The 57,372-nt window shown below is 65.2% G+C and carries 59 protein-coding genes and 2 tRNA genes (1 of these 61 only partly in view); 41 read left to right on the top strand and 20 right to left on the bottom strand.

Annotated elements, in window-relative coordinates:
• The 4 genes from leuS to WD184_04465 all read left to right on the top strand — a co-directional run.
• Window positions 1-2,668: the 3' portion of a leucine--tRNA ligase gene (leuS, locus tag WD184_04480; GenBank protein ID MEX0825997.1), read on the top strand. Its footprint begins 71 nt before the window's first position; only the last 2,668 of its 2,739 coding nucleotides appear in the window; the start codon falls outside the window, past its left edge; it ends in the stop codon at window positions 2,666-2,668.
• Window positions 2,665-3,066 carry a hypothetical protein gene (locus WD184_04475; protein MEX0825996.1) on the top strand — a complete coding sequence of 134 codons (402 nt, stop codon included), beginning with the start codon at window positions 2,665-2,667 and terminating at the stop codon, window positions 3,064-3,066. Before leuS ends, WD184_04475 begins: the two co-directional genes overlap by 4 nt.
• The gene (locus WD184_04470; protein MEX0825995.1) at window positions 3,038-3,733 is read left to right on the top strand and encodes a type II CAAX endopeptidase family protein; all 696 of its coding nucleotides are present in this window, start codon (window positions 3,038-3,040) and stop codon (window positions 3,731-3,733) included. Before WD184_04475 ends, WD184_04470 begins: the two co-directional genes overlap by 29 nt.
• A 75-nt stretch (window positions 3,734-3,808) precedes the next feature.
• Entirely contained in the window at window positions 3,809-4,258 is a 450-nt protein-coding gene (locus WD184_04465) for an ester cyclase (protein MEX0825994.1), read from the top strand.
• 150 nt (window positions 4,259-4,408) lie between these two features.
• Here WD184_04465 and WD184_04460 read toward each other — a convergent pair whose 3' ends face one another.
• On the bottom strand, window positions 4,409-4,600 hold the full coding sequence (locus WD184_04460) for a hypothetical protein (protein ID MEX0825993.1): 192 nt from the start codon (window positions 4,598-4,600) through the stop codon (window positions 4,409-4,411).
• A gap of 134 nt (window positions 4,601-4,734) precedes the next feature.
• Here WD184_04460 and WD184_04455 point away from each other — a divergent pair, with 134 nt between their 5' ends.
• The 4 genes from WD184_04455 (at window position 4,735) to WD184_04440 (ending at window position 9,253) form a co-directional block, all read left to right on the top strand.
• Entirely contained in the window at window positions 4,735-5,268 is a 534-nt protein-coding gene (locus tag WD184_04455; GenBank protein MEX0825992.1) for a ComEA family DNA-binding protein, read from the top strand.
• A gap of 92 nt (window positions 5,269-5,360) precedes the next feature.
• Complete coding sequence (locus tag WD184_04450) at window positions 5,361-7,412, top strand: ComEC/Rec2 family competence protein (protein MEX0825991.1); 2,052 nt, start codon at window positions 5,361-5,363, stop codon at window positions 7,410-7,412.
• A complete protein-coding gene (locus tag WD184_04445) occupies window positions 7,409-8,401 on the top strand; it encodes a hypothetical protein (protein ID MEX0825990.1) in 993 nt (330 codons plus the stop codon). Before WD184_04450 ends, WD184_04445 begins: the two co-directional genes overlap by 4 nt.
• A gap of 207 nt (window positions 8,402-8,608) precedes the next feature.
• A complete protein-coding gene (locus tag WD184_04440; GenBank protein ID MEX0825989.1) occupies window positions 8,609-9,253 on the top strand; it encodes a hypothetical protein in 645 nt (214 codons plus the stop codon).
• An 82-nt stretch (window positions 9,254-9,335) separates the two neighbouring features.
• Here WD184_04440 and greA read toward each other — a convergent pair whose 3' ends face one another.
• Window positions 9,336-9,815, bottom strand: a complete 480-nt coding sequence (gene greA / locus WD184_04435) for a transcription elongation factor GreA (protein MEX0825988.1) — start codon at window positions 9,813-9,815, stop codon at window positions 9,336-9,338.
• An 18-nt stretch (window positions 9,816-9,833) separates the two neighbouring features.
• Complete coding sequence (gene rpsT / locus WD184_04430; GenBank protein ID MEX0825987.1) at window positions 9,834-10,100, bottom strand: 30S ribosomal protein S20; 267 nt, start codon at window positions 10,098-10,100, stop codon at window positions 9,834-9,836.
• A 94-nt stretch (window positions 10,101-10,194) separates the two neighbouring features.
• Here rpsT and lepA point away from each other — a divergent pair, with 94 nt between their 5' ends.
• The 12 genes from lepA (at window position 10,195) to WD184_04370 (ending at window position 22,824) form a co-directional block, all read left to right on the top strand.
• On the top strand, window positions 10,195-12,000 hold the full coding sequence (gene lepA, locus WD184_04425; protein ID MEX0825986.1) for a translation elongation factor 4: 1,806 nt from the start codon (window positions 10,195-10,197) through the stop codon (window positions 11,998-12,000).
• Complete coding sequence (hemW, locus tag WD184_04420; GenBank protein ID MEX0825985.1) at window positions 11,993-13,177, top strand: radical SAM family heme chaperone HemW; 1,185 nt, start codon at window positions 11,993-11,995, stop codon at window positions 13,175-13,177. Before lepA ends, hemW begins: the two co-directional genes overlap by 8 nt.
• 22 nt (window positions 13,178-13,199) lie before the next feature.
• Window positions 13,200-14,189, top strand: coding sequence for a heat-inducible transcriptional repressor HrcA (gene hrcA, locus WD184_04415; protein ID MEX0825984.1), 990 nt, complete (start codon window positions 13,200-13,202; stop codon window positions 14,187-14,189).
• Entirely contained in the window at window positions 14,189-15,262 is a 1,074-nt protein-coding gene (locus WD184_04410; GenBank protein MEX0825983.1) for a DnaJ C-terminal domain-containing protein, read from the top strand. The genes hrcA and WD184_04410 overlap by 1 nt, the downstream gene beginning before the upstream one ends.
• A 135-nt stretch (window positions 15,263-15,397) precedes the next feature.
• Window positions 15,398-15,877, top strand: coding sequence for a helix-turn-helix domain-containing protein (locus WD184_04405; protein MEX0825982.1), 480 nt, complete (start codon window positions 15,398-15,400; stop codon window positions 15,875-15,877).
• A 197-nt stretch (window positions 15,878-16,074) separates the two neighbouring features.
• The gene (locus WD184_04400) at window positions 16,075-17,043 is read left to right on the top strand and encodes a PhoH family protein (protein ID MEX0825981.1); all 969 of its coding nucleotides are present in this window, start codon (window positions 16,075-16,077) and stop codon (window positions 17,041-17,043) included.
• Window positions 17,040-19,292: an HDIG domain-containing metalloprotein gene (locus tag WD184_04395; protein MEX0825980.1), complete on the top strand. Its 2,253-nt coding sequence runs from the start codon at window positions 17,040-17,042 to the stop codon at window positions 19,290-19,292. Before WD184_04400 ends, WD184_04395 begins: the two co-directional genes overlap by 4 nt.
• Window positions 19,289-19,753, top strand: coding sequence for an rRNA maturation RNase YbeY (gene ybeY, locus WD184_04390; GenBank protein MEX0825979.1), 465 nt, complete (start codon window positions 19,289-19,291; stop codon window positions 19,751-19,753). Before WD184_04395 ends, ybeY begins: the two co-directional genes overlap by 4 nt.
• Entirely contained in the window at window positions 19,750-20,919 is a 1,170-nt protein-coding gene (locus WD184_04385) for a hemolysin family protein (protein ID MEX0825978.1), read from the top strand. Before ybeY ends, WD184_04385 begins: the two co-directional genes overlap by 4 nt.
• Window positions 20,916-21,788 (top strand): GTPase Era, encoded by an 873-nt coding sequence (era, locus tag WD184_04380; GenBank protein MEX0825977.1) that lies wholly within the window; start codon window positions 20,916-20,918, stop codon window positions 21,786-21,788. Before WD184_04385 ends, era begins: the two co-directional genes overlap by 4 nt.
• The gene (locus WD184_04375) at window positions 21,785-22,039 is read left to right on the top strand and encodes a hypothetical protein (GenBank protein ID MEX0825976.1); all 255 of its coding nucleotides are present in this window, start codon (window positions 21,785-21,787) and stop codon (window positions 22,037-22,039) included. The genes era and WD184_04375 overlap by 4 nt, the downstream gene beginning before the upstream one ends.
• Window positions 22,036-22,824: a thioesterase family protein gene (locus WD184_04370; protein ID MEX0825975.1), complete on the top strand. Its 789-nt coding sequence runs from the start codon at window positions 22,036-22,038 to the stop codon at window positions 22,822-22,824. Before WD184_04375 ends, WD184_04370 begins: the two co-directional genes overlap by 4 nt.
• A 64-nt stretch (window positions 22,825-22,888) precedes the next feature.
• On the opposite strand, the gene WD184_04365 is transcribed toward WD184_04370, so the two are convergent.
• Window positions 22,889-23,173, bottom strand: a complete 285-nt coding sequence (locus WD184_04365) for a 4a-hydroxytetrahydrobiopterin dehydratase (GenBank protein ID MEX0825974.1) — start codon at window positions 23,171-23,173, stop codon at window positions 22,889-22,891.
• Window positions 23,174-23,251: 78 nt separating this feature from the next.
• Between WD184_04365 and WD184_04360 the strand changes: the two genes are divergently transcribed.
• Window positions 23,252-23,656, top strand: a complete 405-nt coding sequence (locus tag WD184_04360; GenBank protein ID MEX0825973.1) for a plastocyanin/azurin family copper-binding protein — start codon at window positions 23,252-23,254, stop codon at window positions 23,654-23,656.
• A gap of 20 nt (window positions 23,657-23,676) precedes the next feature.
• Here the strand turns inward: WD184_04360 and WD184_04355 are convergent, their stop codons facing one another.
• On the bottom strand, window positions 23,677-25,953 hold the full coding sequence (locus WD184_04355; protein ID MEX0825972.1) for a VIT domain-containing protein: 2,277 nt from the start codon (window positions 25,951-25,953) through the stop codon (window positions 23,677-23,679).
• Window positions 25,954-26,044: 91 nt separating this feature from the next.
• On the opposite strand from WD184_04355, the gene recO reads away from it, so the two are divergent.
• The 5 genes from recO to rpoD all read left to right on the top strand — a co-directional run bounded on the left by recO (window position 26,045) and on the right by rpoD (window position 32,006).
• Window positions 26,045-26,761, top strand: coding sequence for a DNA repair protein RecO (gene recO, locus WD184_04350; GenBank protein MEX0825971.1), 717 nt, complete (start codon window positions 26,045-26,047; stop codon window positions 26,759-26,761).
• Complete coding sequence (uppS, locus tag WD184_04345; GenBank protein MEX0825970.1) at window positions 26,754-27,461, top strand: polyprenyl diphosphate synthase; 708 nt, start codon at window positions 26,754-26,756, stop codon at window positions 27,459-27,461. The genes recO and uppS overlap by 8 nt, the downstream gene beginning before the upstream one ends.
• Window positions 27,462-27,582: 121 nt before the next feature.
• Window positions 27,583-28,899, top strand: coding sequence for a glycine--tRNA ligase (locus WD184_04340; protein ID MEX0825969.1), 1,317 nt, complete (start codon window positions 27,583-27,585; stop codon window positions 28,897-28,899).
• 201 nt (window positions 28,900-29,100) lie between these two features.
• The gene (dnaG, locus tag WD184_04335) at window positions 29,101-30,873 is read left to right on the top strand and encodes a DNA primase (protein ID MEX0825968.1); all 1,773 of its coding nucleotides are present in this window, start codon (window positions 29,101-29,103) and stop codon (window positions 30,871-30,873) included.
• Entirely contained in the window at window positions 30,870-32,006 is a 1,137-nt protein-coding gene (gene rpoD, locus WD184_04330) for an RNA polymerase sigma factor RpoD (GenBank protein MEX0825967.1), read from the top strand. The genes dnaG and rpoD overlap by 4 nt, the downstream gene beginning before the upstream one ends.
• Before the next feature lie 2 nt (window positions 32,007-32,008).
• Here rpoD and WD184_04325 read toward each other — a convergent pair whose 3' ends face one another.
• Window positions 32,009-32,332, bottom strand: coding sequence for a ferredoxin (locus tag WD184_04325; GenBank protein MEX0825966.1), 324 nt, complete (start codon window positions 32,330-32,332; stop codon window positions 32,009-32,011).
• A 184-nt stretch (window positions 32,333-32,516) separates the two neighbouring features.
• On the opposite strand from WD184_04325, the gene WD184_04320 reads away from it, so the two are divergent.
• Window positions 32,517-32,588 (top strand) — tRNA-Asn (locus WD184_04320).
• 23 nt (window positions 32,589-32,611) lie between these two features.
• Here the strand turns inward: WD184_04320 and WD184_04315 are convergent.
• From WD184_04315 to WD184_04300, 4 genes are all read right to left on the bottom strand, one after another.
• A complete protein-coding gene (locus WD184_04315) occupies window positions 32,612-32,899 on the bottom strand; it encodes a hypothetical protein (GenBank protein MEX0825965.1) in 288 nt (95 codons plus the stop codon).
• A gap of 6 nt (window positions 32,900-32,905) precedes the next feature.
• Complete coding sequence (locus tag WD184_04310) at window positions 32,906-33,208, bottom strand: hypothetical protein (protein ID MEX0825964.1); 303 nt, start codon at window positions 33,206-33,208, stop codon at window positions 32,906-32,908.
• A gap of 61 nt (window positions 33,209-33,269) precedes the next feature.
• The gene (locus WD184_04305) at window positions 33,270-35,072 is read right to left on the bottom strand and encodes a cation:proton antiporter (GenBank protein ID MEX0825963.1); all 1,803 of its coding nucleotides are present in this window, start codon (window positions 35,070-35,072) and stop codon (window positions 33,270-33,272) included.
• 224 nt (window positions 35,073-35,296) lie between these two features.
• Complete coding sequence (locus WD184_04300; GenBank protein ID MEX0825962.1) at window positions 35,297-35,440, bottom strand: hypothetical protein; 144 nt, start codon at window positions 35,438-35,440, stop codon at window positions 35,297-35,299.
• Window positions 35,441-35,670: 230 nt separating this feature from the next.
• On the opposite strand from WD184_04300, the gene WD184_04295 reads away from it, so the two are divergent.
• The 5 genes from WD184_04295 (at window position 35,671) to WD184_04275 (ending at window position 37,475) form a co-directional block, all read left to right on the top strand.
• Window positions 35,671-36,093 carry a hypothetical protein gene (locus tag WD184_04295; GenBank protein ID MEX0825961.1) on the top strand — a complete coding sequence of 141 codons (423 nt, stop codon included), beginning with the start codon at window positions 35,671-35,673 and terminating at the stop codon, window positions 36,091-36,093.
• A gap of 47 nt (window positions 36,094-36,140) precedes the next feature.
• A tRNA-Ile gene (locus WD184_04290) sits at window positions 36,141-36,217 on the top strand.
• A gap of 184 nt (window positions 36,218-36,401) precedes the next feature.
• A complete protein-coding gene (locus WD184_04285; protein MEX0825960.1) occupies window positions 36,402-36,593 on the top strand; it encodes a hypothetical protein in 192 nt (63 codons plus the stop codon).
• Window positions 36,594-36,680: 87 nt separating this feature from the next.
• Complete coding sequence (locus WD184_04280; GenBank protein MEX0825959.1) at window positions 36,681-36,881, top strand: hypothetical protein; 201 nt, start codon at window positions 36,681-36,683, stop codon at window positions 36,879-36,881.
• 228 nt (window positions 36,882-37,109) lie between these two features.
• On the top strand, window positions 37,110-37,475 hold the full coding sequence (locus tag WD184_04275; protein ID MEX0825958.1) for a hypothetical protein: 366 nt from the start codon (window positions 37,110-37,112) through the stop codon (window positions 37,473-37,475).
• A 419-nt stretch (window positions 37,476-37,894) separates the two neighbouring features.
• Here the strand turns inward: WD184_04275 and WD184_04270 are convergent, their stop codons facing one another.
• The 10 genes from WD184_04270 to WD184_04225 form a co-directional block, all read right to left on the bottom strand.
• Window positions 37,895-38,485, bottom strand: coding sequence for an ImmA/IrrE family metallo-endopeptidase (locus tag WD184_04270; protein ID MEX0825957.1), 591 nt, complete (start codon window positions 38,483-38,485; stop codon window positions 37,895-37,897).
• Between the two features lie 49 nt (window positions 38,486-38,534).
• A complete protein-coding gene (locus WD184_04265) occupies window positions 38,535-38,894 on the bottom strand; it encodes a helix-turn-helix transcriptional regulator (protein ID MEX0825956.1) in 360 nt (119 codons plus the stop codon).
• 73 nt (window positions 38,895-38,967) lie between these two features.
• The gene (locus tag WD184_04260; protein MEX0825955.1) at window positions 38,968-39,891 is read right to left on the bottom strand and encodes a site-specific DNA-methyltransferase; all 924 of its coding nucleotides are present in this window, start codon (window positions 39,889-39,891) and stop codon (window positions 38,968-38,970) included.
• Window positions 39,869-40,435, bottom strand: a complete 567-nt coding sequence (locus tag WD184_04255; GenBank protein MEX0825954.1) for an antirestriction protein ArdA — start codon at window positions 40,433-40,435, stop codon at window positions 39,869-39,871. The genes WD184_04260 and WD184_04255 overlap by 23 nt, the downstream gene beginning before the upstream one ends.
• A gap of 23 nt (window positions 40,436-40,458) precedes the next feature.
• On the bottom strand, window positions 40,459-41,211 hold the full coding sequence (locus WD184_04250; GenBank protein MEX0825953.1) for a replication-relaxation family protein: 753 nt from the start codon (window positions 41,209-41,211) through the stop codon (window positions 40,459-40,461).
• A gap of 124 nt (window positions 41,212-41,335) precedes the next feature.
• Window positions 41,336-43,411: a type IV secretory system conjugative DNA transfer family protein gene (locus tag WD184_04245; GenBank protein MEX0825952.1), complete on the bottom strand. Its 2,076-nt coding sequence runs from the start codon at window positions 43,409-43,411 to the stop codon at window positions 41,336-41,338.
• Window positions 43,408-43,557 (bottom strand): hypothetical protein, encoded by a 150-nt coding sequence (locus WD184_04240; GenBank protein ID MEX0825951.1) that lies wholly within the window; start codon window positions 43,555-43,557, stop codon window positions 43,408-43,410. Before WD184_04240 ends, WD184_04245 begins: the two co-directional genes overlap by 4 nt.
• Before the next feature lie 204 nt (window positions 43,558-43,761).
• On the bottom strand, window positions 43,762-43,917 hold the full coding sequence (locus WD184_04235) for a hypothetical protein (GenBank protein MEX0825950.1): 156 nt from the start codon (window positions 43,915-43,917) through the stop codon (window positions 43,762-43,764).
• Window positions 43,914-44,132: a hypothetical protein gene (locus WD184_04230; protein ID MEX0825949.1), complete on the bottom strand. Its 219-nt coding sequence runs from the start codon at window positions 44,130-44,132 to the stop codon at window positions 43,914-43,916. The genes WD184_04235 and WD184_04230 overlap by 4 nt, the downstream gene beginning before the upstream one ends.
• 2 nt (window positions 44,133-44,134) lie before the next feature.
• Window positions 44,135-44,437 (bottom strand): hypothetical protein, encoded by a 303-nt coding sequence (locus tag WD184_04225; GenBank protein MEX0825948.1) that lies wholly within the window; start codon window positions 44,435-44,437, stop codon window positions 44,135-44,137.
• Window positions 44,438-44,539: 102 nt separating this feature from the next.
• Here WD184_04225 and WD184_04220 point away from each other — a divergent pair, with 102 nt between their 5' ends.
• From WD184_04220 to WD184_04180, 9 genes are all read left to right on the top strand, one after another.
• A complete protein-coding gene (locus tag WD184_04220) occupies window positions 44,540-45,277 on the top strand; it encodes a hypothetical protein (protein ID MEX0825947.1) in 738 nt (245 codons plus the stop codon).
• A 65-nt stretch (window positions 45,278-45,342) separates the two neighbouring features.
• Complete coding sequence (locus WD184_04215) at window positions 45,343-46,926, top strand: class I SAM-dependent DNA methyltransferase (GenBank protein ID MEX0825946.1); 1,584 nt, start codon at window positions 45,343-45,345, stop codon at window positions 46,924-46,926.
• Window positions 46,927-46,957: 31 nt separating this feature from the next.
• Window positions 46,958-48,199, top strand: coding sequence for a restriction endonuclease subunit S (locus WD184_04210; GenBank protein ID MEX0825945.1), 1,242 nt, complete (start codon window positions 46,958-46,960; stop codon window positions 48,197-48,199).
• Window positions 48,196-51,273: a type I restriction endonuclease subunit R gene (locus WD184_04205; GenBank protein MEX0825944.1), complete on the top strand. Its 3,078-nt coding sequence runs from the start codon at window positions 48,196-48,198 to the stop codon at window positions 51,271-51,273. Before WD184_04210 ends, WD184_04205 begins: the two co-directional genes overlap by 4 nt.
• Complete coding sequence (locus WD184_04200; GenBank protein MEX0825943.1) at window positions 51,270-53,162, top strand: AAA family ATPase; 1,893 nt, start codon at window positions 51,270-51,272, stop codon at window positions 53,160-53,162. The genes WD184_04205 and WD184_04200 overlap by 4 nt, the downstream gene beginning before the upstream one ends.
• Window positions 53,153-54,844, top strand: coding sequence for a UvrD-helicase domain-containing protein (locus WD184_04195; GenBank protein MEX0825942.1), 1,692 nt, complete (start codon window positions 53,153-53,155; stop codon window positions 54,842-54,844). Before WD184_04200 ends, WD184_04195 begins: the two co-directional genes overlap by 10 nt.
• Window positions 54,845-55,004: 160 nt before the next feature.
• A complete protein-coding gene (locus WD184_04190) occupies window positions 55,005-55,349 on the top strand; it encodes a hypothetical protein (GenBank protein MEX0825941.1) in 345 nt (114 codons plus the stop codon).
• A 452-nt stretch (window positions 55,350-55,801) separates the two neighbouring features.
• A complete protein-coding gene (locus WD184_04185; GenBank protein MEX0825940.1) occupies window positions 55,802-56,272 on the top strand; it encodes a sigma-70 family RNA polymerase sigma factor in 471 nt (156 codons plus the stop codon).
• 323 nt (window positions 56,273-56,595) lie between these two features.
• Complete coding sequence (locus WD184_04180; GenBank protein MEX0825939.1) at window positions 56,596-57,294, top strand: hypothetical protein; 699 nt, start codon at window positions 56,596-56,598, stop codon at window positions 57,292-57,294.
• Window positions 57,295-57,372: the final 78 nt, after the last annotated feature.

Here is a 57,372-nt window from a genome sequence, read left to right as displayed (position 1 = left end):
CGCGGGTGACCCCGACGATCCGAACTTCGACGCCTCGAAGCCGAAGATGTATGTGCTCGACATGTTCCCGTACCCGTCGGGGGAGGGGCTCCACGTCGGCCAGCCGATCGGATACATCGGCACCGACATCTACTCGCGGTATCAACGCATGCGGGGCCACAACGTCCTTCACCCGATGGGGTTCGACGCGTTCGGGCTCCCCGCCGAGCAGTACGCCGTCGAGACGGGCATCCACCCGCGGATCACCACCGAGCGGAATGTCGCCAACTACGAGCGGCAGCTGAGATCGATCGGTCTGTCGTATGACTGGGACCGGATGCTGTCGACCACGGATGTGGGCTACTACCGGTGGACTCAGTGGATCTTTCTGCGGCTGTTCGGCTCCTGGTTCGACCCCGATCGCCAGCACGCCCGTCCGATCGACGAGCTGGAAGAGGAACTCGAGGCGGGTGAGCGAAGTGCGGAAGGAACTCCATGGGCTGACCTCGACCCATCTGCCAGGAGGCGGTACCTGAATGGTCGCCGCCTCGCCTACATCGACGAGGTGATGGTGAACTGGTGCCCGGCTCTGGGGACCGTCCTCGCCAACGAGGAAGTGACCCGCGACGGCAAGAGCGAACGCGGCGATCATCCGGTGTTCCGCCGGCCTTTGCGTCAATGGATGCTGCGCATCACCGCGTATGCCGACCGACTCATCGACGATCTCGACCTCGTGGAATGGCCGGAGTCAGTGAAGGCGATGCAGCGGAATTGGATCGGCCGCAGCGAAGGAGCGACGATTCGCTTTGCGGTTGCCGGCGGGGAGAGCGCGATCGAAGTGTTCACCACCCGGCCCGACACCATCTTCGGGGCGACCTACGTGGTCGTGGCCCCGGACCACCCGCTCGTCCCCTCGCTGGTTGTCGAAGAGTGGCCCGCCGGGACCCGCCCGGTGTGGACCGGTGGTGCCGCCACGCCGGGCGAGGCCGTCACCGCGTACGTCGCCGATGCGCTCAGCCGCACCGAGATCGACCGCCAGATGGAGGCCCGGGAGAAGACCGGGGTCTTCGCCGGCTCGTTCTGCATCAACCCGGTGACCGACGAACCGATCCCGGTGTTTGTCGCCGACTACGTGCTGTTGGGGTATGGCACTGGAGCGATCATGGCAGTGCCGGGGCAGGACGAGCGCGACTGGGAGTTTGCCGAGCTGTTCGATCTCCCGATCCTCCGGACCGTCGACCCGCCGGCAGGCTGGGACGGAAAGGCCTACCTGGAAGAGGGACCGGCCATCAACAGTGGGTTCCTCGACGGTCTGAGTGTCGCCGCCGCCAAGGCACGGATCATCGAGTGGCTCAAGAACGGCAAGTTGGGCAGGGCGACGATCACCTACAAGCTCCATGACTGGCTGTTCAGCCGCCAGCGGTATTGGGGCGAGCCAATCCCGATCCTTCACGGGCCTGACGGTGAGTTGCGCGCAGTGGAGGACGCCGACCTCCCCGTGCTCCTGCCCGCTCTCGACGACTTCAAGCCGGACACGAATCAAGACGAGCGCTCGGATCCGGTTCCCGCTCTCGGCCGGGCAGACGAGGAGTGGCGTGTCGTCGAGATCGACGGCGTGCCCTACCGGCGCGAGCTGAACACGATGCCCCAATGGGCGGGCTCCTGCTGGTATTACCTGCGATTCGCCGACCCGGGGAACACCGAACGCCTTGTCGGGGAGGCCGCCGAGCGCTACTGGATGGGCGAGCACGGGGTGGATCTCTACGTCGGCGGAGTGGAGCACGCCGTCCTCCACCTGCTGTATGCCCGCTTCTGGCACAAGGTCCTCTACGACCTCGGGTTGGTCTCGACCGCCGAGCCGTTCGGGCGCCTGTTCAACCAGGGGTACATCCTCGCCGACGCCTTCCAGGACGACCGGGGCTTCTACGTTCCGGCGGAAAAGGTCGAGTTCCGCGATGGGGCATACCTCTACGAGGACGAGGTGGTGCACCTCCGCACCGGCAAAATGGGCAAGTCGAAGAAGAACTCCGTCACTCCCGATGAGTTCGTCGCCGAGCATGGCGCCGACACGCTCCGTCTCTACGAGATGTTCATGGGACCGCTCGACGCGTCGAAGCCGTGGACCACTCGCGACATCGTCGGAGTGATCCGCTTTCTGCAGCGGCTGTGGCGGAATCATGTCGACCCCGACAGCGGCGAGCTGCTGGTGACCGAGGAGTCCCCGGACGACGGGACGTTGCGTCTGCTCCATCGGACCATCCGGGAGGTAACCGAGGACATGGGCCAACTCCGCTTCAACACCGCGCTGGCGCGAATGTTCGAGTTGAACAACGCCCTGGTGCCCCTGGAGCGGGTCCCGCGAGTCGTCTCCGAGGTCTTCATCCGGCTGCTCGCCCCCCTCGCTCCTCACATCTGCGAGGAGTTGTGGGAGCGCCTCGGTCACGAGCCGTCGATCGCGATGGCGCCGTGGCCCGAGTTCGACGAGGCGCTCGCGGCCGAGGAGACGGTAACGATGGTCGTCCAGGTGAACGGCAAGGTGCGGGACCGCATCGAGGTGCCGGCCGCCATCGGTGAAGACGCGGCCCGCCAGTTGGCACTCGGCTCGGAGAAGGTGCAGGCCCTACTGGGGGGAGCCGAGCCGCGGCGGGTGATCGTGCGCCCACCGAGTCTCGTCAACGTGGTCCAGTGAGGTTCTCGATCGCCGAGGCCGTGGATGCCGCCGGCATCGACCGGGCGGCTCTGGCGCAGGCGCTTCCCCGGGTCGACGCCACTCGCGTCCCGGTGTGGGAGGCCGCCCGCTGGTTCCGGTTCTTCTGGGCCCGAGGCGTCACCGCCGTGGCGCTCCCGTGGGGGGTCTATGTCCATCCCGACCGGCTCCGTGCCTCGCTGGCCGATCTGGGGCCGTTGATGGTGCATGAGCTCACCCACATCGAACAGTGGAGGAGGCTGGGGGCAATCGGTTGGCTCCGGTCCTATGTGGGCGATTACCTGCGGAGCCGACGGGGCGGCCTGCCTCACCACGACGCCTACCGGGCGATTGGATTGGAGGTGGAGGCGCGTGGAACTGCCGCTCGACTCTCGGGCTGATCGGCGGCCATGGCGGGCGATCGATGCTCTGTACCTCCTGTTCTTCTGGATTGCCGGGGCGATCGCATCCGGGCCCTTCATCGGCTCCGACGAGATCACGGTGTTCGAGCTGTTCGGGATCATCGCCCCGTTCCAGGCCCTTGGGATATTCGTCGGGATCGCGGTGCTCGGGCGGACCCGGGAGCCGTGGCGTGAAGCACTGGCATTCAGGGCGGAGCCACAGGATTGGCGGGGTCTCCTCGAGGGCGTAGGTCTCCAACTCGGATTGAGCATTCTCATCGCGTTGATACTCGGGCTGTTCGGCGGGACCCTTCCTTCCCAAGAGATAGTCGACGACGCCGGGCTCGCCGTGGGCGGTCTCGAACAGATCGCGGTGGTCATTGCCCTGGTCGTGCTCGCCCCGATCTCGGAGGAACTGGTCTTCCGGGGGGTGCTGCTGCGCGGGCTGGCATCACGATATGGGATGCGGGCTGCCGTGATCGGCTCGTCCGTCGCCTTCGCCCTCCTCCACTTGCTCGACCCCAACCTGTTGTTGGCGATGCCGGTGTTCCTGGTGCTGGGAATGGCCCTCGGATATTCGGTGGCGCGTACCGGCAGGCTCGGCCGGGCCATCGCCATCCACGCCGGCTTCAACCTGGTGACGGTGATCGCCGTGCTCTTTCTGTAGGGCCATCTCCTTGCACCTCTGGATGTCGATTCCCAGGTCTCGAATGCCAAGCGTCGCAATCGACATTGCGGCATGGTGATCGCGAAACCCCGGGACGAAAGGAAGAAGACCGTGTCGCAGGAGAACAAGGAACTGGTCCGACGATGGTATGAGGCGTACAACCGTCACGACGTCGATGCTGTCGCCGAGATGGTTGCTCCCGACTTCATCAACAACAGTTCCACGAATCAGGGCCGCGACGGTGTTCGGGCCGAACTCGCCTATTGGTACGGCGCATTCCCCGACGCGACGATTGCGGTAGAAGATCTGATTGAAGAGGGCGATCGGGTGGTAGCCAGGGTGACGGCGAGAGCAACGCACCAGGGTGAATTCATGGGCGCGCCGCCCAGCGGGAAGCAGATCACAGCGCAGGAGATCGACATCTTTCGGATCGAGAACGGCCTGCTAGGAGAGGTCTGGGCGGCACCTGACATTTTCGGAGTCCTCACCCAACTCGGCTTGCTGGCCGGGGAGGAGACAGGCTAGGGAGATGCCACGGAGCCGGATTCGAGGCGGGGCCGAGGGGCTGCCGCCAAGTTCCGGCTCTTCGCATTCAGTCTTCCGAAGAACGCGGGTGCCGAAACAAGATCCGCCCCCCGGTTGGGACCAGGGGGCGGATCGAGCAGTTCGTCGCGGTTAGAGGTCCTTGAGCAGGACCGAAATGGCGAGCAGGACACCACCGCCGGTGAGGACCATGAACGCCGTATCGACCTTTAGGTCGAAGACGTCGGTGTAGTACCCGACTATTCCGATTGCCATCAGTACCACCGCGATCACAAAGGTGATCACCTTGGGCGCGCTCAGATTCAGACCGGTTCTTCGAGCCATGCGAATCTCCCCCTAGACGTGTCAACTCGAAGTGTTGCATGGCCGGTGCGCCCCGTCCACGGCCTCGCGGTCTCCCCAGTCGACGGGCGATCGACCCCCTTCCCCTCGTCACACCCCGCTGATATGTCTTCCCCGTGGAACGCACCTGGATCGCCGCCGCGACCGTGGTCGCCCTGGCGGGCGGAGCCCTGTTGCTCTGGCCGGCGAACGATTCGACGCCGCCGCCCTTCGAGGTCGTGGCGGGGCAGCGCCCCGAGACCCACCTGACCGTCCACGTGTCGGGAGCGGTAGTCCGGCCCGGACTCGTGTCCCTACCGGGCGGGTCCCGGATCGCCGACGCCATCCTGGCGGCGGGAGGGGCGCGGGCGGACGCGTTGCTCACCGCGCTCAACCTGGCCGCCAATGTCGTCAACGGGCAGCAGTTGGTGGTGCCCGCCGTCAGCCCGGACGACTCGGCGATCAGCCACCAGGACGGCAGGGTGGCGATCAACCTCGCCGATGCGGTGGCCCTGGAGACCCTCCCCGGGGTGGGGCCGGTGCTCGCTCAGCGGATCGTCGAGCACCGGGAGCGTCATGGGCCTTTCACCGTGGTCGAGGACCTGCTCGACGTCCCCGGGATCGGTGAGGCGAAGCTGGCGGCGCTGCGGGAGATGGTGCTCGTTCCCTGAATGGCCTTGGGATCCCTGTCGGGATCGATCGGAAGGCCCTCTTCGGAGCCGCCGCAGTCTGGTTCGGCGCCGCCGGCCCTCGACTGCTCGTCGTGCTCTTGGTATCGGCCCTGCTCGTGGCCGCGGTGGTGCGTCGTCGAGCACTGGTCCTGGGCACGGCGGTCCTCCTGCTGCTCGGTCTCCACTCCGGTGAGGTTGCCCGGGCGCCTCAGCCCGGGATCGAAGACGGTCCGTTGACCTTCGTCGGGGTAGCCGTCGGCGATCCCTCGGGATCGCGATCTGCCCCCTGGATCGTCGTCGCCCCCGAGTCGGTGCTCGTCGACAGAGCTTGGGTGCGAGCCGACCTCCCGGTGGTGCTTGTGCGGGGTGAGGTGCCGATGAGCATCGCTGCCGGGGAACCGGTGCTCGTCACCGGCTCGGTACGAGCCGGAAGTTTCCGCGTACGGGGTGCCCTGGTGGGCGGGGTGGTCGATGCTCGGGAGATCGAGCGATTGGGTGCCGCCGCCAACCCGCTGTACCGGGTGGGGAACCGGCTGCGGTCGCACGTGCTCGGCGGTCTCGATCGGGTGGCAGCGAGACCAGAAGGCGCGTTGCTCTCCGGCTTCCTGATCGGCGATGTCAGCCGGCTTCCCGAAGCCGATCTCGAGGCGCTCCGCCTCGCCGGGCTCAGCCATTTCGTGGCCGTTTCGGGCAGCAACGTCGCGCTGTTCCTCGTGGCCTGGTGGCTGGTAGTGGCCCCTTTGGGGTGGAGTCCTCGTGGGCGCGCTCTCGCCGGGCTCATCGGCTTGGGCGTCTTCGTGATCGTCACCCGGTGGGAGCCGTCGGTGGTACGGGCGGCGGCGATGGCGGGGATCGTTCTGGGCGGTCGTATCGCCGGGGTGCCGGTGCGTCCATGGACTGCTCTCGGCGTCGCCGTGGGAGGGTTGATCGCTCTCGACGGCGGCATTGCCGGACAGGTCGGTTTTCAACTCTCGGTGGCGGCGACGGCGGGAATCATGCTCGGCGCACCGCTGGCCGCGGGACGACGTCCCCGGTGGCTGTGGGCCATCCTGGTGGCCACCGTGGCGGCGCAGACCGCGGTGGCACCTCTGCTGCTCTACCACTTCGGCGAGATCCCGCTGCTCGCCCCGGCGACGAATCTGGTGTCGGCGCCCCTGGTGGCTGTCGCGACCTCGGTCGGTGGCGTCGGAGCGGTCCTTCATCTGGATCTCCTCGTGGACGCCGGCGTGAAGTTCGCATACTGGGTACTGGCGGTGGGGCGCGGGGCGGCCGGTCTGCCTCAACTCGGGGTGGTGGCGGTGATCGGCCTCGGTTCGGCCGGGTTGCTGGCCGCTCGCTTCAGGCCGATGCGGCCGGTTGCCGCAGTTGGGGCGGCCGCACTGGTGCTGGCGGCGCTGGTGCCGCCAGGGCTCCCATCCCAACCCACGGTGGCGTTCCTCGACGTGGGCCAGGGTGATGCTTCCCTCCTCCTCGGGCCGGCGGGCGAAGTGGTTCTTATCGACGGCGGCGCGGATCCCTCCGTTCTGCGAGCCCACCTACGCGATCGGGGCGTCCGGCGGATCGATCTCCTGGTCGTCTCCCATCGCCACGCCGACCACGCCGCCGGGCTGGAGGGCGTCACTGCGGTCGCCCGGGTCGTAAGGATGTGGCACGCTCCGCAGCTGGGAGAGGGGTCGCCCCTCGACTCGGTTGCGGCCGAGGTGGCGGCGGGGGGCGGGGTGGTCGAGTCACCGCCGGTGGGGACCGCGGTCCGCGTCGGGTCATTCGTCATCGAGGTCCTCGGACCCCTCCGCCGATACGAGTCGCCCAATGACGGATCCCTGGTGCTGTTGGTCGAGGCCGCCGGAGCCTCGGTCCTTTTCAGCGGGGATATCGAAGCCATTGCCCAGGCGGAGCTGGGCCCTCTCAGGGCGGACGTGCTCAAGGTGCCCCACCAGGGAGCGCGGACCTCGGATCTGAGGTGGTTGGAGGCGTCGGCGCCGGAGATCGCGGTGATCAGCGTAGGCCCCAATACCTTCGGCCATCCGTCGGACGAGGTGATCGCGACGCTGGAGGCCAGCGGGGCGGATGTGCGGCGAACCGACGAGGAGGGCACGATCGTCATCCGCCTCGATCGAGTCGCCGCACTACCGTCCGCCGGGTGAAGCCGCTCCACGCCATCACCGGGCCTCCGGACACAGGCCCGGGCGAGCGTCAGGAGATGCTCGAACGGGCCCGCCGACTCATCGAGCAGGCGGGCACCGAGGGTTTCGATCGTTTCGACGTACCTGGACGCGGCGCCGGTGAGGAAGGCGAGGGGACGCTGCGTCCCGAAGTGGAGCGCTTGATCCCCGCGCTACAGAGCGGATCGCTCTTCGGTGGCTTGCGGGGAGTGTTGATCGTCGATGCCCAGAACCTCCAGGTGGCGGAGGCGGCGGTGGTCGCTTCATTGATCACCGGGCTGGTGGCGGGGGAGTCGGCGGTTGTGCTGGTGTCCGAGGGGGCGCTTCCTTCTGCCGTCGCCAAGATCGTCAAGGCGGAGGGCGAGTCGCATCCCGTCAAGAAGATGCGCGAGAACGATGCCTATCAATGGCTTGGCCAGGCGGCGCGCGACCGTCGTATCCGCCTCGGTCCCGGCGTCGACGCCGCCCTGGTGCAGCGCTTCGGGTCCGATGTCGCCGCCCTCGGCCAGGCTTTGGACCAGCTGGCCACGCTCGAGGGGCCGATCACCGTGGAGGCAGTCGCCGCCCGGTTCCGTAACCGGCCCGACGAGCCGATGTGGCATTACGCCGACGCGCTTGCCGCCGGCAAGACAGGCGATGCGCTTCGGCGCCTCTCGGACTTCCTGACTCACGGTCATCCACTGCAGCTGCTGGCTTTCGTCGAGTCCGATCTCAAGAAGCGGGCACTCGCCTCGTCGGCTCCCTCGATCGAAGTATTCGCCGAATGGGTTGGTGCGCGTCCGGATCACTACCCGGTCAAGAAAGCATGGGGCGCCCGGACCGCCACGACGGATGACGACCTGCGTAAGGCGCTCGACGCGGTGGCCCGCGCCGACCTGGCCCTGAAGACCGCCCCGGAACCGACCCACCGGGTGACCCTGGAGCGCCTCACCGTCGCCCTGGCAAGGTGGTACAAGGGCCGCGGCCGATAGGGGCCGCTCAGCCTTGCGCTCGGCCCGCGATTGGCGATTGGCCAGAAGTGGATGCGCAATGCGCGGCGCGGCGGATTTGATCGTGGATGCTCGGTCCCACGGCACGCGACCTTGTGAGAGAAGGCATCCAGGTACGCTGACCGAGCAGCCTCCCCAAGGTGTGGCAATGTCACCGGCAATCGGACGAGTCAGGGCTATCGAAGTCACATGACGACTCGAGCGATCCGCCAGGACCTGAGCGGTGCTCTCATCGGCTTTGGCGTGGTGTTCGCGTTCGTGTTCATTGTGGGGCGGATCTTCCTGCCATCGTCGGGTTTGGGGATCGCCCAGGTGGTCGCCCAAGGTGCTGATCAGGAAACAAGTCTCCTCGATGAGCTGGGCGTCGAGCTTGCTGCTCTGAATCAGGACGGCGCCGTGATCGAGTGGTCAGGAGCAATCGCCGGGCGCTCGGTGCTCGACCACGTGTCGATTCCCTTCGTATGGGTGCCCTCAGACGCGACCGGTGCCTACATGCGGGACGGCCCGGTCGACGTGAACGCGCGCTACAGCCGGGGCGGCGGGACGCTGGCGGTGATCGCAGGGCAGGCGATGGCCGGCCAGGCCCGCACCGCAGCCATGACCGTCCTGTTCACAATCGACGGGCAATCGTTCACTTCGAGGAGCGGTGACTGCTCGCTCGAGTTGTCCCGGTCGGGATATCACCTCGACCTGACACCGACGGGAGCGGCCGGACTCGTGATCGCCACGCCGTACTTCACCGGTCACGTGATCTGCAAGGACGTCGCCGAAATTCGCAGCGGCGAAACGGTGTCGTTCACCGCCGTGTTCCGCTACGAACCCCCCACAGACTGAATCTGGAGAAGCAGGCCGCCCAGCGGCCGCAGGCCCGCTCTCTTCTCTTGCTGGAGGCTGGAGGCTGGAGGCTGGAGGCTTCCTAGCCCTCAAACGGCTTGATCGCCAGCACCGTCACCTGGAACTTCCCACTGGGGGCTTCGTAGGAGACCTTGTCGCCGACCGAGGCGCCGAGAAGGGCCGCTCCCAGGGGACTGGACGGGGAAGCGAGGATGTGGCCGGGGACCTTGTTCTCCTGGGTAGCGACGAACACATCCATTTCGCCGCCGTCCTCACGCTTCACGGTCGCCACCGAGCCTTCTTCCACGGTGTCGCCCACGACGACTTCGCCGACCTCCGCGGTGTCGAGGATCGACTGGATCTTGCGGATTCGGGCCTCCATGAGGCCCTGCTCGTTCTTGGCCGCCTCGTAGTCGGCGTTCTCGCGGATGTCGCCGTGCGAGCGCGCTTCGGCGATCCTCTCAGTGACTTCTTGCCGCCCGTCGGTCATCAGGTGCTCGAGTTCGTCGACGAGCCGCTTGTGAGCCGCCGGGGATAGCCAGGTGGTGGCGTCTTCGGTCATCGGGGGAGGACCCGGGTGTCAGGAGGCGGGCTGCGGGCCCCGGCGGGCCAGGCGCGCCTTGCGCCGGGCCGCGGTGCGCTTGTGCAGCACGCCCTTGGCGACCGCAGTGTCGATGCGCTTCTGGGCCTCGCGGTACGCGTCGGCGAACGCTGCGTCGTCGGCCGCTTCGACTGCCTGCTCGGCCTTCTTGATGCGAGTCTTCAACTCGGAGCGAATGGCGAGGTTGCGGGCGCGCAGCTTGCCGTTCTGGCGGTTGCGCTTGATCTGGGAGGCGATGTTGGCCATGTTGGATCCAGCCGTCGAAAATAGGGGGAACGGCGGCACGATAGCACCCCCGGGACCGCCGGTACAATGCGCCCCGTCGCCTCCCGGAAGCACCGTGCCGGACACCTCCTCGATTCGCAACTTCTCGATCATCGCGCACATCGACCACGGCAAGTCGACCCTGGCCGATCGCCTGCTCGAGCGCACCGGGGCGATCACCTCGCGCGAGATGCGGGAACAAGTGCTCGACTCGATGGACTTGGAGCGGGAACGGGGTATCACGATCAAGGCCCAGGCGGTGCGCCTGCGCCACGTGGCGCCCGGCGGGCAGGAGTACGTGCTCAACCTCATCGACACGCCCGGCCACGTCGACTTCACGTACGAGGTGTCGCGCAGTCTTGCCGCGTGTGAGGGGGCGGTGCTCCTGGTCGATGCGGCCCAGGGGGTAGAGGCCCAGACGCTGGCCAACGCCTATCTCGCCGTCGATGGCGGCCTCACCGTGATCCCCGTCATCAACAAGGTGGATCTGCCGGCAGCCGACCCGGAGCGGGTATCGGAGGAGATCGCCGGCGTGCTCGGGGTCGATCCCGCCACCGTCCTCCGGATCTCCGCAAAGACCGGAGAAGGCGTCGACGAGTTGATCGCGGCGATCATCGATCGGCTCCCTGCGCCGACGGGTGACCGGGCGGCACCACTCACGGCCCTGGTGTTCGATTCCTATTACGACACCTACCGGGGAATCGTCTGTTACCTGCGGGTGGTCGACGGGAGCCTCGGGACGGGTGATCCTTTGCGTTTCATGGCCAGCGGAGAGAACTTGCCCGCCGACGAAGTAGGGGTGCTCACTCCGAAGGCGGTACCGGTCGCTTCTTTGGGACCGGGTGAGGTGGGCTACCTGATCACCGGGGTCAAGGAAGTGGGACGGATCCGGGTCGGCGATACGGTGACAAGGCGGGATCGGGGTTCCGAGAACAGGCTGCCCGGCTATCGCGAGCCCAAGCCCATGGTCTTCAGCGGGTTGTTTCCCACCGACGGCGACGACTTCGAAGGCCTGCGCGAGGCGCTGGATCGGCTCCGTCTCAACGACGCCGCGCTGGTATGGGAGCCCGAATCGTCCAAGGCTCTCGGTTTCGGCTTCCGCTGCGGGTTCCTCGGCCTGCTCCACATGGAAATCGTTCGAGAGCGCCTCGAACGGGAATACGGGTTGGATCTGGTGGCCACCGCCCCGTCGGTCGCCTACCGGGCGATTCGGAACGACGGCGTCGAGATCGGGGTGAAGAGCCCTCAGGACTTGCCCGACCCGGGGAGCCTGCGCCAGGTGCTCGAGCCCTTCTTCAAGGTGATGATCATCACGCCGTCCGAGTACATCGGCACGGTCATGGAACTGCTCCAGGATCACCGCGGGGTGATGGGATCGATGCACTACCTGTCGCCCGAACGGGTGGAGCTGATCTATCGGGTCCCGCTCGCCGAGATCGTCTTCGGCTTCTTCGACCAGTTGAAGTCACGCACCCGGGGCTACGCATCGCTCGACTACGAGCCCGACGGCTACGACGCCTCCGACCTGTCCCGGGTCGACATTCTGCTCAACGGCATCCCGGTCGACGCGTTCTCCTCGATCGTTCACAGGGACAAGGCGTACGAGTACGGCAAGCGACTGGTCGAACGGCTGCGAGAGATCATCCCCCGCCAGTTGTTCGATGTGCCGATCCAGGCGGCGGTTGGCTCACGGATCATCGCCCGCGAGACCGTCAAGGCCAAGCGGAAGGATGTGACCGCCAAGTGCTACGGCGGCGACATCACCCGCAAGCGCAAGCTGCTCGAGAACCAGAAGGAAGGCAAGCGGCGGATGAAGATGCTGGGGCAGGTCGAGGTGCCCCAGGAGGCCTTCGTCGCCGTGCTTCAGATCGATAGTGACTGACCGGACCACCCCGCGTCGTCCGGACGATCCATCCCTTGCCGACGATGCGGCGGAGTGGGTGGGGGCCTATGTCCACATCCCGTTCTGCCGTTCGGTGTGCCCGTACTGCGACTTTGCCGTCGTCGCGCTCTCGGCCGATGGAGGTGCGTCGGACGCGCGGGGGCCATATCTCGAGGCGCTTGTCGAGGAGATCGCGTCGGAGCCGCGTTTCGCCCGACCGCTGGATGCGGTCTTCGTCGGCGGCGGTACCCCCACCTCGATGAACCCATCCGACCTCGGCAGGGTTCTCGCAGCGCTCGAGGCGCAGCTGGGGCTGGCTGCGGGCGCCGAGGTGTCGATCGAGGCGAACCCCGAAGACCTCCTGCCGGGGGTTCCCGCCGCGCTCGCCGGGACGGGTTTCAACCGAATCTCGCTCGGCGTGCAGTCCCTGGATCCGGTGGTGCTCCTCTCACTCGGCCGCACGCACGATCCGGGAGGGGCCCTTGCGGCGATAGCCGAAGCGGTGGGTGCGCTCGCCTCGGTGAACGTCGACCTCATCTACGGCACCCCGGGTGAGTCCGACCGTTCCTGGTCGGACTCCGTCGCCCGGGTGATCGATGCCGGCATCGACCACTTGTCGGCGTATGCCTTGACGGTGGAGAAGGGCACCCCGCTGGGTCGAGCCGTCCTCGCCGGGGCGGCGGCGCCCGACCCCGACGACCAGGCGTCGAAGTACGAGATCGTGGCGGCGGCCGCGGAGGCCGCCGGACTCGTTCGATATGAGACGTCGAACTTCGCCCGTCCCGGGCATCACTGCCGGTACAACCTTCTCACCTGGGGCCAGGGCGAGTACGCCGCCTTCGGGAACGGTGCTCATCGCCATCGCGATGGCGTCCGCTCGTGGAACGTGCGCCGGGTGGATCGTTACATCGAGCGGGCGGCGACCGGCGCCGTGGCGGGCGAGGAGCGGCTGGAGCGCTGGGGGAGAGAGGTGGAGCGGGTCGCCATCGGGTTGCGGCGGGTGGCGGGAGTCGTCCCCGGCGTCGCCGGATCGGCGATGTTGGCCTCTGCGGCGGGCCAGCGACTGGTTGCCACCGGCGTGATCGAACGATCGGGCGACCGCATCCGGGTGATTCGGGCGCTGCTGGGCGACGAAGTCGCCCGCACCCTGTTAGCACTCCCCCCAGGCGACTGCTAGCAGCACTGCTAACCTCCGCCTGATGCTGGATGATCGCAAGGCCGGGATCCTGGCCGCACTCGTCGAGGAGTACATCGACTCCGGTGCGCCCGTGGCCTCCCAGACGATTCTGGACCGCTCCGGGCTCGATTGCTCGAGCGCCACGGTGCGCAACGAGTTGGTCGTGCTCGAGCGCGAGGGATACGTCTCCAAGCCCCACACCTCCGCCGGCCGGGTGCCGACCAATCGCGGATATCGCTACTACATCGACCACCTCTCGCCCGGCCTCCTCCGTGCCTCCACCCGCGGCCGGATCGCCGATTTCTTCGGCTCCTTCCAATCCGAGTTCGGCAAGGTTCTCCGGGAGACTTCCGACCTCCTGTCGGAGATCACCGCCTACCCGGCGGTGGTGCTCGGGCCGGGCCTACGAGACCAGACCCTGCGCGACGTCCACCTGCTCTGGGTCGAGCCCGGGGTGGTGCTGGTGGTGCTCGTGGCTGAAGGCGGGCGGGTACATCAGTCCATCGTTCGCTGCCCGGCACCGGCGACTCCAGCAGAGGTTGCCGAGGCGAATTCGGCCCTGATCGAGGCCCTGGTGGGGACGACGATGCCGTCGGCACCCATCGGCTACGACTTCGGCGGCCTGGCCCCGATGGCGCGGTCCCTCGTCGATCGGGTGCTCGAAGCGGTCGAGGGCGCCGCCTCCAGCGGCCGTGAGATCCATGTCGGCGGCGCCAGCCGGATGGTCGAGCTGTGGGAAGACCTCACCAAACTCCATCGGATTCTCGCGTTGCTCGAGCGGGAGGCCACAGTCCTTGAGCTGCTCGACGACTCGGCGGAGGGGACGACGGTCCGACTCGGTCCTGAGATCCACGCCGGCGAGGAGGACCTGGCGGTGGTGTCGGCACCCTTCGCCGCCGGCCGCTCCCGAGGCCGGATGGGCGTGCTCGGCCCGATGCGGATGGACTATCGACGCACGATTCGCGTCGTCGAAGAGGTCTCGGACGCCCTCGGCGACACGCTGGCACCTTGATGGCCGACTACTACCAGGTGCTCGGCGTCGAACGCGATGCCTCACAAGAGGAGATCAAGAAGGCGTTCCGCCAGTTGGCCCGCGAAACCCATCCCGACGCCAACAACGGGGATCGGGGCACCGAGGAACGATTCCGGATCATCGCCGAGGCATATGAGGTGTTGTCGGATCCGCAGCGACGGGCTGCCTACGACCGTGGTGACCGGATCGATCTGGGTGACCTGTTCTCCTCCTTCGCCGGTGTCGACGATCTGCTGAGCCGCTTCTTCGGGGGAGGATTCGGCGGCGCCTCCCGCGGTCCGGCTCAAGGCAGGGATGTGGGGGTGGCGGTGAGCATCAGCCTCGCCGAAGCGGCGAGCGGCACGTCGCGCTCGGTGGCGTACCGGGTTCCGGCCACTTGCGCCACCTGTGCCGGTTCGGGAGCGGCCCCCGGTTCGGACCTCGACACCTGCGAGCGGTGCGGGGGTCAGGGATCGGTGCGGGTGACCCGACAGACGCTGCTCGGCGCCGCCATGACCATCGCCCGCTGCGAGCAGTGCCGGGGCCGGGGGAGGATCGTCGCCGAGCCCTGCTTGGGGTGCTCAGGCACCGGCTCGGTCGTTGGGGACCTCGAGGAAGAGATCGACATTCCGGCCGGGATCGAGGATGCCTCCCGGCTCCGCCTCCAGGGGAGGGGGGCTGCGGGCGAGCCCGGCGGACGATCCGGTGACCTGTTCGTGGAGGTGACGGTGGAGGCCGATCCCCGCTTCGAGCGGCACGGGCCTGATCTGGTGCACCGGGTCGAGATCGGCCTCTCGGAGGCGGCCCTGGGGACCTCGGCGGAAATCCCCATGGTCGACGGCGACCCCGTGGAGATCGACATTCCCGCGGGCACCCAGCCCGGTACGGTCTTCAAGCTCTCCCGGCAGGGGATGCCGCGGCTCCACGGCCGCGGTCGGGGCGACCTGCTCGTCGAGGTGCGGTTGCTCGTGCCCCAACGCCTCGACAGTGCCTCCGAGGAGGCGCTGCGCGCCTATGGGGCGGCGATGGGGGAGGCACCGGTCGCCGGGCGAAAGAAGCGCCGTCGCTCCTGAGGCTGGATCGGCAACCAGGACCACGTGCTGGACTACGCGCTCTCCGTGTCGCTAGCATGTGCGCAGAGCGTTCTCGGTGAACACTCGGCGAATTCAACGGACCCCGCGGTGCGGGGGGCGGGGAGTGGAGGTCCGGTGGCGGATACTTACAACGAGTCGGTCGGATCGCGGCTGCGCTCCATCAGGCGGCAGCGCGGCCTGTCGCTCCAGGACGTCCAGCGGCTCTCCAATGGCGAGTTCAAGGCTGCCGTGGTGGGTGCCTACGAGCGGGGCGAACGCAGCCTGTCCCTTCCCCGGCTGCAGCGGCTCTCGAAGTTCTTCCAGGTGCCGATCACCCAATTCCTCCCTCAAGAGGAGAATGGCGAGCGCACCATGGAGCCACTGCCGAGTGGCGGCGTCACCATCGACCTGAACCGGCTCGAGCGCCTCTCCGGCACCGAATCCGTGATCTTCACCCGGTTCCTGCGGTCCATCCAGATGATGCGCCAGGACTACAACGGCAAGGTGCTCACCATCCGCCGCGACGACCTGCGGCTCCTGGCACTCTTGATCGACCAGTCTGAGGAGTCGTTCTCCGAACGCCTCGCCGAACTCGGCCTAACAACGGAAGCCTGAGCCGGCCTTTCGGCCGGCTCAGCCCCCCAGCCCCAGGGCTCCAGCCCCGGCCGGAGGCGGCTCCTACCTTTCGAGTATCTCCAACGCGTCTCTGGCTGGGGCCGTGGCAGTGGCTCGAGCCGTCTCGGGGCTGTGGCTGTGGCTGGGCCCCGGTATAGTCCTGTCCTCTCAATGTTCCTCCCAATACGAGGATTTCTGTGACGCAAGCATCTCTCGATGAGGTCACGCTGCGCGTCCCCGGCGACCACCTGATGCTGGCTCTCCTGGGCGAACGCGACGCGTTCCTGCGCCTCGTGGAAGAGGCGTTCATCGACGTGCTCATCGTGGCGAGGGGCGACGAGCTGCGGATCGCCGGGCCGGAGCCGTCGAAGACGCTCGCCAAGACCACGCTCGAAGAACTGCTCGTCCTGGTGCGAGAGGGCCAATCCCTCGACGAGGACCGGGTACGGCGGGTGATCGACCTCGTCAAGGCTGAGGTGGCGAGCCCGTCGGAAGTGTTCAGCGATGGCGTCGCGGTAGGGCGGGGCAAGATAGTGCGGCCGAAGACCCTCAACCAGAAGCGGTATCTCGACGCCATCCGCCGCAACACCGTGATCTTCTCGATCGGCCCGGCGGGGACGGGCAAGACCTACCTGGCGATGGCGGTGGCGGTTGCCGGCCTCGAATCGGGGGCGGTATCTCGCCTCATCCTCACCCGGCCCGCCGTGGAGGCGGGGGAGCGGTTGGGCTTCCTGCCGGGGGACCTCGCCGCCAAGGTGGATCCGTACCTGCGGCCCCTGTACGACGCCCTCTATGACATGCTGGGACCCGACGAGACCCAGCGCATGATGGAACGAGGCACCATCGAGATCGCCCCCCTTGCCTACATGCGGGGCCGAACCCTCAACGATGCCTTCGTAGTGCTCGACGAGGCCCAGAACACTTCTCCGGAGCAGATGAAGATGTTCCTCACCCGGCTCGGTTTCAACTCCAAGATGGTGATCACCGGCGACGTCACTCAGGTCGACCTCCCCACCGGGAAGGCCTCCGGATTGCGCCAGGTGCGCGATGTCCTCGATGAGATCCCGGGGGTGTCCTTCGTGATCCTCGGCGCCGAGGACGTCGTTCGCCATCGCATTGTGGCGGCGATCGTCGAGGCCTACCGCGAGTACGAGGAGAAGCGGTGAGATTGAGAGCCCGGCTTTCGGGAGCGGCCCGGTTCGCGGTGCTCGCCGCGACAGTTCTCTTCGCATCGATCGCCCTCCTCGTCGGCCAGGAGCAGGCGGTGGAACCGATTGCCCTCAACGTCGGCGACCCGTCGCCGGTGACATTCATCGCCCCGGTGGGCATCTCGGTGGAGGACGAGGCGAGGACCGAGGCCGAGCGGCAGGCGGCGGCTGCGGCGGTGGCGGATGTGTACCGGGTGGAGCCGTCGGCCACCGAAGCCATGCTGAACAGCATCGCCGAGCTGTTCCAGAACGTTCACACCGGGGCCCAGCCGGTTGCACCTCCCGACGATCCCACTTCCACGACGGTGCCCGAGACGACGACGACTTCGCCGGACGACACCACGACGACTGTTGCAGAGACGACGACGACCACCATCGCCCTGGAACCTCCCCCTCGCCAGGATCAGATCGCCGTCCTTCAAGTTCTCCACCCGTTGGTGCAGGATGAGACCCTGGACACGCTCGTGGCCCTCGTCAATGACGACCGCGAGCGGGTGGAGAACGGCGAGACGGAGCTGTTCCCGATCGTCCAGCAGGCGGCCCTCGACATCGCCACCGCGCACGCTCTAGACGGAATTCGCCCGACGGAGCTCGATGCCGTCAAGGCCACCCTGGTCACCGACCCCCGCCCGATGGTGCTGCTGCCGGAGGAGCTGCGAGATGCCGCCGAGGCGTCGGTGGCAGATGTCCTCGGGGCGTACCTCCAGTCGAACGAGTTCTTCGACCCCGACGCCACGGAGCGTGATCGCCTGGCGGCGCGCGACTCGGTGGAGCCGATTCAGGAGCACTATGTGGCGGGTCAGAGCATCGTGTCGATCGGTCAGCTGATCACTCAGGTGCAGGCCACTGCGATCAAGGATCTCGGGCTGGCCGCGCCCGGCGACGAGCCGATCCCGTTGCGGGCGATGGCGGCCATCGCCGCCATCGTCGTTCTCCTCGCGGCTGTGTTCATGGCCCGGGTCACTCGCGACCTGTGGCGAGATCCCAAGAAGGTCGCCCTCTTCGGCCTGCTGGTGGTGCTGGCCGCGGTGAGCTCGCGGGTGCCCGAAGTCGTGGCGCGCGATCGGATCGAACTGGGCTTCCTGTTGCCGGCGGCATTCTTCGGTTACCTGGCGGCGAACCTGTTCGATGCGCGCATAGCGGTGCTGATGGCGGTGCCGATAACCGCCTTCACCGCACTCGCCACCGGCGATCTGGCTCTCGTGGTATTCGCCGCCGGGGCGACCCTGACTCCGATCCCATTGGTGACCTCGGTCGCCTCCCGTGCCGAGCTGAACCTCGCGGTGATCTTCTCGGCGGTCATCCAGGTGCCCCTAGCCGTTGCTCTCGCCTGGTTCTTCTACGGCCCTGACGCTGCCGACCTGCAGGATCTGCTGCTCGTGTCGGCCGTGTGGGGGTTCGTCGGAGGGATCGTCTCCGGCGTCGCCGCCCTGGGGGTGATGCCGATCCTGTCGTCGGCGTTCGGGATAACGACGACGCAGACCCTGCTCGACCTCACCGACCGCAACCATCCCGCATTGCGCCGGGTGGAGGAGGTGGCACCGGGGACCTTCAACCACAGCGTGCTGGTCGGCAGCCTCGCCGACCGGGCGGCTCGAGCGATCGGCGCCAACCCGCTGCTTGCCAGGGCGATGGCGTACTACCACGACCTTGGCAAGACGGTTCAGCCCAAGTACTTCGTCGAGAACCAGTTCGGGGTCACCAACCCACACGACCGGCTGCCGCCCGAGGAGTCGGCCGCGATCATTCGGGGTCATGTCTCCGAGGGGCTTCGCCTCGCTCGCGAGTTCCGGATCCCTCCCGACGTGGCCCAGGGGATCCTCACCCACCACGGCACCAGCCTGATGCGGTTCTTCAGCCACAAGGCGGAGGAGGTGTACGGCGACCGGATGGAGCCTGCCGATTATCGCCACCGGGGGCGCAAGCCGCGCACCAAGGAGATGGTCATCCTCATGCTCGCCGATGCGACCGAGGCGGCCACCCGGACCCTGGTACAGAGCGAGGACCCCACCAGTGAGGGCATCAGGCGCCTGGTGGAGGCAATCATCGCCGAGAAGGTCGAGGACGGGCAGCTGGAGGAGTCCGAAGTGACCTTTGGCGAGCTCACCCGCATCAAGGAGGCCTTTGTCGACGCCCTCATCGGGTACTACCACACCCGGATTCCGTACCCCGGGTTCCCCGCGCCGAGGAGTGCCCAGCCCGCGTGAACATCTTCTTCAGCGACGAACAGGACCTCCCGGTCGATGCCCACTCGCTGCGGGGGTTCGCCGATGCGGTGATGCAAGCCGAGGGTTTTGGCCCGGACACCGAGCTGTCGGTGATCACGGTCGGGCCCGATCAGATGGCCGAGTACAACCAGAAGTTCATGGGCCGGGCCGGCCCGACGGATGTCCTCGCCTTTCCGATCGAGGAGATGAAGCCCGGGCAGGTGCCGCCGCGGTTCGCCGGCGACCCCCCCATCGTGCTCGGCGACGTCTTCCTGTGCCCATCTGAAATCGAGCAGCGCGCCAAGGCGGAGAACATCGGCTACGACGACTTCCTGCATCTTCTGCTGGTGCACGGCATCCTTCACCTGATGGGATACGACCACGAAGAGGACACCGCCGCCGATGCGATGGAGCGCCGAGAGGACGAACTGCTCGGACTCATCGGGAGGTCGATCGGATGAACGGGATCGCGCTGGGGGTTTCGGTGCTCGCAATCGTCGCCGCCGCTGCATTGCGGTTCGGTGGGGCGTCGCTCTTGCGCACCCACCGGGCGGACGCTCTCCACGATGCTGCCGACGGGAACGAAGGAGCGGCGCGGGTAGCCGAACTTCTGGAGGACCCGGTCAGCGTTCAGCCCAGTCTCGGGATCGTCCATGCAGCTCTGCTGGTCGCTGCCGCGATCCCGGCCACTTGGGCCATCTCGGCCCGCGTCTCGGGGGGCACGCTGCTGGCGACCCTTTTTGCGCTGGGGGTGTTCCTGGTGCTTTTCGGCGACACCTTGCCACGGGGGTTCGGCCGATCGCTGCCGAAGCGGCCCGCGTACCGGTTGTCTCGTTTCCTGGCCATCGCGGTGGATGTCGGTAGGCGCGCCGTCGACCTCATCGACGACGAGGACGAAGGGGAAGAGGACGACGAGGACGAGGACAACCAGGACACGCAGGAGATCGAGCTGATCTCGTCGGTGCTGGAGTTCACCGACGCGATCGTTCGCGAGGTGATGGTCCCTCGCACCGACATGATCACCGTGCCTGCCTCTACCGGCACCGACGGTGCGCTCGATCTGGTCCTCGCCAGCGGCAAGTCACGCGTTCCGGTCACCGGCGATGATCTCGATCATGTCGTTGGTGTGCTGTACGCCCGCGACCTCCTCGTGCTGATGGACAGCGGCGAGGGCCCGCTTCCCGTGACGAAGGTGATGCGCCCGGTCCACTTCATCCCTGAAACCAAGCGGGTGTCCGAGCTGCTGAAGGAGCTCCAGAAGTCAAAGGTCCACCTCGCCGTCGTGGTCGACGAGTTCGGCGGCACGGCGGGCCTCGTGACGATCGAAGACCTGCTCGAGGAGATCGTCGGGGAGATCGTCGACGAGTACGACGTAGAGGAGCCGATGGTGATCACCCTCGACGACGGATCGCTTCTGGTGGACGCCCGGCTGTCGGTCGACGATCTCGCCGACCTGATCGCCCGCGAGCTGCCCGACGAGGGCTGGGACACGGTCGGGGGTCTCATGCTCGCCCTGGCGGGGAGGGTTCCCGAAGAAGGCGAGCGGTTCGAAATCGAAGGTCTCGTGCTGACCGCCGATCGGGTGCAGGGCAGGCGGGTGGCCCGCGTCCGCGTGGCCGTCAAGTGAAATCCGGTTTCGTATCGGTCGTCGGCCGTCCCAATGTCGGCAAGAGCACCCTGGTCAACGCCCTCGTCGGGACGAAGGTGGCGATCACTTCGGCGCGACCTCAGACCACGCGCCGCACCATTCGAGGGGTCCTCGACACCGATGACTACCAGATCGTCTTCGTCGACACCCCCGGCATCCATCGGCCCAAGACGGCGCTCGGAACCCGGCTGAACTCGCTGGTCGAAGCCTCCATCGACGACTCGGATGCCGTCCTCTTCGTCATCGAGGCAACCGGGAAGATCGGCCCGGGTGATCGTCGTATCGCCGAGCGCCTGATCGGAGGGTCGCCACCGGTGGTGTGCGTGGTCAACAAGACCGATGCGGCCTCGACCGACGACATCACCGAGCGCCTGATGATGGCGGGCGAGTGGGACTTTGCGGCGTACGTGCCCGTGAGTGCCCTCGAGGGGGCCAATCTCGAGCCGATCGTCGAAGAGCTCACGGCCCTCCTGCCCGAGGGTCCAAAGTTCTTTCCGCCGGGCATGCCCACCGATCAGACCGAGAACTTCATGATCGGGGAGATCGTTCGGGAGAAGTTCCTCGCCCGGCTCCGCGAGGAGATGCCTCACTCCTTGGCGGTGATGGTGGACGAGGTGCAGGTGAGAGCCGACGGGCTGACCAGGATCGAAGCGCGGTTGATCGTCGAGCGTGAGAGTCAGAAGGGGATCGTCATCGGCAAGGGCGGGTTGCTGATCAAGGACGCGGGCACCGAGGCAAGGATCGAGCTGGAGACTCGTCTGGGAACGCCGGTCCATCTGGAGCTCCGGGCGAAGGTCGAAAAGGACTGGCAGTCGCATCCGACCATGATCGAACGGCTCGGAATGTGACCCGGCGCCTCGTCGGAATGATCTTGCTCCCGGTTGCGCTGGCCGGGTGCGGGGGCAGCTCAGAGTTGCGTGACCTGGCGGCGGACGCCTGCGCGGTGCTCGCCGACCCGGACACTTCCCTCGAAGACTCGTCGCTGATCCTGTTCGAAACCACCAGCACCGCGTTGGATCTTGGCTACACGGAGAGTGAGTTTGCCGACGCATTGCGCGCCGAGTGCCCCGACTCGGTGATCATCGGGGGCGAGCCATGAGCTTCGCCGACGCAACTCGAGTGACGCCGGCCGGTGACTCGCTCTGGCGCGGCGAGATCGCCGCCGGCTGGGACATCGCCGGCAACGCCAACGGTGGCTACATGCTGGCGATCGCGGCGCGCGCCGCGGTCGCGGCGACGGGAAGGCCCGACCCGGTCTCGGTTACCGCGCACTACCTGGCCCCCGGGAAGCCGGGTCCGGTGACGGTCGAGGCCAAGGTGCTCAAGGAAGGGCGACGTTTCGCCACCGCATCCGCGACGCTCTCCTCTCCCGACCGTCCGCTGGTTTCCATCCTGGGCAGCTTTGGTCAACTCGAACCGGTCGCCACCACCGAGCGGTTGGAATCGGGACCGCCCGACTTGCCGCCACCGGAGGAGTGCGTGCCGGTCGAGCCGACCGAGACGTTCCCTCCGCCCTTCGTGGGAAGGATCGAGCTGCGGCTGCACCCGGACCATGTGGGTTTCGGAGGGCTGCCGGGTGCCCCCAGGGTGAGCGGCTGGTTCCGCCTTCGAGACGACGAGCCGATCGACACTCTCGCGCTGCTGGTGGCAGTAGACGCGTTCCCTCCGACGATCTTCTTCGCCGACCTGCCGGTTGCCTGGGTGCCGACCCTCGAGCTGACTACCCATGTGCGGGCCCGGCCCGCTCCTGGGTGGCTGCGGTGCGCCTTCACCACGCGGTTCATCACGGGCGGGTTCCTCGAGGAGGACGGTGAGGTGTGGGATTCCACCGGGCGGCTGGTGGCCCAGTCCCGCCAGTTGGCGCTATTGCCGCGGGAGGGATAGGGAGGAGGAGGGCTACCCGCTTCCGGCTACCGGCAAGCCCTTGAGCGGGACCCGACAGCCCGGGTCAGCCCTCCCAGGCGTCGATCGTCTCGACCAGCTTTCGATCCAGGTCGGTGAGTGCTCCGGCCGAGTGGGTGCTGAAAACCAGGGTGACCTTGTTCCAGCGGATGTCGATGTCGGGGTGATGGTCCGCCTTCTCGGCCACCAGAGCGACCCGGTTGATGAAACCGATGGCTTCGGCAAAATCCGAGAATTCGAACGTTCGCGAGATCTCCTCACCCTCGATCGACCACGACGGGTGCGTGTCGGCGAGGGACTGCTTCTCTTTCGGGCTGAGTGGTGTGGACATGCCTTCAGTTTGGTGTAGCGAACGGACAAACCGGGAATGCCGCTACCGTCCCGGATCGCTCTCAACAAGGAATGGTCAATGAAGAAGCTGGTCTTGCTCCTCTTGCTCCCGCTGGCCTTCGGCGCCTGCGGCGATGATGACTCGTCGGACAACGGTGGGCCGACCTCGGCTTCGGTCGCCCTCGACGACTTCTCGTTCACCCCGGCGAGCGTCACCCTCGCGGCGGGAGTGGAGGTCACGGTCGACGTCTCCAACATCGGTGGTATCCAGCACAGCTGGGTCGTCCTCAACCAGGGGGTCGCGGTGACGACCAGCGCAGACGCGACGCCCGACCGCATCCTCGCCGCCACCGCCCACCTCGACGGCGGTGCGTCGGATTCGATCTCGTTCACCCTCCCAGCGGCGGGTACCTACCAGGTGGTCTGCCACATCCCCGGGCACATCGAGGCCGGGATGGTGGGCACGGTCGAGGCGTCTGGCTAGCGCTCCGGCTGACGCTTCGGCTAGCCCCTGCGGGTGGCGGCGCGGATCAGACCGGCCGTCACCGCGAGGGCGGCAGCGCCCGCCAACACGATCAGGGCGATCGGCGGGTCGTCTCCGGAGGGTTCGGGGGCACTGGCCGGCGCGACGATGATCTCCTCGTCTGGCAGCACCGGCAGGGGGTCACCCGTCTCGCCCGCGTCGACGACTTCATATGCCACGCCTTGGTGGACCACGATCATCGAGGCATCCACGGTCAGGGCCAGTCCGAGGGCCCGGTCGGAGGTGGCCAGGGCGAAGTAGTCGTCTGATCCGAACGGCACCCGGATCGCCTCCATCCCCGGTTCATAGGTGGTGTCGACCCACTTGCCCTCGGTCAACCGGAAGGTGCGGCCGCCAGCCACCCGCACCAACGACGCATACGTGTCGTCGGGTCCGGAGACCACATCGGAGTCGCTCATCGAGGCCGCAGCATCGGCGGCGCCGAAAGCGGTCTCGCCCGACACGGGCGGCGGGGTGCTCTCGGCCTCGGCGGCCGCCCTCGCGGCGATGTCGCCGATCGCCTCTTCGCCGAACGGGGCGTCGTCGGTGACGAGGTACGAGGTGTACGGAGTGACGATGCCCCAGCGGATCGACAGGCGCACGATCTGGTCGATGGTCTCTTCGTCCGGCCCCTCGAGGCGCACCTGCCGCAACAGGTCTCCCACCTTGCGGGTGGCCCACAGACGCGGGATGGAATCGTCCTGGCCCGAGTCGCCGAAGCGGACGTCACGGAATGTGAAGTCCACCGTCTCGCCGCGGACCCGTCCGGAGAGGACGACGGTGGCATCGCCGGGTTCGTCGTAACGGCCTGCCACGACCAACTGGCCGCCTGAAAAGACGTCGGGGAGGGGCGAAGGATGGATGTCGGAGACCGTGACGCCGTTCACCTCGATGGTGACGTCGGTGAGGACCGGGGAGGCCACCTTCGAGTAGAGCGTCTCGACCGCGAGATCGATCTCCTCGCCGGGACCGACGTACGCGGTGGTCCCGTGATGGTCACGAGCGATCGAGTCGAGGAGGAAAGTGTCGACGTCGTAGCCGACACCGAACGCGAACACCGAAGTCGATGACCCGCCGCGGTCTTCGAGGCGGTCCAGGATCCTGGCGGAGTCGGTCACACCCTCGGTGGGCAGACCGTCCGTGAGGAAGACCACGTACAGCGGGCGATCCTCGCCCAGGTCGAGGGCTTCGCCCAGGGCGAGGTCGATGTTGGTCGATCCGCCGGCTGCAAGGCCGCCGATCCACGTTCGCGCCAGGGGAGCCTGCGACGCCGGTTGGAGTGAACCGGCGTACGCGTCGGTGGTCGTCGAGAAGGCGATCACCTCGAAACGGTCCTCCGGGTTGAGGCGATCGAGCACGAATCGGGCGGCGTCCTGTGCCTGGGAGAACTTCTCACCCTCCATCGATCCCGAAGTGTCGAGCACCAGCACGACATCCTTGGCGACGACCTGTTGATCGGTCGCCAGACCGGGGGAGACCAGCATCAGGAAGTAACCCTCGCCGTCCTGACGATGAGTGATCACATCGAGAGAGATCGGGCCGGCGTCGGTGGAGTAGTACACGATCAACTCGGCCAGGTCGTCACCATCGCCTTCGAAGCCGATGATCGCAGTGTCCCCATCGGGTCGGTCGATGGAGACTTCATGGGTGGGGGAGTGAACCGCCTTCACCCCGGATGAGTGGCGAATCTCGATCCGCGCCGAGATCACCTCGATCTCCGCGTTGGTCTCAGCCGCGAAGGGGTGCCGGTAGCGGGTGAGCCCGCCGTCGACGGCGAGGACCTGGCGGTACTCGATTTCGACCGTTCTGGTCTTCTCGGCGGGGATGGGAAACACTGAAAGGCGAAGGATGCCGTCGTCTACGAACTCGAGAAGGGCAGGGTCGAGTGTGCGGCGGATGATCTCCTCGTAGGTGCGACGGGCGGTCTCGCCTTCGAGCACTTCGCCGGAGACGGCCTCGCCGTCGATCCATAGCGTGAGCCCGGTCACCGAAGCGTCGGCGGGAAGAGGGAAGAGGAAGGTTCCTTCGGCCGTGAAGTCCGACTCGTTGCGGATCACCTGGCGCACGCGGGTTGTGGCGATGCCGTCCTCGATCACGGTGTCGACGCGGTACTCCTCGATGGAGACGTCCGCCTCGCCGCCGCAGTGCCACCACGGGCACGGCCTCGGCTCGATGATCACGTCGTCACCGGTCTGAGCAAATCCCGGTGCCGGGATCGCCAGGATCATGGCGATGGCGATCGCCACACGTCGAGTCATCGGGCATCCTCCTGGGACTGTTGAGGGTGGGACGACCCGGAGGCCGTCGCCGGTTCCCGGGCCTGTCGGCGCCCGCCGGTAGCCTGGGGTGGTGCCACTCCGCGACGATCAGGGCATCGTCCTCCGCGGCTTCCCGTTCGGGGAGGCCGACCGGGTCGTGGTGCTGCTCAGCCCCAACCACGGCAAGGTCCGGGCGGTGGCCAAAGGCGTCCGCAAGACCAAGAGCCGGTTCGGGGGCCGTCTCGAGCCCTTTACCCATGTCGATCTGGTCCTCTACGAAGGGCGCAATCTGGGGACCATCACCCAGGTGTCGGTGATCGAGGCGTACCCGAATCTCCGCGGCGACCTCGACCGGGTGTTGGCGGCCGGGACGATGGTCGAGGTGATCGACGCCGTCACCCAGGAAGAGGAGAGCTCGATCCGGGCTTTCCTGCTGCTGCGCCAGGGTCTCGCAGCACTCGAAGCAGGCCCCCGCCACCCTGACATCGTGGCGGCGTTCCTGCTGAAGGCCGCCCAGGTCGTCGGCGTCGCCCCCGCCTTCGAAGAATGTGCCGGGTGCGGGCGGACGGACGGCTTGAACAAGTTCTCCTTCGCTGCCGGAGGGGCGCTGTGCGACAAGGACACCGCCCCGGGGGCAGTGGCCCTGCGACCCGGCCTCACCACCTACCTGGCGCGCCTCGCCGCCGCCGATCTCAGCGCACTCCCGGTGCACGACGCCGCTTTCTCCGGCGAGGCGATGGGGGTGACCCGGCGCTTCATCGAGTACCACCTCGATCGGCGGATCAAGAGCCTGGCGATCGATGGCTGATCCCCGCCACGTCGCCATCGTCATGGACGGCAACGGGCGGTGGGCCGAGGCCCGAGGGTTGCCCCGCACCGCCGGGCACGCCGCCGGCGAGGCCGCCCTCTTCGACATCGTCCACGGCGCATTGGAGCTCGGGATCGAATGGCTGACAGTTTTTACGTTCTCCACCGAAAACTGGTCCCGTCCGGCGGACGAGGTCGAGTTCCTGATGGGATTCAAGGAGGACCTCCTCACCCGGCGTCGTGACGAATTGCACGAGTTGGGTGTGCGAGTGCTCTTCCTCGGAGATCGGGATGATCCACGGGTGGGCGATCGTCTCCGCACCCGAATCCATGAGGCGGAGGAGCTCACCGCGCAAGACACCAACATGACGATGGTCTTCGCCTTCAACTACGGGGCCAGGGCCGAGATTGCCGCCGCCGCCCGCCGTCTGGCTGCCGACGCGGTCGCCGGGCAGATCGACCCGGCCGACATCGACCAAGACGCGTTGGCGGCCCGTTTCGAGATCCCCGATATGCCCGACCCCGATCTGGTGATCCGCACCAGCGGCGAGCAGAGGGTCAGCAACTTCCTGCTGTGGCAGTCCGCCTACAGCGAGTACGCCTTCCCCGACATCCTCTGGCCCGACTTCCGCACCGAAGACCTGAAGCAAGCGGTGGAGGAGTACCAGGCGCGCGAACGAAGGTTCGGAGGAGTGGGGTAAGGGGCTTCCCTTCGCTCGCCGCAATGCGCAATGCGCAATGAGCAATGCGCGGCGCGCTGGAGTCGGTCTTGCTGGAGGCGGGAGGCTGGAGGCTGGCGGCTTCCCCCTAACATCGCCCCCCATGCCTGCCCCTTCCCTCGACACCATTGCGAATCTCGCCAAGCGGCGGGGGTTCGTGTTCCCGGCGTCCGAGATCTATGGGGGTTTGCGGTCGTCGTGGGACTACGGGCCCCTCGGGGTGGAGTTGCTCCGAAACCTGCGCGACGCATGGTGGCGAACGATGGTGCGCGACCGCGACGACATCGTCGGCCTCGACTCGTCGATCCTCCAGGCCCGTCAGGTCTGGGTCGCCTCCGGCCACGAGGCGTCCTTCACCGATCCGCTGGTCGAGTGCCGCAACTGCAACAACCGGTTCCGGGTCGACAAGCTCGATGACCCGAACAAGTGCCCGAACTGCGGCAAGGAAGGCACTTTCACCGAGCCCCGCCCCTTCCACCTCATGCTGCGCACCCATTTGGGGCCGGTCGAGGACGATGCCGCCCTCGTCTACCTGCGTCCGGAAACCGCCCAGGGGATCTTCATCAACTACGAGAACGTGCGGCGCACCACCCGGATGCGCCTCCCCTTCGGCATCGCCCAGATCGGCAAGGCTTTCCGTAACGAGATCACCCCCGGCCAGTTCGTGTTCCGTACCCGCGAATTCGAGCAGATGGAGATGGAGTTCTTCTGCAGACCCGAGGAAGCCGAAAAGTGGCATCGCTACTGGCTCGATGCCCGGCTGCAGTGGTACATCGACCTGGGCATGGCTCCCGAGCGGGTGCGGCTGCGGGCGCACGAGACCGACGAGTTGGCCCACTACTCCAACGCCACCAGCGACGTCGAGTACTTGTTCCCATGGGGGTGGGACGAGCTGGAGGGGATCGCCAACCGGGCGGACTTCGACCTCCGGGCCCACACCGAACACAGTGGCGTCGACTTGCGCTACTACGACCAGGAGAGCGACGAGCGGTTCTTTCCGCATGTGATCGAGCCCGCCGCCGGGGTGACGCGCTCGGCTTTCGCGTTTCTGGTCGACGCGTACGAAGAGGACGAAGTCGGCGGCGAATCGCGGGTGGTGCTTCGCCTTCATCCTCGTTTGGCTCCCGTGAAGGTGGCCGTGCTTCCCCTCTCCAAGAAGGACGACCTGGTCGCGGTCACCGACGAAGTCGCCGCCGAGTTGCGTCGCCGGTGGCCCATCGAGGTGGATGTCACCCAGTCGATCGGCCGCCGCTACCGGCGCCAGGACGAGATCGGCACCCCCTACTGCGTGACGATCGACTTCGACACGCTCCAGGATCAGGCGGTCACGGTCCGCGACCGAGACACCACCGAACAGGTCCGGATCCCCATCACCGACCTGGTCGAGCACCTCAATGGCAGGTTCGGCGGGTTGGTGTAGCGAGCCAGCCCCGGCTCCAGCTCCAGCCAGAGAACCGGCCCAGCCACAGCTCCAGCCTCAGCCAAACAAGGGCCACCCAAGCGGGCGAGCCAAGCGAGCATCCTTGCTTCGTTCGTCGCTTCGCGAATTGCTTATCGCGCCTCGCTCGCCTCGCGAATCCCGTCCCTGTCTCAGCACCGGCGGACCACTTACACTCCTCGCGTGGCCTACCGGCGGGAAGACATCGAGCGCGTTCGTGACGCCACCGACCTCGTCGAGCTGGTGGCCGAGGTCACCAAGGTCAAGCGGGCCGGGCGCTCGGTCATGGCGGTGTGCCCCTTCCACCAGGAGAAGACCGCCTCGATGTCGGTCGATCCGTCCCGCGGGCTGTACCACTGCTTCGGGTGCGGGGCGAGCGGGGATGTCTTCCGGTTCGTGCAGGAGAACCAGACGGTCGACTTCTCCGACGCGGTGGAGATGCTCGCCCGCCGGTCGAACATCACGCTCGAGCGTGACCCCGAGGCGGCCAAGCGCCGCGATCGGCGCGAAGTGCTGGTGGATGCCACCAGCACCGCGGTGGACTTCTACCACGCCCGTCTGAAGGCGGGCCAGGAGGCAGGAACTGCCCGCTCCTACCTGCGGGGCAGGGGATACGACGCCGACGTGGTGGAGCGGTTCTCGATCGGTTTCAGCCCGACCAGCGGTGAGGCGCTGGTGGCCCATCTCCGTGCCGCCAAGGTGCCCGAGGACGTGATGGTGTCGGCCGGCCTGGCGCTGCGGAGTCGTGCCGGCCGCATATTCGACCGGTTCAGAGGCCGGATCATGTTCCCGATCTTCGACGTGCGGGGTGACGCCGTGGGGTTCGGCGCTCGACTGCTCGAAGGAGATGGCCCCAAGTACCTGAACTCTCCAGAGACACCGATCTATCACAAATCCCGCCTCCTGTACGGGCTCAACTGGGCGAAGAGTGAGGTGGTGAGAGGGAGCGAGGTGGTGGTGGTCGAGGGCTACACCGACGTGATCGCACTGCACCTGGCCGGGTTGCCGATCGCGGTCGCCACCTGCGGGACCGCGCTCGGTGAGGAACACCTCGACCTGTTGCGACGATTCACCGACCGGATCGTGCTGATGTTCGATGCGGATGAAGCAGGCGCCGGTGCGAGCCTGCGCGGCCTGGAGCGGTCGGCTCCCGGCGACCTCGACCTCCGCATCGCCGAATTGCCGGAGGGCAGGGACCCGGCCGATGTCGTGTTCTCGGGGGATGCCCATGCTCTCCGCAAGTCGATCGACACATCCACCTCGCTCATCGAATATCGGATCGAGGCCGAGATCGCCAAGTTCGCATACAAGGCCGACCGTCAGGCCGCGGCCCGGGCGGTGCGGGCGGCGGCGGCGATCGTCGCCCAGCACCCGGATCGCCAGTCGCGACGGGAAGGGGCGGGATTCATCGCCAGTCGGGTGATCACCAACTCGGTGGACGATGTGATCGACCTGGTCGAGGAGCAGCGCCAACTGCTCAATCAACAGGGAGGGTCCCCGGCACGGTCCAACGCGGTGGCCCGATCCCAGACCGGGTCCGAGAAGGCGGAGGTCGAGGTGCTGCGCCTTCTGTTGGCGAACCATCCGGATGTGCGGGGGATCGACTGGTCGACTCTTCTCTCGGTGCCGGAGCACCTCGCCGCGTATGACGTGATCGCCCCGACGCTCGAGGCGATGGAACCGGGGGAACCCCCCGACCTCGGTTCATTGGTGGGCGGCGCCGATCCGGCCATCGGCGAAATGCTCGGTCGTTTGGCCCTCGATGGCCGCCCGCTGCCCGATGCGGCGGAAGTCGTCAAGAAGGTGCAGGTGGGCGCGCTGGAGGGCCGCCTCCGCGAACTGCAGTTTCAGGTGGGCTCGCTCGATGCCGACACAGAGCCAGAGGCGTATTCGGTCGCCTTCAGGGAGTTGATAGCTTTGGAAAAGCAGCGCCGCGATCTCTGGAGCCATGAATGACCACACCGGCAGATCTGGTACTCGAAGACCTGCTGGCGCGCGCCCGCCAACGCGGCTTCTTGATGATGATGGAGGTGCAGCAGGAGCTGGAGGACGCCGAGGCTCCGCCCGACGCGTTCGATCGTGTGTTGGAGGCGCTGCGCTCCGGCGGGGTGGAGATACGCGAGGACACCCCTGAGGCCGTCTTCGATCTGGTCCAGGTGGACGACGAGATCGAAGTGAGCGATCCCGTCAGGATGTACCTCCAGGAGATCGGTCGGGTGCCCCTGCTCGATACCCAGCAGGAGGTGGAGCTGTCGATGCAGATGGAATCCGGGCTGAGGGCCAAAGAGAAGCTGTCCCACATCGAGGAGCCGATCGGCGTCGCCGAGCGGGCGATTCTCGACCGGGCCGCCCGGTTCGGCGAGCGAGCCCAACAGCGTCTCGTCGAGGCGAACCTCCGCCTCGTCGTCTCGATTGCCAAGAAGTACGTCGGCCGGGGAATGCCCCTCCTCGACCTGATCCAGGAGGGCAATCTCGGCCTGATGCGGGCGGTCGAGAAGTTCGACTACCGCAAGGGCTTCAAGTTCTCGACATACGCCTCATGGTGGATCCGGCAGTCGGTGACCCGGGCACTCGCCGATCAGGGCCGCACGATTCGGGTGCCGGTGCACATGGTGGAGACCATCAACAAGCTGGCCGCGGTGCAACGGACCCTGAGCCAGGAGCTGGGTCGCGAGCCGACCATCGCCGAGATCGCCAGCGACCTCGAGCTCGAGCCCGAAAAGATCACCGAGCTACGGCGGATCGCCCAGGACCCGCTGTCGCTCGAGTCGCCGCTGGGCGAGGAGGACGACTCGACTCTCGGCGACTTCGTCCAGGACCACGATGCCGAAGCGCCGGTGGCGGCGGCCTCGTTCCGCTTGTTGCAGGATTATCTCCGCATAGTCCTCGAGGAGCTCTCCGATCGGGAGCGGCAGGTGCTGCTGATGAGGTTCGGGCTTGCCGACGGCAACATTCACACTCTCGAAGAGGTGGGGAAGCACTTCAAGGTGACCCGGGAGCGGGTGCGCCAGTTGGAGACGAAGGCCCTCGCCAAGCTGCGTCAACCATCACGCGCCGGGCGTCTCAAGGACTACCTGGGCGACTCGTAGCGCTAGACCCCGCGACCGTCGATCGACGCGGCGTCGTAGGGCTCGATCATGATGCACTCGCCGGGGCACTCCTCGGCGGCCTCGATGGCGATGTCGGTCTGCGAGTCGGGTATCCGGGCGACCCCGCGGGAACCGTCGGGGCCGTGGCCATCGCCTTCCTTGGCGTCGAACACGATCGTCTTGCCGAAGTGCCGGGCCTCTTCCTTCACGACCCAGAGCCCGTCCTCGCGTCCGACGAACACGTCGGGGGCGATCTCCTCGCAGATCCCGTCACCGGTGCAGAGGTCCTGGTCGATCCAGACTATGAGCTTCGTTGGTTCTGCCATTGTGATTGTCCCTCTAGCTGAATCGGTTCACGGCGAGTACCGACTTGCCGTGAGCTACCTCATCAGGGTGGTCGGAGTGGACTCCAACTGCAAATGTTACCGGAGGTGATACCCGGGCCTGCGGGGCCGGAAACCGTGGGGAAAGAGTCGCCCAGGCCCGGTGGTACCCTTCCCGGCCGTCCCTTCCGGGGTAGCTCAACGGCAGAGCAGCGGACTGTTAATCCGTTTGTTGGGAGTTCGAATCTCCCCCCCGGAGCTTGCGTCTTTCCCTCCCGGCGCTCACCCTTCTGTGTTGAATGCGATCCAGTCGCTCTCGAGCACTTCGGTCGGGGTGGGTTCGGGGTCGCCGATCGGGCCGGTCGACACCTCGGGGGGGCCGACCGTAAGGCTGAACCCGGCCGCCACGGTCGCCTCACCGCCCGGGGTGGTGACCAGGACCGTCCGGTCGACCACCACCACCGTGGTGAACTCGCTCGGGTCGATCAACACGGCAGTGCCCTGGACCGACGCCACCGCTGAGGGCGTGTCGATCTCGAACCGGCTGCCTGCCTCGGTGAAGTCGACCACCCGGCTTTAGGTGTTGCCGGCGGTCTGGCGCCCTCTGACCGTGCTCGGGCTATCGCCGATCTCGACGATGGAGAACACGGTGAGGTAGTCGAGCCGGGTGACGCTTCCGTCGGGCCAGAGGATCTCGGCGCGCCCCGTCGGGCCGGTGCGCACCGTGTAGCCGACCTCGAGGGGGTGATCCTCGTCGACGGGATGGATCACCCCGTCGATCTCCACTTCGACCGCGCCGCTGAGCGGGTGCAGCTGCGCAGCGTGCTCCGACGAATCGTCGCCACAGGCGACAAGCACGACGGCGAGCAAGGCGAGCATGGCGTAGCGGATGACGGAACCTCCTGGCGCCCGGATTGTAGGAGTCGCAGCCCCTGGTCGGTCACTCGAGCGCTTCGCGCCGGTCAGACCCCTCGAAGCGGGCGTCCGAATCGGCGCGCAGGTCTCCGATCTTGCCGTTGAGGGCTGCCCGGACCGCGTTCAGCGCCGACTGGGCGGCGTCCACCCGGGGGATGAGCACGAAGTCTGCCCCGGCGGCGTACAGCGACCGGGCCTCAGGGAAGGTGGTGGCGGTGAAGATGAGCGTCGAGTCGGGGCACAACTCGCGAATCGTCTTGACCAGTCGCTGAGGCGAGGTCGAGACCAGGATGTCTCCAGGAATCGTGCAGAGCACCACCCGGGCCCGGTCGACCCCTGCGTGTTGCAGCGTCTCCGGAATGGTGAAGTCTCCGTACACGACATGGGGCCCGAGTGCAGCGATCTGTTCGTGAATCGAGACGTTGAAGTCGATCACGAGGCTTCGGTGGAGCAGCTCCGGCTCGGTGGCGTGCAGTTCGGCAAGCAGTGAAGATCCAGTGCGGTGCAGACCGAGGAGCGCGAGGTCATATGCCTCAGCCGAACCGCCCGGCCCCGAGGTTGGCTGCTTGAGGCCCAGCCGATCGAGGAGCGGGGCGAGCGCGTCGTACACCTTGTCGGAACGAGCGAAGAGCCACGGACTCAACACCGCGGTGATCACAAATGCGAGCACGATCACGGCGCTCACCTTGGCGTCGATGTGGCCCAGTTGCAGGCCGATGAAGGCGATAACAAGCCCGAACTCGGAGATCGGGGCGAGCTTGGTGGAGGTGAGCGTGGCGTTGCGGCGATCGAGGCCGCTCGCGTAGAGCAGGGGAAGCATGACCAGGAACCGCGACGCGATGGCGAGGGCGGCCAGGAGCACCGCGAGCACGACGATGGCCAGCTCGTCGGGCGCGGGGATGGTCATCCCGATGCCCACGAAGAACAGGGTGACGAAGAAGTCCCGGACGACCGACACCTGGCGTGTGATCTCGATGGCGAATGGCAGGCTGGCAATCGTGGTGCCCGCGATCATCGCCCCCATGCCCGCACTCACCGATAGCCCGGGCGAGATGTCGAATGCCCGTGAGAGGCCTTCGTCGATGTGGATTCCGGCGATGACGACGCCGAAACACCATGCGAGGGAGGCGACCAGGACGGTGGCAGGTTGCTTCGCCACCCAGGAGAGGCCGCGGTTCAGCGCGGTGCGAGCCACGACGGCGGCGACCACCCCGAGGAGGGCGATACCCGCCAGCGATGCAGCGATCGGGCCGATCCGCGGGCTATCGAGGTTCGGCTGGAGCGCGAGGACGATGATCGCCCACACGTCCTGGAAGATGAGGAGCGCGATCGCCATGCGTCCGCTGACGGTGTCGAGTGTGAACGACTGCTGGAGCAGGGCGACCACCAGCAGGGTCGACGACGCTGCGATCGCCAGGCCCACATAGAGGGCTCCGTACTCGCCCCCGATCACACCGCTGCCCACCCCGATGAGGACGAGACCCTGGGCGGCCAGAAGGCCGAAGATCACGGTCACCGGGAATTGGAGGATGCCGGACATCAGCACGGTGCGCCCACTCGCCACCAGGGAGCGCATGTCGATCTCGAGTCCGATCAGAAACAGCAGGAGAATGAGTCCGAGTTGGGCGATGGTGTCGATGGCCCCCTCGTCCGAGATCACCCCGCCGACCGGCCCGAGCAGCACCCCGGCGAGCAGGAATGCCGCCACGGTGGGGATGCGGATGCGGGTGAACAGGATGGCGAGGAACCCGGCTCCCACCAGGGCGAGTCCGATGTCGAGGATGAGTTCCGGGAGTCCCGGGCCTGCGGCGAGGAATGCGCTGGGCATGGGCCGAGACGGTAGCCGGTGACCAGCGCCAGCAGCCCTTCACCGTTCGAGTTAGACCAAGAGTCACCGTTCGAGTTAGACCAAGAGCACGACCACCACCGTCGATGCTCAAGTGAAGCACCCCGATCCGGTACGAGTCAGGTCAGAAGACCATGGCCCGGTGCCGGAGTGCGGGGCAAGTGCTGGGTGCCGTCACACCAACAGTACGGCTCCGCCGCTCCGCCCTACCGGGTCCGACGCGAGTAGCCAGTGAGCGCGCCGACGATGAAGAGCACCAACGCGATGATCAGCAGCCAACGAAGCGCCGCGACGAATATCCCGACGCCGCCCAACAAGAGCGCGAGAAGCAGAATCGCGATCACCACCATGTGTCATCTCCTCTTGCCGTTGCCCATGACATACCCGAGGTACCGGATGGCAAACTAGTGGTGCGGCGGGACCGTCATCGCCGCTGACCGAGCGGCTGAGTTCTGTCGGCCAAGGGCGGTGAGCGAATGGACGGTGATTGGACTCGGGGTTTGCCCTGTAAGAAACCGGCAATAAACAGTGAATATCGATCTAGCCATAGAATGATGACTCTCGTAATCTGTGGGTTCGAGTGGCACTCACTTTGGAAGGAACGCAACTCATGCCGATGTCCGATGAACACAAAGCGGCTCTCGCCAAGGGTCGTCGCGAGTCGCGGGCGATCAAGCAGTATCTCGAGGGTTTGAAGAGCCGGCGTCCTGGACGCCCGGTGACACCGGTCACTCTGAAGAATCGGATCGGCGACCTCGAGGAGCGAATCGCCTCTGCGACCGACCCGCTGAGGGCTGTCGACTTGCGGCAGGCGCGAATCGATGCCGAGCAGGCTCTCGCGAGGGCGTCGTCCTCCGCCGATCTGGCCGACCTCGAGAAGGCCTTCGCCAAGAACGCCAAGTCCTACTCGAAGCGGAAGGGCATCTCCTACGCCGCATGGCGGGAAGCCGGAGTACCAGCCGCCCTCCTCAAGGAAGCCGGGATCAGCCGGAGTGGCAAGTAGCCGTCGGCAGCCCGCAGCCCTCGTCGCACGTACACTCCCGTTCGGTCGGGCCCGTAGCTCAGTTGGTTAGAGCAGCGGACTCATAATCCGTAGGTCCCAGGTTCGAGTCCTGGCGGGCCCACCAGACACGTCATGTTCGAACCGTGGCCGACGAAAATGAGGTCACGGTTCGTGTTTTCCCAGGGGAGTGCGCCGTTGGGCCGTTGTGTGGGGTCGGCCGGTTGCTCTCGTCGGTAGGTTGAGAGTTCGGGGTCGATGAGGGCGGCGGCTTCGTGTTCGAGCCTTTCGGCGAGGTCGTGTGCGAGTAGGTGTGCGAATGGGAGTTTGAGGTCAACGCCTTCGATGCCGTCCTCGCCGACCCAGATCTTTTCGAAGAAGGACTGGTTGAAGGCGCGTCGGATGTTGTCGGTGCCTTGGGCATAGGCTTCGAGGCAGTCGGCGGCGAGAGTGAGGGCCTGGTCGAGGTTGCGCTCGATCTCGTCGAAGCGCAGGGTGCATGAGTCGAGGATGCGTTGGGCTTGGGCCTCGTCGGCTGTGATCCTGGTCTGTTCTTCTTTGAGTAGATCGATGCTGATGGCGTCGGCGTAGTGGGCGTTGAGGAGCTTCTTGCGTTCGTCGCGGAGCTTGGCGAGGCGACGCTTCTGACGGTCGACCTCCTTGGTGTTGAGGCTTCGAGTGATCTCGATGTGATCGGTCACGTGCTGACGGATCCCATCGAGACGACTCGGATCGAGGGTGATGATCTTGTAGTACTCGGCGACCGCGTCTTCGACCTGGTCGACGGGTAGGTAGCGCTGGTTGCAGCCGTTGCGTCGTTGTCGGCCGAGGCAGAAGGCGTACTGGTATCTGCCGCCGTTGCCTTTGGCGTTGGCGACGGTGAGGCGTGATCCGCAGCTGGCGCAGTAGATGGTGCCTTTGAGGTAGTGCCAGTGCTTGGAGCTCTTCTCGCCGCTGATGTTTCGTTCGGTGAGTAGACGCTGAACGGTCTCGAAGGTGTCGAGGTCGATGAGGGGTTCGTGTCTGCCTTCGTAGGAGGCACCGTCCCAGGTGACGATGCCGATGTAGTAGCTGTTGCGAAGCATGTCGTGCACGTTGGAGGTGTGGAGCGCCTTGCCGTCGTGGACCCGGGTGGCGTGTCCTCTAAAACCGAGCGCTTCGAGTTCTTCGCAGAGTCCGCTGAGGCTCCACTCGCCGCTTGCGTAGGCGTCGAATGCCCAGCGGACGGTGGGGGCTCGTTCGGGGTCGATCTCGACCGAACGGATCTCCCGCCCGTCAACTTTGGCGCGGACGTTGAGGTAGCCGAGGGGTGCCCGGTACGGGGTGCCACCACTCTTGGCTTTCTGGCGCATGCCTTTGCGGGCCTCGGAGGCGAGGTTGGATGAGTAGAACTCGGCGATGGTGGCCATGATCCCGTGGAGCAACTTGCCCGAGGGTGTCTCATCGATGTTCTCGGTGGCCGAGACGAGGGTGGCCCCGGCCTTCTTGATGAGCAGGCCGATCTCGACGTCGTCGCGGAGGCTGCGGGCGAGACGGTCGACCTTGTGGACGATGACGTAGTCGATGTCGTTGAGTGTCTTGATGCGTGTCAGCATTTCCTGGAGAGCCTGGCGATCGGCGGATCGTGCCGATTCGCCACGGTCGGCGTATTCGTCGACGACGGAGGCTCCGAGGCTTTCTGCCTTGCGGATGCAGGCTTCGCGTTGGGCCGGGATCGAGTAGCCCTCCTTCTCGTTGTCGCGCCCGGCTTGGGCCGAGGTGGATACCCGCAGGTAGATGACGGCTCGGTTCATCGTGTCCTCTTTCATGCTGCTGCCGTTCGTGTTGGAAGGGGTATCACATCACGGGTGTACCCGTGGCACCTCTTGGGTGCGTCGGTGAGACCGACTTGTTGGAGGCGGATGCGGGCGGCGTCGAGGGAGACGTTGAACATCTTGGCGAGCGTGGCCTCGTCCTGAGCGTTGCTGCCCCAGGCTCGTTTGACCCAGATTCGGGGCATCAGCAGGCAGGCAGCGAAGTAGTCGCAGATCCGTTCGGTGAGCCAGTCGGGGGCGGTGCCAGGGCCTGCTTTGCGGAGATGGTTGACGGCCTGGTCGTCGAGGATGTGCTTGATCTCATGCGCGGCGGTGAAGCGGCGGCGGACCGGCGACTCGTCGGCGTTGAGCAGAACGATCCACAGGTCACCGACCTGGCGGGTGGCGCCGGAGACTCCGAGCCTGGCTACTTCTTCGATGACCACTCCGGGAATGGACCGAAGTTGCTGATCGCTGATGGCGGCTGAGTCGATGCTGAGGTGGCCGCGGAGGCGTTGTGCCTGTTTCTCGGCGACGGCGAGTGCTTCGAGGTAGTGCAGGCGTCGTCGGGGAACGAGTTCCTGCAGGGTGGTGATGATCATGGTTCCTCCTTTCGCGGTCGCGCCCGCGTGAGGAGGGGCTGACCGGGTGTTAGTTGATGTGCTGTTGGCGGTACTTGTCGGCGATGAGGTTGAAGTGTTCGACGAGCTGGTCGATGGCCGCGTCGGGGAAGTCACTGTGTTTGGCTCGCAGGTATGGCTCGAAGCCGGGAAGGTCTTCGAGTTGGGCGTATCCAGCCAGGGCAAGCAGGTCGTCGAGGTCGAGGTCGAGGACCAGCGCGAGCCTCTGCAACGTCTCGGGTCGAGGTCTGGTGATCTCGCCTGATTCGATGCGTTGGATGGTGGCTCGGTGGACGCCGCCGGTGCGGTGGGCGACCTCATAAGCGGTGAGGTCCTTGGCGTGTCGAGCGGCGTGGATGGTGCGTCCCAAGGCGGTCGCTGGGTCGCTCATATATTTGGTCTCCGTTTATCCACTCCAGAGTCTCATGATGCGCGGAGGCGCGCAATGGTGGAATCGACAACATCTATGCAGCCTCCCTGTACACGTCGGGAAATGTGAAGTGCTCATCGGTGAGGTCGATTCCGACCCAGTCGCGGCCGAGGCGTCTGGCGACGTGGGCGGTGGTACCGGTACCGATGAATGGATCGAGCACCAGACCGGGCACCCTGGGAGCGTCGTGCCCGCAGTTGGGAGCGCCGCAGCGGCTGCAGGTAGTCGGCGGGCATCCGGCGAGGATCGGGGCCTCGATCAGCCGCTCTGGGAACGTGGCCGAGTGTCTGCCTCGGTGCGCGGCCTTGGCGAAACGCCACACATCGCCGGGGTTCTTGCCGAGCGGGTGGCCGATCCGACCGGCTCGTTTGAGCTTGGTGATTCCGTCATGGCTGCCGCCGTAGGAGCCATCCCAGGTGCGGAGCGACCGTGACGGCTTCGGCGGTTTGGTGAGGTGCGGGATGCGAATCGCATCGAGATCGAACCAGTAGCCCTTCTCGGTGGCGGTGAGCAGATAGATGTACTCCCAGGTGCCGCTGAGTCGGTCGCGCACCGAGTGGGGCATCGGGTTGGTCTTGGACCAGATGATCTTGTTGCGGACGATCCATCCGTGGGCGGCGAGGGCGAGCAGAAGCCGCTCGGGTCCGAAGAGGAGGCTCTTGCGGCGACTGCCCTGCCTGTGGTGCTGGGAGTAGGTGTCGGCGAGGTTGAGCCAGACGGTGCCGGTGGGCTTGATGACTCGCTGGATCTCATCGAAGACCGCGACGAGGTTGGCGACCCAGCCGTGGACATCGGGTTCGTGGCCGATCTGATCCTTCTGGCCGTAGTCACGGAGTTGGTAGTACGGCGGTGAGGTGACGACGCAGTCGACTGAGCCGCTGGGAAGGGTCTGGAGGGTGGTGCGAGCGTCGCCGATGAGGAGCCGGTTGCGTGGCTCAGACGTAGGGGTTGAAGACATGGATTCCTCCGTCTGCGGCTTTGGCGACGACGAGGTCCATTTCGAGGTCGCGGATGAGCCGGTCGATGTCGATGCTGATGTAGGCGCGGTGCTCTTTGGGGATGATGTCTTCGGTGAGTCCGGTGTCTTCGGCGAGTTGCTCGGCGTAGTCGCGGAGACTGTCCCAGCGTCCGAGGTACGCCTCCTCGAACTTGTCGAGGTTCTCCTCGGACTCGTCTCCGCTGTAGGCGACCCAGGCGCTGAAGGCGTCGCCGTGGGCTTCGATGCCCTGGGCGATGCGTGAGACGGTGTCGAATTGCGAGTACTCGTGGATGCGGGCGTAGCCGAATCCTTCGTAGTCGTGGATGGCCCACTCTTCGGCGAAGAGCTGTGGGCTGGCGGCGAGCATCCGCTGTACCGCTTGGTGGATGTCTTCGGGTTCCTGGGTGGCGTCGATCCAGGTCCCGTAGAGGCGTCCGGCGTTGTAGTCGCTGAGCGACGCCACGTAGATGCGGGGACGGATCTCGGGTTCGGCTTCGGGTGATGTTCGTGGCTGTTGTTCCATGGCACTGTTGTATGTCCTTTCCGTTACGGATTGAAGATGTTCGGGATGTCGCTCTCGAGGGCGACCTGGTGGAGCGACCAGGCGTCGGCGGGCCGGATTCCGAGCGCGTCGACGATCTGGTTCTTGCGTCGTTCGTGGGGCACGATCCACAGGACCCGGGGGAACACGCCGTGGCGTTCCTGTTCGATGCCGGTGCGGTGGTACTGCTCGTAGACCGCGGCCTTGCGGACAATCGTGGTGGTCGACTCGGTTGCCCGGTCGACTTCGACGAACCAGTGGTCCTCGAAGTCAGGTGTCACGGTGACCAGATAGGCGTCGGGTTTGAGGAGCCCGGCACCCCAGGTCCGCCAGCAGGATGGTTCGGTCTCGAACGCGGTGACTTCGATGAGGTCGACCCGGGAAGTCTCGACGGCTCGGACGTAGACCTCGGTGATCGCCAGCGAGTGTTCCAAGAAGGTGCGTCCCGGGGTGTGGGGTCGGCGGCCCGGTGCGAGTCCGAGTAGGCGGCGGCCGGTGACATCGAGCCGGTACACGAAGCCCTCGGAGCCAGCCCGCACGCCGCCGACGCGGCGATCGAGGCGGCTGATGACCCGCAGGTCGGTGAGTTGGCTGAGGCGACGGCGGGCAGTTCGAGCCTGGCTCGGTTCAGGCCAGTGGAGTCGCCGGAGCTGCCCAGCCGAGGCGATGTCCACTCGGTCGAGGGTTTCAGCAATCGCCCAATCGACCGGGCTGAGGCGACGGCGGATCTCAGCGGCGACCTGGCTGGTCACTCTCATGATCCACCTCCCACCGCGACCACCAGGGGTAGGTCATTCGTCGCAACACCGGTCGCGCCGCTGATGACCCACTTACGATTTCGCCTGCAATGGGTCGACACGAGCGGTCGGGCGAGCGGCCACCTCATCGGTCGACTCCGCGTGGCTTCCGCCCCACCTGACCGTCACCGTCCTCGACGTGAATATCAGTGGGGATCGGCCGGCCGTACAGGGCCCGCGACCGTGACCTGACGGCTTCGGCGTCACCGATCGGGTCGGAGGGCGGCAATGTTCTGCCGGTGAACGGCGGCAGCACCCGGTCGGGTGTGGCGATCCGCACCGCGATCTCCCGAGACGCCAAGCCGCGCAGGTCAGCCGCGGTGAGGTACGGCTCGAGGTCTCGGGCGAGAACCCGGGCGTCATCGGCGGTGGTCTGAAACGTGACCCTCGATCCGGTGTTGGACAGGACGTCACGACGGATGCCGTCGGGGAGCTGCCCGAGGTGCTGGTGGGCAACGACAAGTCCGACACTCATACCGCGGGCCTGGGCCAGCATGTCGCCCATCCCGATTGGAAGCCGCAGGTAGTCCTGGAACTCGTCGAGGTAAAAGAACACCGGGTGGCGATGGTCGGGATGGACGGCTGCCCGGCCGAGGACCGCCTGCCATAGTCGGGCGAGCAGCAGCCCACCGATCAGCGCGGCGGTGTCCTCGCCGACGAGTCCCTTGGCCAGGCGGATGATGACGACACGTCGCTTGGTGAACACTTCCCCGAGATCGAGTAGGCCGTCTCGATGACAAAGAACCCGCAGAGCTTCGGGTCGGAGCACGACGGCGCGGATCTTGTTGAGCACCGGGGCAATCACCGAGGTTCGTTCGGTGTCGCTCAGCGCCTCGTACCAGGTCCAGAAGCCAGCCAGCACCCGGTCGTCAATGACCGCTGGCAGGTGGCGTCGCCGGAATGCCGGGTTGGTGAGCAGGTCCGGCAGATCAGCCAGTGTCGCTGCCGGGGACGCTCCGAGGGTGAGCAGCCCGGCGCGGAGCACATCGGCGGTTCGGGGTCCCCACGACGAGGCAAACAGTCGGGCCATCACCCCAACGAGGAAGTCGGTGGTCCGATGCCGGTCGGGACCGGAGAGAATATTGAGACCGACCGGCCGATCGATCTCGGTCGGGTCGATGACGACCACCTCGTCGACACGGCTCGCCGGGACCCGCTCGCACACCAGGTCGGTCAGATCCCCCAGCGGATCGAACACCACCACCCCACGGCCTGTTCGGATATCGGCGGCGATCAGGTGGGTCAGCAGGGTGGACTTGCCGACCCCGGTCGGGCCGATCACGTGGAGGTGCCGTAGCCGCCCACTGGTCCCGAGGCGGATCTGATCGTTGGTGCCGGGAAAGGTGGAGATCCCCACCGATGGCCCGGTCGTCGGTGCTCCCGCTGGCGGTGGCAGAAGGCGGCTTGCGCCGCGGGCCAGCCCCCGGATCGGGGTTGGTTCTGTCGGCCATCCGACCAGACCGACCAGTTCACTGATATTGAGGTGCGATGGCCAGACCAGTAGCGGTGGTCTCATGCTGATGACTGACCGAGGGACTCTGGCTGAGCGTCGGGCCCGCAGGTGACCATCGGGTCCGCTCATCAGTCGCAGCACTCGAGCCGCGTTCCCGGCGAGACTTCGTGCCCGGGCCGGGTTGGCGGACCAGGCGGTGACACGGCCCGAGGCGACGACCTCGGCTTCGGCTTGCTTGGCCTTCTCGGTGCGGTCGAGTTCTTTGGAGGGAAAGCCCCAGCGTCGGGGATGCGTCAGCGGCGCAGCGAGCCACTGCACGACCACCACCTCGCCCTTGCGGAGGCTGCTGAGAGAGCCGAGCAGCGCTGCGGCCATGTCGTCGCTGATATCGGTGCGCAACACCCCGGGGGTCGGGCCGACGAGCTGCAGCCCAAAGGCTCCGCCGACAAGGCGATCGATTGGTCGGTCGGCGGCCTCGACTCTGATCCCGGGGATTGCCGAGGTGAGAGCGGAGACGGCGGCATCGCCGTCGGGAACGGTGATGAGATGAGTGATGCCCGCCTGAGATGCCCACACCTCCAAGCACAAGAACCTGCGCGCCGAGTCGAAACCGTGTGAGCGGGAAAGTGTGGCGAGGAGTGCTCGGAGGGCGGCTGCGATCTGGCGGCGGTCGACCGATCCGGGATGGGAGATCCGATAGGTGGTCACTCGGCGGTCTCCCTCTTCGTGTCCGGCTGTCCGCCGGGTTCCTGGTCGAGCAGGCGGGCCAGTTCAATGACCGCCCTCGCCAGCGCCTTGAGGTCTGGTTCCTTACGTTGTTGTCCGATGACTCGGATCCGGCGTGGTTCGGACACGATTCACCTCCTTTCAGGGATTAGGTGCAGGTGCGCACGCCAGCCCGCCCGAGCGCGACAGACCACGGAGAGCGAAGACCGGGTCGGTCAGGGGAGAAACGGAGACGGAAGCGTCGGCTGCGCCGAGCTGGCAGCGCCCATTCATCGTACGTTGCAGGCATGCGCCTTGCATATGGTGGAATGAACAACCGTTTCGCAACGCCATCAATAGCCCTTCCACAGCCTGCGAAACAGGATCGCCAAGCCCAGCAGCACCACCAGTAACGGCAATGCGGGCCCCAGCAGATTCGCTGAGACCCGCACCGCCACCGACAGCACGACCAGGTAGGCCAGGCCGCTGATCGCCCACTTCGCCATCACGCCTCGTCGATGACATCGCCGCGGACGACCCCGGCCATGTACTGACGGGCCTGCCACGCCGCGATCGACAGACGCTGCGCCGCCTGGAGGGCCTCCAGTTCGTCACGCAATGCCCGCTCGCGCTCGGGCTGGGTGTAGGTCATGTACTCGTACATCGCCCAACCGCCGCCGATCAGAGCCGCCGCCAGGATGAGAAACACGCCAAGGAGTTCCATGGCTAGTACCCCAGCTGCGCGATCTCAGCCGCGGCCAGCCCGGCGTAGGTGTCGACGATCACCCGGAAGCGGGGCTCACCGAGCGGACACTGCTCGATCAGCCGACCCTCCTCCGCGGTCAGCATCGCCACCTGGCTCAAAGCCACGTGCGTCACGTACCCCGCCGCCTGCACTTTGGCGGCAGCGATCAACCCGCGGTGAGCGGCATGCTCGACCGCACGCACTACCGGCTTCGGCACCCGCGGCGCGCCAACCCGGCTGATCCCGGTGTTGTCACTGATCCGCTTGACCAGTTCGTTGCTCATGACACCTCCTTCGATCTCGTATGAGCAACTCCACGCTGCCTGCTCCAGGAGGGCGCGGCGCAAGGTGCAATACTGGGTACGAACTGGGTATCGGAGGACGACGTGCGGCTGACCGCCGGAGAAGTCGACGTGATCGACGACAAACTCAAGTCGGTCATCCACGCCGGCCTACCCACATCCGACCAGGTCATCGACGACGCGCTACTCGACCTGCTCGGTGTAGCCGCCCGCTCGGTTCATCCTGACGAACGGGTCAGTCGCGCCGACGCCTTCAACGAACTCGTTCCACGACTGATCCCCAAGATCAAGGACGACTTCGAACGGCAGGCCACGCAGATCATCTTCGGGATCGCCCAGGGTACGAAAGGCCTCAACCTCACCAACCGCAGGTCACGGGCCGCAGCCCTGCAGGGCTATGACGACGACCACTTCCGCAAGAAGATCGAACCCAGGCTTAGGCGAGAGGTCGCCCTGCTGCTCCACCGGGACAGCCTCCGCTACAAGAGCCGCTCCCGCAGGGCCCTCGAGGCCATGGAACCGACCGGCGACACCCCGAAGCTCACTGACGATGACCTGACTGCTCAGGAGGAGCTGATCTCCCGGATCTGGGCCGAGGTGTACACCCTGCGAGCCGAGACCATCGCCGCCCTCCGCAAGCAAGGAGCGCCCGAGTACGCCTCACAGGTCGCGGAACACGAACTCGCAGCACGAGCCGCAGGGAAGCGATTGGAGGGCATGCTCGGCGAATACGTTGACACTTACGGGGAGCGATTCATTCGTCACGGCGAGAACGAATTCGACGCCGAAGGACTGAAACGGCTGGCCGCGTGGAGCATGTGAGGTTTGCTTGTCGGATTCCGCAAACTGATTCATACTGATTACCAAATAATGTAAAGGACGCTACATTGGCGAAGAAGAGCACCAAGAAGAACAAGACACTCAAGGCCACACTCTGGGAAGCAGCCGCCATGATGCGCGGGAGCCTCGAGACTGCCGAGTACAAGCACGTCGTCTTGGGTCTGGTGTTCCTCAAGTATGTTTCCGACTCCTTCGAGAACCGGCGCAATGCCATCGAGGCTTCACTCTCGGATCCTGAGTCCAAGGACTACATCCCGAACGAGGACCGTCGGACTCGGATTCTTGAGTCACGCGACGAGTACACACGTGAGAACGTCTTCTGGATTCCTGCCGAGGGTCGATGGGATGTCCTGCAGGCGAAGGCGAAGCAACCCGAGATTGGCGTCCTCATCGACAAGGCGATGGACCTCATCGAGAAGGAGAACCGATCCCTCCGTGGCGTCCTGCCCAAGACCTATGGCCGTGCTGAGATCGACAAGCGCCTTCTGGGTGAACTCGTCGACCTGATCGGCTCGATCGGCTTCACCGAGGTCGACCACGGCGCCGACGACGTTCTCGGACGGGTCTACGAGTACTTCCTCGGCCAATTCGCAGCAGCCGAAGGGACGAACCAGGGGGAGTTCTACACACCCCGACACGTCGTACAGCTACTCGTCGAAATGCTTGAACCGTACGAAGGGCGAGTCTTTGATCCCTGCTGTGGTTCAGGCGGGATGTTCGTTCAATCGGCGGAATTCGTCGCCGCTCACAACGGCCGACGCAGCGACATCTCCATCTACGGCCAGGAGTCCATGGCCACCACCTGGCGACTCGCCAAGATGAACCTCGCCCTCCGGGGACTTGAAGGCAACCTCGCCGACTCCTGGAGCGACTCCTTCCATGACGACAAGTTTCCTGACCTCCGAGCCGACTTCGTGCTCGCCAACCCGCCATTCAATGACTCAGACTGGGGTGGAGAGCGCCTCCGAGCCGATCCCCGCTGGAAGCACGGCGTGCCACCTACCGGTAACGCCAACTTCGCCTGGGTCCAGCACTTCCTCCATCACCTCGCACCCAGCGGCACCGCCGGGTTCGTCCTAGCCAACGGATCGATGACCTCCAATCAGTCCGGCGAAGGCGAGATCCGTAAGAACATCATCGAAGCCGACCTTGTTGACTGCATGGTCGCTCTACCCGGCCAACTCTTCTACACCACCGGGATCCCCGTCTGTCTCTGGTTCCTCGCCAGGAACAAGAAGAACGGTCGCTTTCGAGACCGCAGCGGAGAGACGCTCTTCATCGATGCGCGGAAGCTCGGCACCATGATCGACCGCACGCACCGAACCCTTACCCACGAAGACATCGCCCTCATCGCCGGCACCTACCACGCCTGGCGCGGCGAACCCGAGGCTGGCGTTTACGAGGACATCCCGGGGTTCTGCAAGAGCGCGACACTCAATGACATCCGAGAACACGGGCACGTCCTCACACCGGGCAGATACGTCGGGGCCGAGGACCTGGAAGACGACGACGAACCGTTCGACGACAAGATGAAGCGACTCACAGCGCGACTCGCCGAACAACAGACCGAGGCCGCGCGGCTCGACCAGCTCATGGCCGCCAGTCTCAAGGAGCTGGGTTATGGCGAGTGATTGGACAACGACCGCGTTCGGCGACTGCGCTGTGCTCGTAAGAGATACCGTCCAACCCGCGGCGGGTGGAGAAGAGCGGTATGTCGGCCTCGAACACATCGGAGAGGGATCTTTGTCCCTTCTCGGTGCAGGCACTTCAGCCGATGTCACGAGCGCCAAGGCGCGATTCAGGCGTGGCGACATCCTTTTCGGGAAGCTTCGCCCCTACTTCCGCAAGGTGGTGCGGGCCCCGTTCGACGGGATCTGCTCGACCGACATCTGGGTTGTTCGGCCGACGGAGGGCATCGATCCGGGATACCTGTTCTATTACATGGCATCACAACCGTTCGTGGACGCCGCTACCCGCGGATCGACTGGTACGAAGATGCCTAGAGCGAACTGGGACTTCGTGTCCCGGCTCGAGGTACCGGTACCCCCGATGGATGAGCAGCGCGCTATAGCAGCTGTGCTTGGTGCCTTCGACGACAAGATCGAGTTGAACCGGCGCAGGAGCGAGACCCTGGAAGGGATCGCCCGGGCGTTGTTCAAGTCATGGTTCGTCGACTTCGACCCGGTTCGCGCAAAGGCCGAGGGTGAGGATCCAGGACTGCACAAGCCGATCTCTGACCTGTTCCCCGATTCATTCGAGGACTCCCCGATCGGAGAGATCCCAGCCGGTTGGGCCGTGGCCTCATTGGGGGCCATCACAGAGAAGCCGCAGTACGGATATACCGCAAGCGCATCCGACGACCCCGTCGGACCCAGGTTCCTGCGGATTACGGATATCAACAAGACCGCTTGGATCGACTGGCGGGCGGTGCCGTACTGCGACGCAGGCCCATCGGACCGGAAGAAATATCTCCTCCGCAAAGGGGACATCGTTATCGCTCGTATGGCAGACCCGGGGCATGCTGCGTTCATCGAAGAAGGGCCTGAAGCAGTCTTCGCTTCCTACCTGATTCGCTTTCGGCCGGTGGACGAACGGTTCGGTCGCTTTCTTCAGTACTGGCTTCGCTCTAGTGCCTACTGGGACCTCGTTCGTGGGAGAGGTGCAGGAACGACCCGTTCAACCTTGAATGCCCAGACCTTGTCGCGATTCCCGCTCGTTGTCCCTTCAGGCGCTGTTGCTTCCGAGTTCGCACGTCATGTTGAATCGTTGCGAGATCGGCTAGTGGTTGGAATGGACGAGAGCGGAGTCCTCTCGCAGTTGCGGGATGCGCTACTGCCGAGACTCATGTCAGGCGATCTTTCGCTCTCACAGTCGAGGGCAGTTCCAGTCGAGGTCGGGTCGTGAGCGGTATTACGGAGGGAATCGTCGAGGACGCCTGCCTCGACTACTTCGCTGCACTTGGTTACGAGTGCCTGTTCGGTCCTGACATCGGCCCTGGTGGTACAGCGCAGGAACGGGCGGAGTGGCGTGACGTGGTGCTTCGCGATCGACTCACGAAGGCCGTCACGCGCATCAACCAAGGCCTTCCGGCCGGCACCGCAGAAGAGGTCGTCACTCGGGTCCTCCGGGCCGAATCTCAGAGCTCGCTGGTCGAGAACCTCCGGGTGCATGAGTTGATCACGAAAGGCGTTGCGGCCGAGTACCGGGCAGTCGACGGCGGTATCCGTCACGAGCTCGCCTGGCTCGTCGACTTCGAGGATCCGGCCAACAACGATTGGCTTGTCGTCAATCAGTTCACCGTGATAGAGGACGGCAAGAACCGGCGCCCCGACGTTCTCGTGTTCGTCAACGGTCTGCCGCTTGGTCTCATCGAGCTGAAGAACCCGGGCGACGAGAATGCCACCTTGAAGGGAGCCTGGAACCAGATCCAGACCTACCGCGCCGATATCCCGCCGGTCTTCGCACCCAACGCCGTCTGTGTCGCATCGGATGGCCTCGGTGCAGTGATGAGTTCGTTCTCGGCGGGCTTCGAGCACTACGCGCCATGGAAGACAATCGACGGACGAGAAGTCGTCGCAGACAAACCTCAACTTGAGGTGCTCATCCGCGGGGTCTTCGAGCCGGAGCGGTTCTTGGATCTCCTGCGCTACTTCGTCGTCCATTCCGACGAACCTGATGGTCTGGTGAAGCGGGTCGCCAAGTACCACCAGTACTGGGCTGTCGACGCTGCTGTCGAGTCGACCATCGAAGCATCGGGCCAGGACGGCGATCGACGAGGTGGTGTTGTCTGGCACACCCAAGGTTCAGGCAAGAGCTTCGAGATGCTCTGCTACGCCGGGAAGATCATGCGCTCCGAGAAGATGGGCAACCCGACTCTCGTGTTGCTAACGGACCGCAACGACCTGGATGATCAGTTGTTCGGCGAGGTGTTCGCTCCGGCGAAGACGCTCCCCGAGCATCCGAAGCAGGCCGGCAGTCGTGCCGATATGCGGCGCCTGCTGGATAGGGCTTCCGGCGGGATCATCTTCACGACGATCCAGAAGTTCGCTCCTGAGACACGCGGCGATGTTCATCCCGTGCTCACCGACCGCCGCAACGTTGTGGTGATCGCGGACGAGGCGCACCGCAGCCAGTACGACTTCGTTGATGGCTTCGCTCGGCACCTGCGGGACGCGCTGCCGAACGCCACCTATATCGGGTTCACGGGAACGCCTATCGAGGCGACCGACAGGTCGACCCGCCAGGTGTTCGGTGATTACATCGACATCTACGATCTCACCCGAGCCGTCGAGGACGGTGCGACGGTTCGGCTGTTCTACGAATCGCGGCTCGCCAAGGTGAGCCTTCCGGACGACGTGCGCGCCCAGATAGACGAGGAAGTCGCTCACATCACTGAGGGTCAGGAGATGACCGAGGTCGAGCGTGCCAAAAGCCGTTGGGCCCGGCTGGAAGCAATCGTTGGCGCGGACGAGCGGCTCGACCTGATCGCCGCCGACATCGTGGATCACTGGGAGAAGCGCCGCGACAACCTTCTCGGCAAGGCTCTCGTCGTGGCGATGAGTCGCCGAATTGCCGTGAAGCTCTACCAGCACATCGTGGCACTGCGTCCAGATTGGCACTCCGACGATCCGCTCAAGGGGCGGATCAAGGTGGTGATGACCGGTTCGGCTGCCGACCCTGCCGAGTTCCAGCCTCACCTCTACCCGAAGGACACCCTCCGCAAGATCAAAGCACGCGCCAAGGACCCGGACGATCCGCTGGAGATGGTGATCGTCCGCGATATGTGGCTCACCGGATTCGACTCACCGTCGATGCACACCATGTACGTGGACAAGCCGATGCAGGGCCACGGCCTCATGCAGGCAATTGCCCGAGTCAACCGGACCTTCCGCGACAAGCCGGGTGGTCTGATCGTCGACTACATCGGCGTCGCCCAGAACCTGCGGGAGGCACTTGCCAACTACTCACCCTCGGATCGTGACCAGGCGGGTGTGCCGATCGAACAGGTCGTCGAGGTCATGTTGGAGAAGCACGACATCGTTCGTGGAATCTTGCATGAACTCGACTGGTCCTCTGATCCATTATTGACACCTGGCGAACGGGTCGCGCAGCTCCAGAAGGGGGTCGACTTCGTCCTCGCTGATTCCGACCGGAAGACTCGCGTCCTCGACCAGACCCTCGCCCTCGCGAAGGCCTTCGCCCTGGCCGGCGCACGCGATGAGGCACTCGAGATCCGCGACGACGTCAGGTTCTTCACCGACATACGCGGCTACATCATCAAGCTCGAGAAGCAAGGCACACCCGACAAAGCAGGACGAGGCGGCACCGAAGAGGTCGACACCGCCATTGCGCAACTCGTCTCCGAAGCAGTTGCGGGCGAGGGTATCGTCGATATCTACGCCGAAGCTGGCATTGAGAAGCCCGAGTTGTCGATTCTTTCCGACGAGTTCCTCGACAAGCTCGCCCAGTCCGACAAGCCGAACCTGCAGGCGGAACTCCTGAGACGACTGCTCGAGGATCGCATCCGTACGCTGAAACGAACCAACCTTGTCCAGTCCCGCCGATTCTCTGAACTCCTCGAAGGAGCGATCAACCGCTATCAGAATCGGGCGCTGACGACGGCCGAGATCATCGCCGAGCTGGTCAAACTTGCTAAGGAGATGCGCGACATGGACACCCGGGAGAAGGAACTCGGGCTGTCCGAGGCTGAGGTCGCCTTCTACGACGCCGTTGTCCAGAACGACTCTGCCGTGCTCGAACTCGGGGACGAGGCTCTAAAGGCTATCGCCCATGAGCTCGTGGAGACCGTCCGCGAGAGCGCCACGATCGACTGGAGCCTCAAAGAGTCGGTCAAGGCCGCCATGCGAGCCAAGGTCCGGCGCCTGCTCGCTAAGTACGACTACCCCCCTGACAAGGAAGAACGCGCTATCGAGCTCGTCCTGGAGCAAGCCGAGCTGTTTGCGTTGGAGGCGGCATGACGAAGTCAAAGCCCGATGGCATGCGCCTCTTTCAACTGGAGATCGATGGCTTTCGGTCCTGCGGGGGGGTCAACGTTGCGTTCGACCCGTTATTGACGGTGCTGGTCGGGGAAAACAACTCGGGGAAGTCGAACGTGATCGATGCACTGCGTCTCGCGATCAGCCCGGCGTCGGAGAGGCCTACTCGATACTTCGAGGAGGCTGACTTCTCGTTCTGGCAGCTGGATGGACCAATTGTCTTGCGTGCCCGGTACGACGAGCTGACGGCGTCCCAAGCATCTCTCTTTACAACTGCCCTCGACGAGACAACCGAACACATCATCTACACCACGAGGTTCCGGCTCGAACCAACTGCCCCTCGCGGCACTCGTGTGGACCGCCTAGCCGGACCGCTGGATGGCCCCGATGCCGAGCCCGAGAATCGGAATCTGATCTGTCACGTCTACGCCCCACCACTAAGAGACGCCCACCGGGCTCTCGATTCAGCACAGGGATCGAGGCTCGCCCAGATTCTTGAGCGACTTGCTTCGAAGGAGGACCTCCAAGACTTCAGAGACAAAGCCAAGCTGGGTCTCGAGGACCTAGCGCGCCACCCAGCCGTGAAGAACGTACGCACTGGCATGGGTGAGCAGTTGAGCAAATTGACACGACCGATTCGTGAGCAGCTTCTCGACATACAACCTGCGAACCAGAGCATTCGCAGGCTCACAAGCAGTCTCCGAATGAAGATGTCAGAAAGGGGTGTGAGTCCCGCCGATCTAGCAGACTCTGGACTCGGCTACTCAAACCTCCTGTATCTATCGAGCGTTGTACTGGAGCTTGAGCGTGCCTCGCAAAACGAGTTGACCCTCTTCCTGGTCGAGGAACCAGAGGCGCACCTGCATCCGCAACTTCAACGAGTGCTTCTGGACTTCCTGTTCGATTCGGCTCTAGCTTCGGCGGGGAAGGATGACTCGAAAGGACCGGCCGGACGGATTCAAGTTGTTGTTACGACGCACTCACCGAATATTGCTAGTGCCGTCGGGACTGATCGTATCGTTCTCCTCAGTGCGCAGGTCAGGGATGACAGGACCGGGTTTGCGTGTGGTAACGCGGCCGAGGCGCCGGGAAATGATGAACCGAGTCCTCGCTACTCGGAGACTGCCGCGGTGGCTCTGGCAAGTGTGGATCTACTCCCACCGGATCGAGCAAAAATCGATCGCTACCTCGATGTCACACGAGCCGAGTTGCTTTTTGGCAGGAGGTTTCTCCTGGTGGAAGGGATCTCGGAAGCCCTCCTAGTTAGCGCATTCGCTTCGAGCATTCTCTCGGCAGATGCGTTCAAGGCTGTATGGGGAGGCGTGACCGTTATCAACGTTGGCAGCGTTGACTTCGCTCCGTATGTGAGGCTCCTGCTCAGCGCCGTTGACGGAGTCAGGGTTGCCGAGCACGTGGCAATTCTCACCGACGGAGACCCTGAGGTAGCTGAAGATGGGACGATCGGGTCACCAACGTCCCGCAGCGGGGATCTCAGCACTCTCGTCGGGGAGCTTGGTGCATCCGATCGAATGACAATCCACCAATCTCGTTTGACCCTCGAAGCCGACCTTGTCGAGGCGGGCAACGCCGCCATTGTTAGGCAGGCGTTCCTAGATCAACACCCACGATCGGAGGAGAAGTGGGATTCGCTCATGGTGGACGGTGATCCAGTTCGGTCCGCGAACCAGGTCTACCTCGCCATGCGAAGTAATCGCCTCAGAATACGCAAGGGAGAACTCGCACAATCTATCTCCTCCCTTGCTCTCGTATCCGGCTCACTCAATCCGCCCCCCTATATCGGCAGGGCAATTCAGACCTTGGCAAGCTTGGGTGAAGTCGGAGGGCGAGGAGACGCCACCCGATGCGGCTGAGTGAAGCCCCATCGAACGTATACCTCCCTGCATGCCCGGGGGCGGGCAAGACTCGCCAAGTAGTTGAACGATTCCTGGCGCGAACATCTGAAGTGTCCCGCAAGGGAGTCGCGTTGTTGTCCTTCAGCAACAGCGCAGTCGATGAAGCGACCTCCCGCTGCGGAGGCAGACTCGAGGTGCTGCGTGCGCCGAATTTCGTAGGAACCTTCGACTCATTCATCCATAGGTTCGTGACAACTCCTTACATGACCGGTCGCGGAGTGCAACCCGAGTACCGAGATCAGTGGGGAGATCTGGATCGCACGACCGTGGCGCTTCCCGGTGCGTACAACTATCGATACCCCCTGGAGCTGTTCGACTTCACAGCTGACGGTACGTGCACTTTGGACGTGACACGCCCCGGCATGCGCCCTGGCGAACGGCGTTATGCCGTGAGCAAGAACGCATCGCTTTGTGCCGAGGCGGCCACTCTCTGGCGAAGGCTGGTGAAGGCCGGGTTCGTGAGCTGTTCCGCGGCACGTGCGATTGCGAAGGGCCTAGTCGAAGAACCCGATTCACGAGATCGGATCGGGAGTCGCTTGGCATCGAGATTCTCCGAGATCATCGTCGATGAGATGCAGGACTGTGGACCCGACGAGCTTTCGATCTTGACCCTTGCGCACCAGAAGAAGGTCGGAGTCGTCATGGTTGCGGATATCGATCAGGCTATCTACGAGTTTCGTAACGCAGTCCCCGACAAGGTCCTCGAATTCGCTGGGACTCTGTCAAGCCTTCCGGGCCTAATGAAAAACCACCGGAGCACGCCCGAGATCTCCGCAATCAATACTTCCCTACGTCATGGGCGTGAGGTTGAAGTCTCAATGAACCCTTCGCGCGGGGTCCCGGTCTGCGTTCTCGCAACCGACGACCCAGTCCGAGTCCGTGACCTGTTCTGCGGCCTTCTACAGAAGCACGAGATCGGGAAGCACGACGCTGTCGTTCTCTCGCACAGACTCTCGGATGCTGAGGTGGTCGCGGGCACGCGGACATCATCAGCGACCACAAACGATCGAGTAGCCACTATGGCGATCTGTCTTCGAGACTCTCTCGATCCCGTTTCGTTGCCTCGTACGAAACTCCGGGCGAAGCGCCGCTTCGAGTCCGCGCTCCTCTCGCTCCTTGGTTTTGGCCCAATGGGGAGCGTGGATGAACAACTGAGACTCGCTGGTGTCGAACGGAGGTGGTTTGCGAGACTTGTCGCACGTCTCATTTCCTCACTCAAGGGCAAGGGAGATCGAAGCGACTTCGCAAGCACTCTGAAGGACTCGCTAGGCGGACTGGCGTGGCCAAGTGGTGATCAGATCGACACTGCCGGGATCAGAAAACCATCAGCGAAGTCCTGGCAGGCCGTCGATGCAAGGCCCGTGATCCGCGGGGCCCTTCGTGCAACAACCGTTCACAGTGTGAAGGGCCAGGAGTTTCGAGCCGTGCTCTTAGCCATTAGGAGACCTCGATCCGATCAGAGTGGCCTCACCGTCTTGGATCACTGGGAGCAAGATCTCCCGACCGAGGAGCGACGAGTTCTCTACGTCGGAGCTTCTCGGCCAGCGGAACTACTCGTACTAGCAATTCCTGCCTCAGCACGGGGCCAGGTCATTCGCATCCTTACGGACACAGCGGTGCCGTTTATCGAGGTTACCTAGGGGCCGGATGGTTCGCGTCTGTCCTGTCAGGCCCTTTAAAGACTTCAGACGGATTTCGCGAGCCGAGCCGGGAACCTCTCTCTCGGTTCGGGGTCTGTTTGTACGTGGAAGGGTCGCTTCTGTGGTCTAGTCTTGCGGTTCGCCGAGCAAGAGGACGGTCATGACGATCCGTAATCCCTTCAAGCTCGTGGCTACAGATGACGGTCCTTGGTACGAAATACTCCTGCCCGAATCAGACGGTGCGGTTGTACTCCAGAGCGATCAAGTCCAGACCTTGATAGCGATCCACGACTTCAGAGGCCCCGCCGATGTCCTGAACCACGAACCGGGGCATGTCTCTGGGCCGGTGGTCATGCGGTTCCCCGGCGTGTTTATGCCGCCTCAGGGGACAGTGATCCAGGTCTCAGAACCAAATCGGGATGTCATTGTGTCAGATGTCCGATTGCAGATCGACGCCGCGGGACTCGCGGCGATCGTCTACGTCACTGATTCAAGGGAGGACTAGCGGTAGCGGAGGCCGGTTCTGGGCTATTCGCGTTCAGTCTTCTGCTGGTTGCGATACTTCTCCTCCGCCTCGGCCAGTAGCTGATAGTGCGACTACCACACCGTACGGGCTGGCAACGACGGCTTGCCGCCATCATCAGAGAGTATCGACACCGTGGCCGCGAATAGCCGCACGACAGCACCTACAGCGAGTCAAGGAATTCCAGTAGCCCTGTAATCTCGCCGTTGCAGTGGTTCGCGTTCCATCCTGTTAGGCCCACAAATCGTTGTCGTTCCGACAGCGTTGCCGCAGGTTGGCGTACGCTTCTTGTGGCCGTTCGCTCGGCGACGCTGCGTTCGATGGAAGGCCGGACCTCGCCCGCGTGGGAAAGATCCTGTAAGCGTTTCAGCCGGCTCGTGCGACAGTAAGCGTGACCGCCACCACCGAGTGCTTGGCGAGGGGACTATGGGGCCGTGAATGACAGGTCGTTCGAGGACTTCTACATGAAGGAGTACCGGCACGTATTGGTGATCGCCCGTGTCTTGATGGGCGACCGGATACGAGCCGAGGACGTGACACAGGACGCCTTCGTCGCCGCATTGGATGCGTGGGGCCGCTTGAAGAACCCGGAGGGATGGATCAGGAGGGTGGTCGCCAATAAGGCAAGGTCGGCATGGCGGCGTCGCTACGCCGAAAAGAACGCGCTCAAACATTTGGAGAATGAGGTTCATGTTGGCGGTGATCTGCCCAAGGAGACGGAAGCGTTCTGGGCCAACGTGCGTTCGCTTCCGCCAAGGCAAGCCCAGGCGGTGGTTCTCTTCTACCTGGAGGACCGACCGGTCCATGATGTCGCCACCATTCTTGGATGCAGCGAGTCCACGGCCAGGGTTCACCTCACGCGCGGGCGAAGGAGATTGGCCAAATCATTGGGGGTGAACGAATGAGTGACATCGACGACCTTGGACGCCGACACGCCGACGAGGCGCGCGCTTCAGTCGCTGACAGTGAAATACCACCGATCAGTTTCGTGACGTCGAAGAGCGTCACCCGACACCCACGTGCTTGGATACCAATCGCATGGGCCGCTGTCCTCGTCGCCGTCCTGCTCCCTTTGGTCCTGCTGTGGGGGGGAGCACCCCGAAGAGATTCTGAGCCTTTCGGCGGAAGCGCCCCGACAACGGTGTCCACCAATGCCGTCACGACGTCATCGACACCGACGTCAACGACTTCCGCTTCCGTGGCAGTCGACCCACCGCTCCTCGGTTCGGTGAACGAACCATTTAACCCGCCGATCCGAGTCGTCGAGGACGCTGTCCTCCGCGTCGACGGGTCCTGCGTGACCGCCGAAACGGGCGACACGGCGATTCTTCTGGTCTTCGATCTCCCGGTCGAGCCGCCGCCAGGGGGAGGGCGGTACGTGTGGGTCCAAGGCGTCGAGGTCCACTTCGGAGACGTCGTTCCGGCTACCACGACTCAGGTCTTGTCATCTGGCGCCCGCTACCAATTCCGAGGCATCCCGCTCGATGCAGTCGATGGAGAGCTGGCCGAGCCGATGCCCTCGAGCTGCGTCTACGACGAGCAGCTGATTCTTCTCGGTGCCCTTGATGCGCCGGTTGGGCACGGGCTGACTACTCGCCCGGTCGAGGTGATGGAAGGAGTTCCCGCGGTAGGTATCAACTCGACCACGATCACCATCGCCGGCGCTTGTACCACCATCAGCTACGGAGAGCTCGAGCGGCTCGTCGTTTGGCCGGCAGGAACCGTCTCGCTTCTGGACGACCACACGATCCACATGAGCCGCTGGGAGGTACTCACCGAGATAGTGATCAGATCAGGCGACACCGTCGCGCTCTCTGGTTATGCCAGCGACAGCGCTCCTGACAACCCACCGCCTGACTGCGAGTACGACGGTACATTCTTCGCCAACCTCGTGAGACCGCTAGGAGCCAGCGGCCGCACCAGCTGACGGACACGCGTGTACGTACAAACTGAAGCACCCCGGGTTTGGTAGCGGCTCTGATTCCACGGGAGGATGGAGTCATGC

The sequence above is a fragment of the Acidimicrobiia bacterium genome (assembly GCA_040878325.1).
Taxonomy (GTDB): domain Bacteria; phylum Actinomycetota; class Acidimicrobiia; order Spongiisociales; family UBA11373; genus JAUYIV01.
Note: the sequence above shows the minus strand (reverse complement) of the source record. Positions and strands in the feature narration are given on the sequence as shown.

Excerpts from the sequence above, each read along its gene's own strand:
- rpoD (MEX0825967.1), top strand. The coding sequence starts at position 30,870 with ATGACCACACCGGCAGATCTGGTACTCGAAGACCTGCTGGCGCGCGCC.
- WD184_04270 (MEX0825957.1), bottom strand. The coding sequence starts at position 38,485 with ATGATCATCACCACCCTGCAGGAACTCGTTCCCCGACGACGCCTGCAC.
- WD184_04265 (MEX0825956.1), bottom strand. The coding sequence starts at position 38,894 with ATGAGCGACCCAGCGACCGCCTTGGGACGCACCATCCACGCCGCTCGA.
- WD184_04340 (MEX0825969.1), top strand. The coding sequence starts at position 27,583 with ATGCCTGCCCCTTCCCTCGACACCATTGCGAATCTCGCCAAGCGGCGG.
- WD184_04385 (MEX0825978.1), top strand. The coding sequence starts at position 19,750 with ATGAACGGGATCGCGCTGGGGGTTTCGGTGCTCGCAATCGTCGCCGCC.
- WD184_04230 (MEX0825949.1), bottom strand. The coding sequence starts at position 44,132 with ATGGAACTCCTTGGCGTGTTTCTCATCCTGGCGGCGGCTCTGATCGGC.
- WD184_04460 (MEX0825993.1), bottom strand. The coding sequence starts at position 4,600 with ATGGCTCGAAGAACCGGTCTGAATCTGAGCGCGCCCAAGGTGATCACC.
- WD184_04300 (MEX0825962.1), bottom strand. The coding sequence starts at position 35,440 with ATGGTGGTGATCGCGATTCTGCTTCTCGCGCTCTTGTTGGGCGGCGTC.
- WD184_04250 (MEX0825953.1), bottom strand. The coding sequence starts at position 41,211 with ATGAGAGTGACCAGCCAGGTCGCCGCTGAGATCCGCCGTCGCCTCAGC.
- WD184_04370 (MEX0825975.1), top strand. The coding sequence starts at position 22,036 with ATGAGCTTCGCCGACGCAACTCGAGTGACGCCGGCCGGTGACTCGCTC.
- WD184_04225 (MEX0825948.1), bottom strand. The coding sequence starts at position 44,437 with ATGAGCAACGAACTGGTCAAGCGGATCAGTGACAACACCGGGATCAGC.
- uppS (MEX0825970.1), top strand. The coding sequence starts at position 26,754 with ATGGCTGATCCCCGCCACGTCGCCATCGTCATGGACGGCAACGGGCGG.
- WD184_04365 (MEX0825974.1), bottom strand. The coding sequence starts at position 23,173 with ATGTCCACACCACTCAGCCCGAAAGAGAAGCAGTCCCTCGCCGACACG.
- greA (MEX0825988.1), bottom strand. The coding sequence starts at position 9,815 with ATGACCGAAGACGCCACCACCTGGCTATCCCCGGCGGCTCACAAGCGG.
- WD184_04355 (MEX0825972.1), bottom strand. The coding sequence starts at position 25,953 with ATGACTCGACGTGTGGCGATCGCCATCGCCATGATCCTGGCGATCCCG.
- WD184_04260 (MEX0825955.1), bottom strand. The coding sequence starts at position 39,891 with ATGTCTTCAACCCCTACGTCTGAGCCACGCAACCGGCTCCTCATCGGC.
- WD184_04410 (MEX0825983.1), top strand. The coding sequence starts at position 14,189 with ATGGCCGACTACTACCAGGTGCTCGGCGTCGAACGCGATGCCTCACAA.
- WD184_04310 (MEX0825964.1), bottom strand. The coding sequence starts at position 33,208 with ATGCTCGCCTTGCTCGCCGTCGTGCTTGTCGCCTGTGGCGACGATTCG.
- WD184_04305 (MEX0825963.1), bottom strand. The coding sequence starts at position 35,072 with ATGCCCAGCGCATTCCTCGCCGCAGGCCCGGGACTCCCGGAACTCATC.
- WD184_04200 (MEX0825943.1), top strand. The coding sequence starts at position 51,270 with ATGACGAAGTCAAAGCCCGATGGCATGCGCCTCTTTCAACTGGAGATC.
- WD184_04325 (MEX0825966.1), bottom strand. The coding sequence starts at position 32,332 with ATGGCAGAACCAACGAAGCTCATAGTCTGGATCGACCAGGACCTCTGC.
- rpsT (MEX0825987.1), bottom strand. The coding sequence starts at position 10,100 with ATGGCCAACATCGCCTCCCAGATCAAGCGCAACCGCCAGAACGGCAAG.
- hrcA (MEX0825984.1), top strand. The coding sequence starts at position 13,200 with ATGCTGGATGATCGCAAGGCCGGGATCCTGGCCGCACTCGTCGAGGAG.
- WD184_04190 (MEX0825941.1), top strand. The coding sequence starts at position 55,005 with ATGACGATCCGTAATCCCTTCAAGCTCGTGGCTACAGATGACGGTCCT.
- WD184_04360 (MEX0825973.1), top strand. The coding sequence starts at position 23,252 with ATGAAGAAGCTGGTCTTGCTCCTCTTGCTCCCGCTGGCCTTCGGCGCC.
- WD184_04440 (MEX0825989.1), top strand. The coding sequence starts at position 8,609 with ATGACGACTCGAGCGATCCGCCAGGACCTGAGCGGTGCTCTCATCGGC.
- WD184_04255 (MEX0825954.1), bottom strand. The coding sequence starts at position 40,435 with ATGGAACAACAGCCACGAACATCACCCGAAGCCGAACCCGAGATCCGT.
- WD184_04195 (MEX0825942.1), top strand. The coding sequence starts at position 53,153 with ATGCGGCTGAGTGAAGCCCCATCGAACGTATACCTCCCTGCATGCCCG.